Source organism: Streptomyces sp. NPDC030862 (genome assembly GCF_055571835.1).
Genome location: NZ_JBVIEN010000004.1, coordinates 1 through 47,565 on the forward strand (window position 1 = coordinate 1; position 47,565 = coordinate 47,565).

Genomic DNA, 47,565 nt, shown 5'->3' on the forward strand with positions numbered 1-47,565 from the left:
GTAGACGGCTACGCTCGCGATCCCGGCGTCCCGGCAGGCACGGGCGACACGGACAGCGATTTCGCCACGGTTGGCGATGAGCACCTTGCGCACGAAGGCTCCTCGAAAACGTCACGAACATCGGGCACAGAACAGCACCGCTCGAACGTATAGGCGTCTGTTCCGTTCACCGGCCACCCGCCGGTAATCACCGGCGCGCCCCCACCGGACCGGCGGATGACCTTCCGCTGGACGCCGGGTGCCGCCCCGCCGCCGCGCGCCGGCGTCCGCGCCCGGGTTCCCGCCGGGTTACCCGGCCATGACGAACGGCTGGAAACGTTCGCGCACGGCACGACACTCGTGCGGATTTCCGACGCTCAGATCTCATGGAGGCATGCGATCATGACCGAATTCTCCCGGCGCGGGCTGATGAGAGGCGCCGCCGCGACCGGTGGCGCGCTCGCGCTGCCGGCCCTCGCCACGACACCGGCCGTGGCCGCCGCCGCAGACGGGATCGACGGCGCCGAGCACACCGTGCGCGCGACCCCGGCCATCCACGTCACCCCCGCCGACCCGCGGTACAAGGGCCTCATATCGGGCTCCAACCAGCGCTGGGTCGGCTCACCCGACTACGTACGCGTGGTCCACAGCGCCGATCAGGTCGTCACCGCCGTCCAGGAGGCCGTCGACCGCAACCTGAAGGTGGCCGTACGCAGCGGCGGGCACTGCGACGAGGACTTCACCGCCCACCGGGACGTCCGCGTCGTCATCGACATGGCCGGCATGAACACCATCGACCACGACCCGGCCATGAACGCCATCGCCGTGGGCCCCGGCGCGCTCCTCGGCTCCGTCTACCGCACGCTGTACAAGCGGTGGGGCGTCGTCCTGCCGGGCGGCACCTGCCCCACGGTGGGTGCCGGCGGGCACATCACCGGCGGCGGGTACGGGGCGCTGTCCCGCTCCCGCGGCCTGACCGTCGACCACCTGTACGCGGTGGAGGTCGTCCACGTCGGTGCCGACGGGCGGGCCCGCAAGGTGGTCGCCACCCGCGAGCCCGGCGACCCGAACCGTGAGCTGTGGTGGGCCCACACCGGCGCGGGCGGCGGCAACTTCGGCGTCATCACCCGCTACTGGCTCCGCTCGCCCGGCGCCACCGGCACCGACCCGTCGAAGCTGCTGCCGCAGGCGCCGACCGAGGTGCTGCTGTCCGACGTCAGCTGGTCCTGGAGCGACCTCGACGAGGCGAGCCTCACCCGGCTGCTGCGGAACTTCAACGCCTGGCACGAGGCCAACTCGGCGCCCACCTCGCCCGGCCGCCACCTGTTCAGCCAGCTGAAGATGATGCACAAGGCGGCCGGCTACTTCCGGATGAGCACCCAGGTCGAGGCGTCGGTGCCGGGCGCCGAACAACTGCTCGACGACTTCCTCGCCGCGGTCACCGAGGGCACCGGCGTCGCCTACCACGTGGGCGACCGCTACCGGGCGCCCTGGCTGTACGCGGTCTCCGAGTGGTCCGGCTTCGTGGAGGCCGCCGTACCGCGCTGGAAGGCCAAGTCGGCGTACGTCCGCAAGGCCATGCCGGACGAGCAGCTGAAGGCGGTCTACCGGCAGCTGACCCGCGACGACTACCCCGGCCCGTACGGGATGATCGCCGTCGTCGGCTTCGGCGGCAGGATCAACGCGGTGGCGAGCGCCGACACCGCCACCGCGCAGCGCGACTCCTTCGCCAAGATCCTCTACTGCAGCCTGTGGAGCGACCCGGCGGACGACGCCGTGCAAACGCGCTGGGTGCGCGAGGCGTACGCGGACGTCTACGCCACGACCGGCGGCGTCCCCCGCACCGGCGGCGTCAACGACGGCGCCTACATCAACTACGCCGACGCGGACCTCGCCGACCCGACGCTCAACACCTCGGGCGTGCCCTGGCACCAGCTGTACTTCAAGGACAACTACCCGCGCCTGCAGCGGGTGAAGGCGAAGTGGGACCCGAAGAACGTCTTCAGCCACCGCCTCTCCATCCGCCTTCCGTAATCGCCGCCCCTTCCCCTCCCGCCATACGAAGAGGCCCCGCCGGCCGAAGCCGGCGGGGCCCTTTCGTGGGCGCCCGGGTGTTACGGGGCCGGGAAGTGGTTCTCCTCGACGAAGAACCGGACGTACTTCTCGAAGAGGTCCTGGGTCAGGGCCGGGATCCCGATCCCCGTGCCCTCCAGGGCCCGTTCCGTCTCCGTCGTGTCGATCGGCGGGTAGAAGCCGTCCGTGTCGGACGTCATCATCTCGAAGGCGTCCAGCAGCGGCAGCAGCGCGTTGTCGCCCGACGTCACCGTCGAGGTCCAGGTCTCCCAGTCGACCTCGTCCAGCTCGTAACCGAGGGCGCGCAGGTACTGGGCGCACTGGGTGAGCGCCAGGGAGCCCTGGTTGAACAGGTGGTACGTGCCGCCGGCCGCCTCCGGGCGGGCCGCGATGCCGGTGACGGCCGCGCTGACGTAGTCGACGGGCAGCAGGTGGAAGCGGCCCTCGACGCCCTTGGGCACCGACCGCGCCTGCACCAGGCCCTTGAGCGTGAGCCACACGAAGTCCCGCGTCTGGCAGGCGCCGTTGACCTGGTCGCCGGAGATGACGTCCACCCGGTACACCGACACCGGCAGGCCACGCTCCCTGGCCAGTTCGATGACCTGCTCGGCCACCCACTTGGAGCGCAGGTAACCGCTCGCCAGCCGCTCGGCGGGGCCGGTCGGGTCCGTCACCTTCAGCGGCACGCCCGGCTCCCGCACGCCGTTGAAGACGCCGACCGTCGAGACGTAGTGCACCGGCACCGTGCGGTGGCGGGCCGCCAGCCGCAGGACCTCCTCGGTACCGCCGACGTTGGCCGCCTTCAGCGCCTCGTACGGCAGCAGCCAGTGCACCCGCGCACCGTTGTGGTAGACCACGTCGACGGTACGGGCCAGCGCGTCGAACGCCTCCTCGGTGAGGCCGAGGCGCGGTTCGGCCAGGTCGCCGCGGACGACGACGATCCGCTCCGGGTCGACGTCGTCCCACACCCGGTACCAGCGGGCGTTGTCCCGCAGCCGCTCCAGCGCCGCCGCGTCGTCCTCGCCCCGCACCAGGCAGTGCACGCGCGCCGTGGTGGTGCGCATCAGGTCGCGGAGGAGGAACGCGCCGAGGAAGCCCGTCGCGCCGGTGAGGAGGATGTCGCGCGGCGCGTCGGCCGTCGCGATCACCTCGGCGGCCGGCTGGACGTCGTCGGCGAGCCGCACCTCGGCGGCGAAGTCCACGCCGCCGCGGCCGCCGCCGGACCCGTCCGCCGGGGCCAGTGCCGTCACCACCTCGCCGTGCAGGAACGCGGCGAGCGCGGCGGGCGTCGGGTGGTCGAACACCAGCGTCGGCGGCAGCTTCAGGCCCGTCGCCGTACCGAGCTGGTTGCGCAGCTCGACGGAGGTCAGCGAGTCGAAGCCGAGCGCCGAGAACGGCTGGTCCGTCGGCACCCCGGACGCGTCCGCGTGGCCCAGCACCTCCGACACGCGGCCCAGCACCAGGTCCAGCACCGCCGTCCGCTGCTCCTCGTCGGAGAGCCCCGCCAGCCGGTCGGCCAGCGACTCCGTGGAGACCTCGGTGTTCTGCGCGGTCCGCCGCCCCGACGAGCGGGCCAGCTTCTGCAGGAGGACCGGCACCTGCACCTGCTCCCGCAGCGTCGCCAGGTCCATGGGCGTCGCCGCGAGCGTCGCGTGACCCGTCGTCATCGCCAGGTCCAGCAGCGCCGGGCCCTGCTCCGACTCGACGGGCCGGAACCCGCCGCGGGCGATGCGCTTGAGGTCGGCCTCGTCGAGGTGCCCGGTCATGCCGCTGGTCTGCGACCACAGGCCCCAAGCGAGCGAGGTCGCCGCCAGACCGCGCGCCCTGCGGTGCTGGGCGAGCCCGTCCAGGAAGTGGTTGGCCGCCGAGTACGTCGACTGGCCGGGGCCGCCGACGACCGCGGCGATCGACGAGAACAGCACGAACGCCGACAGGTCCAGGTCCTTCGTCAGCTCGTGCAGGTGCCACGCCGCGTCCACCTTGGGCCGCAGCACCGCCGCCAGCCGCTCCGGGGTCTGCGAGCCGACCAGCCCGTCGTCCAGCACACCGGCCGTGTGCAGCACACCGGTCAACGGGCGGTCCTCCGGTACGGACGCCAGCAGCTCGGCCAGCGCCTCCCGGTCCGCGACGTCGCACGCGGCGATCGTCACCTCGGCGCCCAGCGCCCGCAGTTCCGCCTCGAGCGCGGCCGCGCCCTCGGCGGCCGGGCCGCGCCGGCTGGTGAGCAGCAGGCTCCGCACACCGTGCTCGGTGACCAGGTGCCGGGCGAACAGGGCGCCCAGGCTGCCCGTACCGCCGGTGACGAGCACCGTGCCGTCAGGGTTCCAGGAGCCGGTGGTGCCGGACGCCGCCTCGGCGACCCGGCCGAGCCGCGGGATGTGCACCCGCCCGCCGCGTACCGCCGCCTGCGGCTCCCCGGCGGCCAGCACCGCGGGCAGCGCCGCCGCCGACGAGGACTGGCCGTCCAGGTCGACGAGGACGATCCGGCCCGGGTTCTCCGACTGTGCCGAGCGCAGCAGGCCCCACACCGCGGAGGCGCCCAGGTCGGTGACGTCCTCCGCGTCGGTGACGGCGACGCCGCCGCGGGTGAGCACCACCAGCCGGGTGTCGGCCAGCCGTTCGTCCGCCAGCCACCGCTGGACCAGGTCCAGCGCGTCCCGCGCGACCGTGTGGGTGCCCGCCGCCACGTCGCCGGACGTCGCGGCGGCACCGTCGGACATCGCACCCAGCGGCGCCAGGACGACGTCGACGCGCTCACCGGCGGCGACCGCCCCCGAGACCGCCGCCACGTCCGCGAAGGCCCGGCCCGCGGCGAACGGGCCCCCGCCCAGCGCCGCCCAGTGCTCCGGCTCGTCCGCCGGCATCAGCGGGTAGCGGGCCCAGTCCACGTGGAACAGCGCGTCCCGGTTCCTGGCCAGGGCGTTGGACAGCTCGCCGACGGCGATGGCCCGGCACGCCACCGCCGACGCGGTCGCCACCGGCTGCCCCGCCATGTCCGCGAGCCGCACCTCCAGCGCCCCGTCCTCGCCCACGGCCAGGCGCACGCGCAGTCTCCGCGCGCCGGTCGCGTGGAGCCGTACGCCGTGCCAGTCCGTCGAGATCCACACCGCGCCGGCCGGGCTGCTGCCGTACGTGGCCAGGCAGGAGGCGGCCAGCGCGATCTCCAGCAGCGCCGGGTGCAGCCCGAAGCCCTCGACGCCGGTGCGGCTCTGCTCGGGCAGGCTCACCTCGGCGTACACCTCGTTCTCGCCGACCCGCCACACCGCGTCCAGGCCCCGGTACACCGGCCCGTACGCGTAGCCCTGCGTGGCCAGCTTCTCGTAGGCGTCGTCCAGCGGCACCTCCTCCGCGCCGGCCGGCGGCCACTGCGCGAGGGCGAACGGGGCGTCCGGGCCGCGGAAGCCGAGGTGCCCGCGGGCGTTCAGCGTCCACGGCACGTCGGCGCTGTCGGGCCGCGAGTAGATCGACACCTCCCGGTGGCCGCCCGCGTCCGCGGCGCCCACGCTGACCTGCACGTGCACCCCGCCCTTCGCGGGCAGCGCCAGCGGGCCGAGGATCGACAGGTCCTCCAGCACGGTGCAGCCCAGCTGGTCACCGGCCCGCACGGCCATCTCCACCAGCGCCGTCGCCGGCACCAGCGTCTGCCCGAGCACCACGTGGTCGGCCAGCCACGGATGGGTCCGCACCGACAACCGGCTGGTGAACAGCGTCTGTTCGACGCCCGCCACGGTCACCGCGGCGCCCAGCAGCGGGTGCTCCGCCGACTCCAGACCCAGGTCCGAGGCCTCGGCGACCACGCCCGAGGTCTCCACCCAGAACCGCTCGTGCTGGAACGCGTACGTCGGCAGGTCGGTGTGGTGCGCCCAGGTACCGGCGTAGAAGCCCTGCCAGTCCACCGGCACGCCCGCCGTGTGCAGCAGGGCCACCCCGGTGACCAGGCTCTCCGGCTCCGGCCGGCCGCGCCGCAGCAGCGGCACCGCGGCCTCCGGGCCCACGTCGACCGTGTCCCGCACCAGCGTGGTCAGCACCGCGTCCGGCCCGACCTCGGCGAACGCGGTCGCGCCCAGGCCGTGCAGGGTGGTCACCGCGTCGGCGAAGCGGACGGCCTGGCGGACCTGGTCGGCCCAGTAGGCGGGGGTGCGCAGGTCGTCACCGGTGGCGAGCCGGCCGGTGAGCGTCGACACGACCGGGATCGTCGGCTCGTTGTACGTCAGTTCGGCGGCGATACGGCGGAACTCGTCGAGCATGCCGTCCATGCACGGCGAGTGGAAGGCGTGCGAGACGGTCAGCCGCTTCGTCTTGCGGTCCAGCCGCCGGAAGTGCGCCGCCACGTCCGAGGCCGCCGCCTCGTCGCCCGAGACGACCACGGACGTGGGCCCGTTGACGGCGGCGACCGACAGCCGGTCCCCGACGTCCTTCAGGAGGGGGAGGACCTCCTCCTCGGTGGCCTGGAGGGCGATCATCGTGCCGCCGGCCGGCAGGTTCTGCATCAGCCGGGCGCGGGCGGCCACCAGCCGGGCCGCGTCGGGCAGGCTGAGGACGCCCGCGATGTGGGCGGCGGCCAGTTCGCCGATGGAGTGCCCGGCGACGTAGTCCGGAGCGACGCCCCACGACTCCACCAGGCGGTACAGGGCCACCTCGGTGGCGAACAGCGCCGGCTGCGTGTACCCGGTCCGGTCCAGTTCGCCTCCGGCGGCGATGACGTCGCGCAGCGGCTTGTCCAGCAGCGGGTCCAGCTCCGCGCACACCGCGTCGAACGCCTTCGCGTACGCCGGGTAGGCCTCGTACAGCTCCAGGCCCATGCCGGTGCGCTGCGCGCCCTGGCCCGTGAACAGGAACGCCGTCTTGCCGGCGGCCCGTGTCCCCTGGACGACGTGCGGCGCCGGCTCCCCGGCCGCCAGGGCCCGCAGCCCCGCCAGCAGTTCGTCCCGGTGCGCGCCGACGACCACCGCGCGCTGCTCCAGCGCGGAGCGGCCCGTACCGAGCGCATACGCCACGTTCAGCGGGCACACCAGGTCCGCGTCCCGCTCCAGGTGCGCCAGCATCCGCCCGGCCTGCGCGGCGAGGGCCTGCGCCGTCTTCGCCGACACCACCCACGGCAGCAGCGGGTGCGTGAACGCGGCCTCGCCGTCACCGGACGCCTCCGCCGTACCGGCCAGGTCCTCCGCCGCCGGCTCCTCCAGGATCACGTGCGCGTTGGTGCCGCTCACACCGAACGCCGAGACGCCCGCCCGGCGCGGCGCGCCCGTGTCCGGCCACGGCCGGGCATCGGTCAGCAGCTCGACCGCGCCCGCCTCCCAGTCGACCATCGGGGTCGGCGTGTCGACGTTCAGGGTCCGCGGCAGGATGCCGTGCCGCATCGCCTGGATCATCTTGATGACGCCGCCCGCGCCGGCCGCCGCCACCGTGTGCCCGATGTTCGACTTCAGCGAGCCCAGGTACAGCGGCTTGCCCTCCGGCCGGCCCCGCCCATACGTGGCCAGCAGCGCCTGCGCCTCGATCGGGTCGCCCAGCCGGGTGCCCGTACCGTGCGCCTCCACCACGTCGACGTCGGACGCGGACAGCCGGGCGCTCGCCAGCGCCTGCTGGATGACCCGCTCCTGCGACGGACCGTTGGGCGCGGTGAGGCCGTTGGACGCGCCGTCCTGGTTGACGGCCGTACCGCGGATCACGGCCAGCACCCGGTGACCGTTGCGGCGCGCGTCCGACAGCTTCTCCACCAGCAGCAGGCCCACACCCTCGGACCAGGCGGTGCCGTCGGCGGCCGCCGCGAAGGACTTGATGCGGCCGTCCTCGGCGAGCCCGTTCTGCCGCGAGAAGTCCACGAACCCGCTCGGGTTCCCGGACACCGTGGCACCGCCGGCCAGTGCCAGCGTCGACTCGCCCTTGCGGACCGACTGCACCGCCAGGTGCAGCGCCACCAGCGACGACGAGCAGGCCGTGTCCACCGACACCGCGGGCCCCTCGAAACCGAAGGTGTACGCGATGCGGCCCGAGGCGACACTGCTGAGCTTGCTCGTCATCAGGTAGCCCTCGAGCTCCTCGGGGCCCTCCAGGCCCAGGTAGCTCTGCTCCACGACACCCGCGAACACGCCCACCGGGGTGCCGCGCAGCGTCGCCGGGTCGATGCCGGCCTGCTCGAACGTCTCCCAGGCGGTCTCCAGCAGCACCCGCTGCTGCGGATCCATCGCCAGCGCCTCACGCGGCGATATGCCGAAGAAGCCCGGGTCGAAGAGGGCCGCCCCGTCGAGGAAACCGCCCTTCTTCGTGTACGACTTGCCCGGCTTGCCGCGCTCCGGGTCGTAGAGGGAGTCGATGTCCCAGCCGCGGTCGGTGGGCCATTCGGTGATGCCGTCGGCCTCGTCCATGACGAGCTGCCACAGCTCGTCCGGGGACGTCACCCCGCCGGGGAAGCGGCACGCCATGCCGACGATCGCCACCGGTTCCTCGGTGCCGGCCTCCAGTTCGGCGAGCCGCTGCCGGGCCTTCTGCAGGTCGGTGGTCACCCATTTCAGGTATTCCACCATCTTCTGTTCGCGTGCGGACGCCCCGTCCTTGCCGGCGTCCTGACCTGATGTCTGAGGTGATTCAAGGGACATGCGGGATCAACTTCTCCTCGGGCTGGTCGTGGGGGTGATCAGTTCGCGCTGCGGCCGAGCTGGTTGTCGATGAAGTCGAAGAGGTCCTCCGCGGAAGCCGCCTCCAGGGCCTCGGCCACCTCCTCGTCCCGGCCGCTCTGCGCCGCGGTCTCGTTGAGCCGGGACAGCAGCGTCTGGAGCCGTACGGAGACGGCCGTCCGAGCGGCGTCGTCACCCAGCTCCGCCAGGGCCGCGTCCAGCCGGTCCAGCTCGGCGAGCAGCGGCTGGGACGCGCCCGGGCCGTCGCCCTCCGGAGCCACCTCGGCCACGATGTGCTCGGTCAGCGCCTCCGGGCTCGGGTGGTCGAACACCACGGTCGCGGCCAGCCGCACCCCGGTCCTGGCGTTCAGCCGGTTCCGCAGCTCCACCGCCGTCATGGAGTCGAAGCCCATCTCCTGGAACGCGCGCCCCGCGTGGACCGCGTCGACCCCGGAGTGCCCCAGCACCGCCGCGACCTCGGTACGCACCAGGTCGAGGACCGTCTGCCGGCGCTCCACGGCCGACAGCCCGGCCAGCCGCCGCGCCAGCGACTCCACCTCGCCGCCGCCCGACCGGGCCACCCGCCGGCCCGGCACCCGCACCAGCGACCGGAACACCGGCGGCACCTGGCCGTGCGCCCGCATCGCGGACAGGTCCACGGGCAGCGCCACCACGGCCGCCGTGCTGTCGGTGAGCGCCGAGTCGAACAGCGCCGCGCCCTCCTCCGGCGACACGGGCCGGAAGCCCTCGCGGCCGAACCGCTGCAGGTCGTTGTCCGTCAGCGCCCCGTTGATGCCGTAGCTGAGGCCCCACAGGCCCCAGGCGATCGACGTCGCCGCGAGCCCCCGGGCCGCCCGGTGACCGGCCAGCCCGTCCAGGAACGCGTTGGCCGCCGCGTAGTTGGACTGCCCGGGCCCGCCGATCACGCCCACGCTGGACGAGAACAGGACGAACGCGGACAGATCCAGGTGCTCCGTCAGCTCGTGCAGGTACCAGGCCGCATCCGCCTTCGGGCGGAGCACCGCGTCCAGACCGCCCTCGGTCAGCGCCGGCACCAGCCCGTTGTCCAGGACACCGGCCGTGTGCACGACACCCCGCAGCGGATGCGCGTCCGGTACGGCGGCCAGCACGGCCGCCAGCGCCTCGCGGTCGGCCACGTCGCAGGACGCGAACGTGACCCGCGCGCCCAGCGCCGACAGCTCCGCCTCCAGCTCGGCCGCACCCGGCGCCCCGGCCCCGCGGCGGCTCAGCAGCACCAGGTGCCGCACACCGTGTTCGGCGACCAGGTGCCGGGCGAACAGGCTGCCCAGGGCGCCCGTACCGCCCGTGATGAGCACGGTGCCGTCCGGGTCCCAGGCCGCCGCCCGGCCCGCCGTACCACCCTGTGCGGAGCCCACCGGCATACGGCGCAGTCTCGGCAGCAGCACCGCACCGGCGCGTACCGCCGCCTGCGGCTCGCCCGAGGCGACCACCGCGGACAGCACCTCCGCCGTCGCACCGGCGGCGTCAGGTGCCCCGTCCGTGGCGCCCGGCGCCCCGTCCAGGTCGATCAGCGTCAACCGGTCCGGCGCCTCCGCCTGGGCCGACCGCAGCAGCCCCCAGACGGTCGCCGCGGCCGGCTCCGGCACGCCCTCGGCGCCCGTGTCGACGGCGCCCCGCGTCAGGACCACCAGCCGCGTCCCGCCGAGCCGCGGCTCGGCCAGCCACTCCTGCACAAGGCCGAGCGCCCGCCGCGCCGCCGCGTGGGCGGCGCCCACCACATCGTCGGCGGCACCGGCCGCGAACCGGGCCAGCACGGCGTCCACCCCGGCCCCGGCCTCCACGGCCTTGCCGACCGCCGCCACCTCGTCGAACACGGGCACCTCGGTACCCGCGCCCGCGACGGCGCCCGCCGCGTCCAGGCCGTCGCCGTCGAGGACGCCCCAACGGAGCGACCCGTCCGGAGCCGGCAGCGCGGCGCGCTCCCAGTCCAACTCGAACAGCGGCCTCGCCGCGTCCACGGCGGCCCCGCTGAACGCCGCGTCCGGCACGTCCCGGAAGACGAGCCGCCCGATCGTCACGACGGGCCGGTCCTCCGCGTCGGCCAGCACCACCGCGACCGCGTGCGCGTCCACCGCACCGCCGCCGCCGCCGTCGGCCTCGGTCCCCGCGTCCGCCGCGGGCTCCGGCAGAGGCAGTTCGGCCGGAGCGACCCGTACGCGGACGGCGGTCGCGCCGCTCGCGTGCAGCCGCACCTGCTCCCAGCGCGCCGGCACCCGGGTCGTCCCCGGCTCGCCGTCGCCGGCGGACGCGGTCACCGCGGCCTCCAGCAGCACCGGGTGCAGCTCGTAGCGGGCGGCGTCCGGCAGCAGGTCCTCCGGCAGCCGCACCTCCACCGACGGTCCGCCCGACGGCACCGGCGCCGCCGGGGCCTCCGGCGTACCCGTACCGGCCGGCACCAGGAAGCCCCGGGCGTGGACCGCCCACACGGCGTCCGCCCCGGCGTCCTCACCGCGGCTGTGCACGGTGAACGGCCTCCGGCCGGACGCGTCCGCCGGGCCCACGCCCAGCTGCAGCTGCACCGCGCCGTCCGCCGGCAGCACCACGGGCGCCACCAGGTCCAGCTCCACCGAGCCCGGCAGGCCCAGCTCGTCACCGGCCCGCACGGCCATCTCGACCAGCGCGGACGCCGGCACCACCGGCGCGTCGAACACCGCCTGCTCGGCCAGCCACGGGTGCGTACGCGCCGACAACCGGCTGGTGAACAGCGTCTGTTCGACTCCCGCCACGGTCACCGCCGCACCCAGCAGCGGATGCCCGGTGGCCGCCAGGCCGTACCCGGAGTCCCCGCCCCCGGCGGTACCGGTGAGCCAGAACGCCCGGCGCTGGAACGCGTACGTCGGCAGCGTCACGGGACGCGGCTCCGCCTCGGCACCGGAACCCGCGAACAGCGCCCGCCAGTCGACCAGCACACCCCGGCTGTGCAGCACTCCGACGGCCGTCACGAGCTGGTGTGCTTCGGGGCGGGTTGTGCGGAGGGTGGGGGTCGCGTCGGCGAGGGGGCTGAGGACGGCGTCGGGGCCTATTTCGATGAGGGTGGTGGCGCCCAGGTCGCGAAGGGTGGTGACGGCGTCTGCGAACCGCACCGCCTGGCGGACTTGGTCGGCCCAGTAGGTGGGGGTGCGCAGGTCGTCGCCGGTGGCGAGGGTGCCGGTGAGGGTGGAGACGACGGGGATCGTCGGTTCGTTGTAGGTGAGTTCGGCGGCGGTGCGGCGGAACTCGTCGAGCATGGCGTCCATGCGGGGGGAGTGGAAGGCGTGCGAGACGGTGAGCTGCTTCGTCTTGCGGCCCAGCTTCTGGAAGTGTTCCGCGACCGTCTGTGCTGCGTTTTCGTCGCCGGAGACGACGACCGACTCGGGGCCGTTGATGGCGGCGATCGAGAGCCGGTCGGCCTTATCGGCGATCACCGGCAGGACTTCGTCTTCGGTGGCCTGGAGGGCGATCATCGCCCCGCCGGTGGGCAGCTCCTGCATCAACCGGGCCCGGGCGGCGACCAGTCGTGCGGCGTCGGGCAGGCTGAGGACACCCGCGATGTGGGCGGCGGCGAGTTCGCCGATGGAGTGCCCGGTGACGTAGTCGGGGGTGATGCCCCAGGACTCCAGGAGCCGGTAGAGGGCGACTTCGGTCGCGAACAGCGCCGGCTGCGTGTAGCCCGTCTGGTCCAGCTCCCGGCCGTCTGCGATGACCGCGCGCAGCGGCTTGTCCAGCAGCGGGTCCAGCTCCGCACACACCGCGTCGAAGGCGTCGGCGTACGCGGGGTAGGTGGCGTACAGCTCCAGGCCCATGCCGGTGCGCTGGGCGCCCTGACCGGTGAAGAGGAAGCCGGTCTTCCCGGCGGTCTTCGTCCCCTGTGTCACGTACGGGGCGGATTCACCGGCGGCCAGGGCCCGCAGCCCCGTCAGCAGTTCGTCGCGGTCGGCGCCGGCCACCACCGCACGGTGGTCGAAGGCCGTCCGGCTCATGGCGAGCGACCAGCCGATGGCGGCCGGGTCCAGGGACGCGTGCCGCTCGGCGTACGCCAGCAGCCGGGCGGCCTGGTCGGACACCGCCTCGGGCGTACGGCCGGACAGCGGCCACGGCGTGACCGGCAGGGCGACGGCCGGGGACTCCTGCGGCGCGTCGGCGCCCGGGGGCTCCTCCAGCACGAGGTGGGCGTTGGTGCCGCTGATGCCGAACGACGACACCGCCGCGCGGCGCGGGCGGGCGGGCGCCTCCCACGGGCGGGCCTCGGTCAGCAGCTCGACCGCGCCCGCCTCCCAGTCGACGTGGCTGGTCGGCCGGTCGACGTGCAGGGTCTTCGGCAGGACGCCGTGCCGCATGGCCTCGATCATCTTGATGATGCTGCCGACGCCGGCCGCCGCCTGGCTGTGGCCGATGTTCGACTTGAGCGAGCCCAGCCACAGGGGACGGCCCTCGGGCCGGTCCTGCCCGTACGTGGCCAGCAGCGCCTGCGCCTCGATCGGGTCGCCCAGCCGGGTGCCCGTGCCGTGCGCCTCCACCACGTCCACATCCCGCGGCTGGAGGCCGGCGTTGGCGAGAGCCTGGCGGATCACCCGCTCCTGGGACGGCCCGTTGGGGGCGGTGAGGCCGTTGGACGCGCCGTCCTGGTTGACGGCCGTGCCGCGGATGACGGCCAGCACCTGATGGCCGTTGCGGCGCGCGTCCGACAGCCGCTCCACCAGGAGCAGGCCCACGCCCTCCGACCAGCCGGTGCCGTCCGCGCCGTCGGCGAACGGCTTGCACCGCCCGTCGGGCGCCAGGCCGCGCTGCCGCGAGAACTCCACGTACGAGGTCGGGCTCGCCATCACGGTCACGCCGCCCGCCAGCGCGAGGTCGCACTCGCCCGAGCGCAGGGCGGCGGCCGCCATGTGCAGGGCCACGAGGGACGACGAGCAGGCCGTGTCCACGGTGACCGCGGGGCCTTCGAGACCCAGCGTGTACGACACCCGGCCGGAGGCGACGCTGCCCGCGTTGCCGCTGGCGAGGTAGCCCTCCAGATCCTCGGGGACGCTGTCCAGCTGGGAGCCGTAGTCGTGGTACATCACGCCGGCGAACACGCCGGTACGGCTGCCGCGCAGCGACGCGGGGACGATGCCCGCGTTCTCCAGGGTCTCCCACGCGGTCTCCAGCAGCAGCCGCTGCTGCGGGTCGGTGGCGAGCGCCTCGCGCGGCGACATCCCGAAGAACTCGGGGTCGAACCGGTCGGCGTCGTGCAGGAACCCGCCGCCCTTGGCGTACGTGGTGCCGGTGTGCTCCGGGTCGGGGTGGTACAGGTTCTCCAGGTCCCAGCCGCGGTTGGACGGGAACGCGGTGATGGCGTCGGCGCCGCCGGCGACGAGCCGCCACAGGTCCTCGGGCCCGTTGACGTCGCCCGGGTAGCGGCAGGCCATGCCGACGATCGCGATCGGCTCCAGCGAGGAGGAGTCGGCCGTCACCACGGCCGGGGCCGCCTCGGGCGCCGAGCCGAACAGCTCCGCGTCCAGGTGCGCGGCGAGCGCCGCCGGGTTGGGGTGGTCGAAGACGAGCGTGGTCGGCAGGCGCAGCCCGCTCACCTTGTTGAGCTGGTTGCGCAGCTCGACGGCGGTCAGGGAGTCGAAGCCGATCTCCTGGAAGGCCCGTTCGGCCCCGATGGCGGACGGGTCGGCGTGGCCGAGCACCCCGGCCACCTGGGCACGTACCAGGTCCGTGAGGGCCTGCCGGCGCTCGTCCGGCGACAGGCCCGCGAACCGCTGCGCCAGCGGAGACCCGGCGTCCCCGCCGCCCGCCGCGGCCGACACGGCCGTGGCGCGGCGGGGAGCCGCGGGCACGAGCCCGCGCAGCAGCGGCTGCGGGTCGTCCTGGCGCCGCAGCGCGGCCGTGTTGAGCCGCGTGACGGCCAGGACGGCCTCGCCGGTGACGGGGGCGGCGTCGAACAGCTCCATCGCGTCGTCCGACGACAGCGGGAGCAGCCCCGTGCGCTCGATGCGCTTGAGGTCGGTCTCGTCGAGGCCGCCGCTGATGGTGCTGGCCTCGGCCCACAGGCCCCAGGCGAGGCTGGTGGCGGGCAGGCCGTGGGCGTGGCGGTGCTGGGCGAGCGCGTCGAGGAACGTGTTGCCCGCCGCGTAGTTGGCCTGCCCAGCGTTACCGATCAGGCCCGCGATGGACGAGTACAGGACGAAGGCCGTGAGGTCCTGGTCCTTCGTCAGCTCGTGCAGGTTCCATGCCGCGTCGACCTTCGGTTGGAGGACCTTCGCCAGCCGCTCGGCGGTGAGCGACGACAGGAGCCCGTCGTCGAGGACGCCGGCGGTGTGGACGACCGCGGTGAGCGGCCGGTCCGCCGGGATGGCGGCCAGTACCCCGGCCAGCGACTCACGGTCGGCGGCGTCGCACGCGACCACCGTGACCTCGGCGCCGAGCTCGGTCAGTTCGTCCCGGAGCTCACCGGCGCCGGGGGCGTCGATGCCGCGGCGGCTGAGGAGCAGCAGGTGCCGTGCCCCGTGCCGGGTGACCAGGTGGCGGGCCAGGACGCCGCCGAGGGCGCCGGTGGCGCCGGTCACGAGGACCGTGCCGCCGTCCCAGCGCGGCGCCCCGGCCTCCGCCGCCCCGGCCGTCGTGCGGGCCAATTGCGGCGTCAGGAGCGCGGTGCCGCGTACGGCGGCCTGCGGGACGTCGGGGGAGACGTGCCGCGGATCGAGGGCGTCCGTGTCGCGGTCGACGAGGACGATACGGCCCGGGTTCTCGCTCTGGGCCACCCGCACCAGACCCCACACACCGGCGTGCGCCAGGTCCGTGACGTCCTCGCCGTCGCCCGTCGCGACCGCGCCGCGCGTCGCCACGACCAGGGTCGCGTCGGCCCGCCGCTCGTCCGCCAGCCATGCCTGGAGCGCCGCCAGAGTGTCGCGCAGCAGGGCGTGCGCCGCCCCCGCCACGTCGTCGGAGCCGTCCGTCGGGTCCGGCGCGTACACGACCGTGCCCGTCCCGGCCGGGACCTCGTCCAGCGACGCGTACCGCGCGGCGCCCTCGACGGCGACACCGCCGACGACCGCCCAGTCCGACGCCTCCACCGGCGCCGCCGCCGGCGCACCCGCCGTCCACACGACCTGGAACAGGCCGTCGCGTGCCGTCGACGCGGCCTCCCGCAGCGCCTCCTTCGACAGCGGCCGCAGCAGCAGCGACTCGACGGACGCCACCGGGGCGCCCACCGCGTCCGCCACGGCGAGGGACACCGTGTCGGCGCCCGACGGGGTCAGCCGTACGCGCAGCGCCGTCGCGCCCGACGCGTACACCCGCACCCCGGACCAGGAGAACGGCAGCATCGCCACGCGGTCCCCGTCGGCCACGCCCGGCAGCAGCGGGTGCAGGGCCGCGTCGAGCAGCGCCGGGTGCAGCAGGAACCGCCCCGCATCGCCCCGCGCGCCCTCCTCCAGCGCGACCTCCGCGAACAGCTCGCCGTCCGCGCCGCGCCACACGCGGCGCAGGCCGCGGAACGCGCCGCCGTACGCGTACTCCTCGTCCAGCAGGCGCTCGTACACGTCCGTCAGCTCGACCTCGACGGCACCGGCCGGCGGCCACGCCACCAGGGCGGTGCCCTGCTCGGCCGGCGCGGCGGGCGCCAGCGTGCCCCTGGCGTGCAGCGTCCACGGGCCGGCGTCGCCGCCCGCGTCGCCCTCGCGCCGCGCGTACACCTCGATCGCCCGCTGCCCGCCGGCCGCGCCGTCCGCGTCGCGCACGACGACCTGCACCTGTACGCCGCCCTGTTCGGGCAGCACCAGCGGCGCCGACAGGGTCAGCTCCTCCAGGCTCGGGCAGCCCAGCTGCTCGCCCGCGCGGACCGCCAGCTCCACGAAACCGGTGCCCGGCAGCAGTGCCGTCCCGGCCACGGCGTGGTCCGCGAGCCACGGGTGCGTGGTGAGCGACAGCCGGCTCGTGAAGAGCGTGTGGTCACCGTCCGCCAGTTCCACCGTGGCACCCAGGAGCGGGTGTTCCGTCGCGAGCAGGCCGAACCCGGAGGCGTCGGCCGGGGCGTCGGAGGCGTCCAGCCAGTACCGGTCGCGCTGGAAGGCGTACGTCGGCAGGTCGACCGGCTCGCCCCGGCGCCCGCCGAGGAACCGCTCCCAGTCGACGCGGCCGCCCCGCGCGAAGAACCCGCCCACGGCCGTCACGAGTTGGTGTGCTTCGGGGCGGGTTGTGCGGAGGGTGGGGGTGGCGTCGGCGAGGGGGCTGAGGACGGCGTCGGGGCCTATTTCGAGGAGGGTGGTGGCGCCGAGGTCGTGCAGGGTGGTGACGGCGTCTGCGAAGCGGACGGCCTGGCGGACTTGGTCGGCCCAGTAGGTGGGGGTGCGCAGGTCGTCGCCGGTGGCGAGGGTGCCGGTGAGGGTGGAGACGATGGGGATCGTCGGTTCGTTGTAGGTGAGTTCGGCGGCGGTGCGGCGGAACTCGTCGAGCATGGCGTCCATGCGGGGGGAGTGGAAGGCGTGCGAGACGGTGAGCTGCTTGGTCTTGCGGCCCAGGTCGCGGAAATGCTCCGCGACCGTCTGTGCTGCGTTTTCGTCGCCGGAGATGACGATCGACTCGGGGCCGTTGACGGCGGCGATCGAGAGCCGGTCGGCCAAGTCGGTGACGAGCGGCAGGACTTCGTCTTCGGTGGCCTGGAGGGCGATCATTGCCCCGCCCGTGGGCAGCTCCTGCATCAACCGGGCCCGCGCGGCGACGAGTCGGGCGGCGTCGGGCAGGCTGAGGACACCCGCGATGTGGGCGGCGGCCAGTTCGCCGATGGAGTGCCCGGCGACGTAATCCGGGGTGATGCCCCAGGACTCCAGGAGCCGGTAGAGGGCGACTTCGGTGGCGAACAGGGCGGGCTGGGTGTAGCCGGTCTGGTCCAGCTCGGAGCCGTCTGCGATGACCGCGCGCAGCGGCTTGTCCAGCAGCGGGTCCAGTTCCGCACACACCGCGTCGAAGGCTTCCGCGTACGCCGGGTGGGCGGCGTAGAGCTCCAGGCCCATGCCGGTGCGCTGGGCGCCCTGGCCGGTGAAGAGGAAGCCGGTCTTCCCGGCGGTCTTCGTCCCCTGCGCCACGTACGGGGCGGTTTCCCCGGCGGCCAGGGCCCGTAGGCCCGCCAGCAGTTCGTCGCCGTCGGCACCGGCCACCACCGCACGGTGGTCGAACAGGGCACGCGTGGTCAGCAGCGAGTGCCCCACCGCGGCCGGGTCGAGCCCGTCCCGCTCCTCGGCGTACGCCAGCAGCCGCTGCGCCTGGCCCGCCAGCGCATCGGGCGTACGGGCGGACAGCACCCACGCGTTGACCGGCGGGGCGGCCGCGACCGGCTCGTCGGACGAGTCCTCGGCAGGAGCGACCTCCTCCGGCTCCTCGATCACGACGTGCGCGTTGGTGCCGCCGAAGCCGAACGACGACACGCCCGCGCGGCGCGGCGTATCGGACTTCGGCCACGGACGGGCCTCCGTCAGCAGCTCGACCGCGCCCGCGTCCCAGTCGATGCGGGACGAGCGCTCCTCGGCGTGCAGCGTCCTCGGCAGGACGCCGTGCCGCATGGCCTCGATCATCTTGATGACGCCGCCGACGCCGGCGGCCGCCTGGGCGTGGCCGATGTTCGACTTGAGCGAGCCCAGCCACAGGGGCCGCCCCTCGGGCCGGTCCTGCCCGTAGGTGGCGAGCAGGGCCTGCGCCTCGATCGGGTCGCCCAGGGCCGTACCGGTGCCGTGGGCCTCCACGGCGTCCACGTCGTGCGGCTGGAGGCCGGCGTTGGCGAGAGCCTGGCGGATGACCCGCTCCTGGGAGGGGCCGTTGGGGGCGGTGAGGCCGTTGGACGCGCCGTCCTGGTTGACGGCCGTGCCGCGGATGACGGCCAGCACCTGGTGGCCGTTGCGGCGCGCGTCCGACAGCCGCTCGACGAGGAGCAGGCCCACGCCCTCGGCCCAGCCGGTGCCGTCCGCGCCCTCCGCGAAGGACTTGCAGCGCCCGTCGGGCGCCAGGCCGCGCAGCCGCGAGAACTCGACGAACGCGGTCGGCGTCGACATCACCGCGGCACCGCCCGCCAGGGCCAGGTCGCACTCCCCGGAACGCAGCGCGTTCACCGCGAGGTGCATCGCCACCAGCGACGACGAGCACGCCGTGTCGACCGTGACGGTGGGGCCCTCCAGGCCGAACGTGTAGGCGAGCCGCCCGCAGGCGATGCTGCCGGCGCTGCCGCTGAACAGATAGCCCTCGTTGCCCTCGGCGGGCAGGTGGGGCCGGGAGCCGTAGTCGTTGTACATGAGGCCGGTGAACACGCCGGTACGGCTGCCCCGCAGCGACGCAGGGTCGATGCCGGCCCGCTCGAAGGTCTCCCAGGTCGTCTCCAGCAGCAGCCGCTGCTGCGGGTCGACCGCCAGCGCCTCGCGCGGCGACATCCCGAAGAACTCCGGGTCGAACCGGTCCGCGTCGTGCAGGAACCCGCCCTCGGTCGCGTACGACGTGCCGGGCTCGTCCGGGTCGGGGGCGTACAGCCGCTCCAGGTCCCAGCCGCGGTTCACCGGGAAGCCGCCGACGGCGTCCACACCGTCCGACACCAGGCGCCACAGGTCCTCGGGGCTGGTGACGCCACCGGGGTAGCGGCAGGCCATGCCGACGATCGCGATCGGCTCCTGGGCCTTGTCCTCGACCTCGCGCAGGCGCTTGCGCGCGTCCCGCGCGTCCGCGATGGCCCGCTTGAGGTACTCCCTCAGTTCTTGCTCGTTCGCCACGTGTTCTCAGCTCCCCGACGTGATGTGGCTCGGTGGTGAAAGGTCGTTGTGTGCGCGTCGTCGCGCCTCGGTGTCCGCCGCCATCGCGCGGCCTCAGTTCAGGTCGTCGAGGAGCGCGAACAGCTCCTCGTCGGTCGCCGTGTCCAGGTCCCGGCCGTCGGCCTCGTCGCCGTCGCCCTCGCCCGCCGCCGCTCCGGCCAGGTCCAGCAGTTCCTTGAGCCGGCCGGTGATCTGCTCGAACGCCTCCCGGTCGCCCGCGGCGACCGACTGGATGGAGTCCTTCAGCCGGTCCAGGTCCGACAGGACCGGGGTCGCCGCCGACACCTCCTCGACCGTGATCTGCTGCCGCAGGTACGCGGCGAGCGCGGCCGGGTTCGGGTAGTCGAAGACCAGCGTGGACGGCAGCCGCAGCCCGGTCGCCGCGTTGAGCTGGTTGCGCAGCTCGACGGCGGTGAGCGAGTCGAAGCCCAGCTCCTGGAAGGCGCGCCCGGCGTCGACGGCGCCGTGGTCGGAGTGCCCCAGCACCCCGGCGACCTGGGCGCGCACCAGGTCCGTCAGGACCTCCATGCGCTGCTCCTCCGGCAGTGCGCCGAGGCGTTCCGTCAGGGACGGGCCGCCCTCGCCGCCCGAGCCGGCCGCCGAGCCGGCCGCCGTGCCGGCCGCCGCGGCGGTACGGCGCGGGGCGCTCGGCGCCAGGGCCCGCAGGATCGCCGGGAGCCGGTCGGGCTGCCTGCGCAGCGCGGCCGTGTCGAGGCGGGTGACGGCCAGGACGGCCTCGCCCGTGGTGGGCGCGGCGTCGAACAGGTCCATCGCGTCGTCCGACGACAGCGGCAGCAGGCCCAGCCGGGCGAGCCGGCGCAGGTCGGTCTCGTCGAGGCCGCCGCTGATGGTGGAGGACTCGGCCCACAGGCCCCAGGCGAGGCTGGTGGCGGGCAGGCCGTGGGCGTGGCGGTGCTGGGCGAGCGCGTCGAGGAACGTGTTGCCCGCGGCGTAGTTGGCCTGTCCGGCGTTGCCGATGAGACCTGCGATGGACGAGTACATGACGAAGGCCGTGAGGTCCTGGTCCTTCGTCAGCTCGTGCAGGTTCCACGCGGCGTCGACCTTCGGCTGGAGGACCTTCGCCAGCCGCTCCGGCGTCAGGTCCGTGAGGACCGTGTCGTCGAGGACGCCGGCGGTGTGGACGACCGCGGTGAGCGGCCGGTCCGCCGGGATGGCGGCCAGCACTCCGGCCAGCGCCTCGCGGTCGGCGGCGTCGCACGCGGCCACCGTGACCTCGGCGCCGAGCTCGGTCAGTTCGTCCCGCAGGTCGCGGGCGCCGGGGGCGTCGATGCCGCGGCGGCTGAGGAGCAGCAGGTGCCGTGCCCCGTGCCGGGTGACCAGGTGCCGGGTCAGGACGCCGCCGAGGGCGCCGGTGGCGCCGGTCACGAGGACCGTGCCGCCGTCCCAGCGCGGCCCCTCGGCCTCCGCCGCCCCGGCCGTCGTGCGGGCCAGTTGCGGCGTCAGGAGCGCGGTGCCGCGCACGGCGGCCTGCGGGACGTCGGGGGAGACGTGCCGCGGATCGAGGGCGTCCGTGTCGCGGTCGACGAGGACGATACGGCCCGGGTTCTCGGTCTGGGCCACCCGGACCAGACCCCAGACACCCGCCCGGACCAGGTCGGTGACGTCCTCGCCGGGACCGGTCGCGACCGCGCCGCGCGTCGTCACGACGAGCCTGCCGTCCGCGAAGCGCTCGTCCGCCAGCCACGCCCGCAGCGTGGCGAGGGTGTCCCGCAGCGCGGCGTGCGCCTCCTCGGCGCTGCCCGTGCCCGTGCCCGTGCTCGTACCGGCAGGCGGCGCGTACACCAGGGTGTCGGCCCGCTCGACGGTGTCGAGGCCGGTGTGCCGGGACGCGCCCGGCACGGTGACGTCACCGAGGACGGCCCAGCCGGAGACGTCCACCGGGGCCGTACCGGCCGGGCGGGCGAGCGGCGTCCAGACGACGCCGAACAGCCCGTCCCGGGTCGTCGCGGCCGCCTCGCGCAGGGCCTGTGCCGACAGCGGCCGCAGCAGCAGCGACTCCACGGTCGCCACCGGGGCGCCCGTGCCGTCCGCCACCGTCAGCGCCGCCTCCAGCGTGTCGGTGTCCTGGCCGGACACCGCCAGCCGCACCCGCAGCACCGAGGCGCCCACGGCGTGGACCGTGACCCCGGACCAGGCGAACGGGAGCCGCGCCTGGCCCTTCTCGTCGACGACGCCCGGCAGCAGGGTGTGCAGGGCCGCGTCGAGCAGCGCCGGGTGCAGCAGGAACCGCCCGGCGTCGCCGCGCACCGGCTCCGGCAGCGCGACCTCGGCGAAGACCTCCCCGTCGCCGCGCCACACCCGGCGCAGCCCGCGGAACGCCTCCCCGTACTGGTACCCCAGGGTGTCCAGGCGCTCGTAGACGCCGCTCAGGTCCGTCTCGACCGCGCCCGCCGGCGGCCACGCCGTCAGCGCGGTGCCCGTGGTCCCGGTCGCCGGGGCGAGCGTGCCGGAGGCGTGCGGCGTCCAGGGGCGCTCCCCGGACTCGTCGCCGTCGTCGGGCCGGGAGAACACCTCCACGGAGCGGCGGCCCGCCCCGTCGGCCTCGCCGACCACCACCTGTACCTGTACGGCCCCGTCCTCGGGCAGCACCAGCGGCGCCGACAGCATCAGCTCCTCGACCCGCTCGGCGCCCAGCCGCTCACCGGCCCGGGCGGCCAGCTCGACCAGGCCCGTGCCGGGCAGCAGCACCGTGCCGTGCACGGCGTGCTCGACCAGCCAGGGGTGGCTGCGCCGGGACAGCCGCCCGGTGAACAGGTGCTCGTCGCGGTGGGCCACGCCGACCGCCGCACCGATCAGCGGGTGTTCCGTCGCGGCGAGCCCGAGACCGGCCGCGTCGGCCGGGGCCTCGGTGCCCTCCAGCCAGTAGCGCTCGCGCTGGAAGGCGTAGGTGGGCAGCGGCACCGTGCGGGCGCCGGGGAAGACCGTCGACCAGTCGGGCGACGCGCCCCGCAGGCGCAGCCGCGCCAGCGCGCCCATGACGGTCTCCTGCTCGGAGCGGTCCCGGCGCAGCGCCGGCACCAGCAGCCCGGCCTCCTGCTCCAGGCAGGACTGGGCCAGCGCGGTGAGGACCCCGTCCGGGCCCAGCTCCACGAAGTCCGTGACGCCCTCGGCCTCCAGGCACCGCACGCCGTCGAGGAAGCGCACCGCCTCCCGGATGTGCGTGGCCCAGTAGTCCGGCGAGGTCAGCTGCTCGGCGGTGGCGAGCGCGCCGGTCACGTTGGAGACCACCGGGATGCGCGGCGGACGGAACGTCAGCCCCGACGCCACCTCGCGGAACTCGTCCAGGACCTCCTCCATGTGCGGGGAGTGGAAGGCGTGCGACACCGGCAGCCGCTTCGTACGGGCACCCTTGGCCCGCCACGCCGCCGTCAGCTCGTCGACCGCGTCCGCGTTACCCGAGATCACCATCGAGTCGGGCCCGTTGACGCCCGCGACCGCCACGGCACCGCCGTACGGCGCGAGCGACGCGCGCACCTCCTCCTCCGTGGCCTGCACGGCGGCCATGGCGCCGCCCTCGCGGGCCGCCTGCATCAGCCGGCCGCGCTCGGCGACCAGGCAGCAGGCGTCCGGCAGGTCCAGGACGCCCGCCAGGTGGGCGGCCGTCACCTCGCCGATGGAGTGGCCCAGGAGGTAGTCGGGGGTGATGCCGTGGTGCTCGAACAGCCGGAACAGCGCCACCTCCACCGCGAACAGCGCGGCCTGCGTGAACGCGGTCTGGTCGATCAGCGCCGCGTCCGCCGTGTCGGGACGGGCGAACAGCACGTCCTTCAGCGGGCGGGCCAGCTCCGGGTCGAGGTGCGCGCACACCTCGTCCAGGGCCCGTGCGAACGCCGGGCTGTTCTCGTACAGTTCGCGGCCCATGCCGAGCCGCTGGCTGCCCTGCCCGGTGAACAGGAAGGCCCGCTTGCCGGGGCGCGCCGAGTGCCCGCGCACCACGCCCGCCGGCGTGCCCTCACCGTCGGCGAGGGCGGCCAGGCCGCGCAGCAGTTCCTCCCGGTCCCGGCCGACGACCGCTGCGCCCTGTTCCAGGACGGCACGCTCGGTGGCGAGGGACAGGCCGATGTCGGTCACGGACGCCTCGGGTGCCTCCACGGCGTACCGGTGCAGCTTCGCCGCCTGGGCCCGCAGGGCCGCCTCGTCCTTGGCGGACAGGATCCACGGCACCACCGCGGGCGCCGCTTCCTGCGGGGCGGTGCGCGGTGCGGTGGACGGCGCCGGCGGGGCCTGCTCGATGATCACGTGGGCGTTGGTTCCGCTGATGCCGAACGAGGACACGCCCGCGCGCCGCGGCCGTCCCGTCTCGGGCCAGGAGGTCTCCTCCGTCAGCAGGGCCAGCGCGCCGGAGTCCCAGTCCACGTGCGGGGACGGCTCGTCGACGTGCAGCGTCCTCGGCAGGACGCCGTGCCGCATCGCCTCGATCATCTTGATGACGCCGCCGACGCCGGCCGCCGCCTGGCTGTGGCCGATGTTCGACTTCAGCGAACCCAGGTACAGGGGACGCCCGTCGGGCCGGTCCTGGCCGTACGTGGCCAGCAGGGCCTGCGCCTCGATCGGGTCGCCGAGCCGCGTGCCGGTGCCGTGCGCCTCGACGGCGTCCACGTCGCCCGGCCGGAGACCGGCGCTCGCCAGCGCCTGCTGCATGACCCGCTCCTGGGACGGCCCGTTGGGCGCCGTGAGCCCGTTGGACGCGCCGTCCTGGTTGACGGCCGTACCGCGGACCACCGCGAGCACGCGGTGGCCGTTGCGGCGCGCGTCCGACAGCCGCTCGACGAGCAGCAGGCCCACGCCCTCGGACCAGCCGGTGCCGTCGGCGGCCGCCGCGAACGACTTGCAGCGCCCGTCGGGCGACAGGCCGCGCTGGCGCGAGAACTCCACGAACGTGTTCGGGCCGTTCATCACGGTCACACCGCCGGCCAGGGCCAGGTCGCACTCGCCGGAGCGCAGCGCGTTCGCCGCCAGGTGCAGGGCCACCAGCGACGACGAGCACGCCGTGTCGACGGTGACCGCCGGGCCCTCCAGGCCGTACGTGTACGACAGCCGGCCCGAGATCACGCTGGACAGGTTCCCGGCCAGCAGGAACCCCTCGAACTCCTCCGGGGCGGTCGCCAGCCGCGACGCGTAGTCGTCGTACATGGCGCCCGTGAACACCCCGGTGTTGCTGCCGCGCAGCACGGCCGGGTCGATGCCCGCGCTCTCGAACGTCTCCCACGTGGTCTCCAGCAGCAGCCGCTGCTGCGGGTCCGTCGCGGTCGCCTCACGCGGCGAGATCCCGAAGAACTCCCGGTCGAACAGGTCCGCGTCGTGCAGGAACCCGCCCTCGCGGACGTACGAGGTGCCCGTGCGCTCCGGGTCCGGGTCGTACAGGGCGTCCAGGTCCCAGCCGCGGTTCACCGGGAACCCGCTGACCGCGTCGGCGCCCTCGGCGACCAGCCGCCACAGCTCCTCCGGCGACGACACCCCGCCCGGGTAGCGGCACGCCATGCCGACGATGGCGATCGGCTCGTCCGACGCGCCCCGCGGCCGGGCCTTCGCCACGGCGGCCGGGGCCTTCGCGGCGGACACCCGGGTCAGCAGGTACGTCGCCAGCGCCGCCGGCGTCGGGTGGTCGAACACGGCCGTCGCGGGCAGCCGCAGCCCCGTGGTGGCCGCGAGCCGGTTGCGCAGGTCCACGCCGGCCATCGAGTCGAAGCCGATGTCGTTGAACGCCCGGTCCGGCTCGACCGCCGACGCGCCCGCGTGCCCCAGCACCCCGGCGACCGTGGCGCGCACCAGGTCGAGGACCGCCTCGCGGCGCTTCTCCTCGGGCAGCGCGGCGATCTGCCGTCCCCAGTCGGTACCGCCGCCCCCGGCCGGCTCGGCTCCGCGCGCCGCGGACCGCCGGGTACGGGTCCGCACCAGGCCCCGGTACAGGGCCGGTACGGGCTCCGCACCGCCCGCGAAGCGGGCCGGGTTCAGGGCCACCGGGGCCAGCAGCGGCTCATCGCCCGCCAGCGCCGCGTCGAACAGGGCCAGGCCCTGCTCGGGCGTGAGCGGCGTCATCCCGGCCCGGCTCCAGCGGGCCAGGTCCGCGTCCGTCAGGGACGCGCCCATGCCGTGGCTGCCGTCCCACAGGCCCCAGGCCAGCGCGGTGGCCGGCAGGCCGGCGGCGCGCCGGTGCGCGGCCAGGGCGTCCAGGAAGGTGTTGGCGGCCGCGTAGTTGCCCTGCCCGGCGGTGCCGGTCAGCCCGGACACGGACGAGAACAGCACGAATGCCGACAGCTCCTGATCCTTCGTCAGCTCGTGGAGGTGCCAGGCCGCGTCCACCTTCGGCCGCAGCACGGCCGCCACGCGCTCCTCCGTCAGCGACTCCACGGTCCCGTCCGCCAGCACCCCCGCCGTGTGCACCACGGCGGTCAGCGGATGGGCCGGGTCCACCGCGGCGAGCAGCCGCTCGACCGCCGCACGGTCCGCGGCGTCCGCGGCGACGACGGTCGCCTCCGCGCCCAGCGCGGACAGTTCGGCCACCAGCTCCGCGGCGCCCGGCGTGTCCGGACCGCGCCGGCTGCTCAGCAGCAGGTGCCGCACCCCGTACGCGGTGACCAGGTGCCGGGCGAACAGCGCGCCCAGCCCGCCGGTGCCGCCCGTGACCAGCACGGTGCCCTCGGGGTCCAGCATGCGGCCCTCCGCCGCCCGCGCACCGCGCCCGGCGCGGGCCAGGCGCGGCGCGTACAGGGCGCCGCCGCGCACCGCCAGCTGCGGCTCGCCCGCCGCGCCCGCGGCGAGCGCCGCGACCGGCACGGCCGCGTCCGGCGCGTCCAGGTCGATCAGCACGACCCGGTCCGGGTGCTCCGACTGCACCGACCGCAGCAGGCCCCACACCGGGGCGGCGCCCAGGTCCGGGACGTCCTCGCCGGGCAGCGCCGCGACGGCGCCCCCGGTGACCACGGCGAGCCGTGCGTCGGCGAACCGGTCGTCGGCCAGCCAGCGCCGCACCAGCTCCAGGGTCCGTACGGTCGCCTCGTGCGCCGCCGCCGGGGTGCCGTCCGTACCGGCGGAGCGCTCCGTACCGGCGGTGCCGTCCGCACCCGTGGTGCCGTCCGCACCCGTGGTGCCGGACACCCGCACCACCGCCACGTCCACGCCGACGGCCGCGTCCAGGTCGTCGCCGACGAGGCCCCACGACGGGTCGGCCTCGCCCTCGGGCGCCGCCACCGCAGCCCACTCCACCGCGAACAGCGCGTCGTCGACCGGGCCGGCCGCCGCGGACTGAAGGTCCTCGCGGGCGATCGGCCGCAGCACCAGCGACTCCACCTCGGCGACCGGGGCGCCGGTGGCGTCCGCCAGGCTCAGCCGGTAGGTGTCCGCGCCGAGCGGCGAGATCCGCAGCCGCACCTCGGCCGCGCCCGTGGCCCGTACGTCGATCCCGGACCAGGCGAACGGCAGCCGGATCCGGTCCGTCTCGCCCTCCACGGCCGCGTCCAGCACCAGCGGGTGCAGCGCCGCGTCGAACAGCGCCGGGTGCACGGCGAACCGCGCGGCGGCTTCGGCATGCTCCTCCGGCAGCCGGATCTCGGCGAACAGCTCGTCACCGGCCCGCCACATCGCCCGCAGCCCCTGGAACGCCGGGCCGTACCCGTACCCCAGCGCGGCGAGGCGCTCGTACACACCGGTCAGGTCCGCGGGGACCGCCCCCTCGGGCGGCCACACCGTCCAGCGGTCGGCCTCGTCCGCCGTCTCCGCGGCCGCGGCCGGGGCCAGCGCACCGGCCGCGTGCCGCGTCCAGGCGCGGGCCGCGTCGTCGCCGACGCCCGCGCCCGCGTCACCCGTGTCGGGGCGGGCGTACACCGAGAACGGCCGGACACCCGAGGCGTCCGCCGCGCCGACCGCCACCTGGACGCGTACCGCCGCACGCTCCGTCAGCGGCAGCGGCGCCTCCAGCGTCAGCTCCTCCACGCGCGGCGCACCGAGGTGGTCGCCGGCCGCCGCGGCCAGCTCCAGGAACGCGGTCGCCGGCACCAGCACGTTGCCGCCGACGGTGTGGTCCGCCAGCCACGGGTGGCCGCGCAGCGACAGCCGGCTGGTGAAGACCGCGTCCTCGCGCTCCGCGAGGTCCAGCGTCGTCGACAGCAGCGGATGCTCCGCCGGGTCGAGCCCGAGGCTCCGCGCGTCCGCCGGAACCGACGGCGCCAGCCAGTAGTGCTGCCGCTGGAAGGGGTACGTCGGCAGGTCGGCCGACGCGGCCGGGGTGCCCGCGCCCGTGAAGAACGACGCCCCGTCCAGCGGCGCGCCCGCCGCGTACGCCCGCGCCAGGCCCTCGACGAGCGTGTCGCCCTCCGGCTGCCCGGCCCGCAGCAGCGGCACGGCCGTGACGTCGTCCAGGGCGCCGCGCGTGAGCGCGGTCAGCACCGCGTCCGGGCCGGCCTCCACGAACACCGTGGCGCCCTGGGCGGCCAGTTCGCGCACCGCGTCCAGGAACCGCACGGTGGCCCGGATCTGCCCGGCCCAGTAGTCCGGCGAGGTCAGTTCGGCGTCCGTGGCCCTCGCCCCGGTCACGGTGGACACGATCGGGATGCGCGGCGCCTTGAAGTCCACCTGGGAGGCGACCTCGCGGAATGCGTCGAGGATGCCGTCCATGTGCGGCGAGTGGAAGGCGTGCGACACCGTCAGGCGCTTCGTCCTGCGGCCGCGCTCCCGCCACTCGCCGGCGATCCGCTCGGCGGTCTCCGCGTCCCCGGATATCACCACCGAGTCGGGCCCGTTGACGGCGGCGATCGCCACCGCGTCCTCGTGCCCGGCGAGCGAGGCGGCGACCTCCGCCTCGTGCCCCTGTACGGCGATCATGGCGCCGCCCGCACGGGCCGCCTGCATCAGCCGGCCCCGGGCCGCGACCAGCTTCGCCGCGTCCTCCAGCGACAACACGCCCGCCACATGCGCGGCGGCCAGCTCGCCGATCGAGTGCCCGGCCAGCAGGTCCGGGGTCACCCCGTGGTGCTCCAGCAGCCGGAACAGCGCCACCTCGACGGCGAACAGCGCGGGCTGCGTGTACGTCGTCTCGTCGACGAGCGCGGCGTCCGGACCGTCCGGGTCCGCGAACACGACCTCGCGCAACGGCCGCTCCAGGTGCGGCGCGAACGCCGCGAACACCTCGTCCAGCGCCGCCGCGAACACCGGGTGACGCGCCGCCAGCTCCCGGCCCATGCCGACCCGCTGGGCGCCCTGGCCGGTGAACAGGAACGCGGTACGGCCCGCGTGCGCCGCGCTGCCCGTCACCACACCGGGCGCCTGCTCCCCACGGGCCAGCGCCGCCAGACCGGCCAGGAACCCGGCACGGTCCGCGGCGACCACGGCGGCCCGCTGCTCGAACGCCGTACGCGTGGTGGCCAGCGCACGTCCCACGGCCGCGTCGCCCGGCGCGCCCTCGGCCGCCGCGTACGCCCGCAGCCGCTCGGCCTGGGCGCGCAGCGCGGCAGAGTCCCGCGCGGACAGCAGCCACGGCGCAGGTAGCGCCGGCGCGGCGAGGGCCGCCGGCTCCCCGGCCGGGGCGGCCGCCTCCTGCGGGGCTTCTTCGAGGACGACATGGGCGTTGGTGCCGCTGATGCCGAACGACGACACCGCGGCCCGCCGCGGCCGGCCGGGCGCCTCCCACGGGCGCGCCTCGGTCAGCAGCTCCACCGCGCCGCGGTCCCAGTCGACGTGCGGCGACACCTCGTCGACGTGCAGCGTCCTCGGCAGGACGCCGTGCCGCATGGCCTCCACCATCTTGATGACGCCGCCGACACCGGCCGCCGCCTGGGCGTGGCCGATGTTGGACTTCAGGGAGCCCAGGAACAGCGGCGCGCGGTCCTCCCGGCCGCTGCCGTACGTCGCCATCAGCGCCTCGGCCTCGATCGGGTCACCGAGCCGGGTGCCGGTGCCGTGCGCCTCGACGGCGTCCACGTCGGCCGTGGTCAGGCCCGCGTCGGCGAGCGCCTGGCGGATGACCCGCTGCTGCGACAGGCCGTTGGGGGCCGTCAGGCCGTTGGACGCGCCGTCCTGGTTGATCGCCGAGCCCCGGATGACGGCGAGGACGCGGTGGCCGTTGCGGCGCGCGTCCGACAGCCGCTCCACCAGGAGCAGGCCCACACCCTCGGACCAGCCGGTGCCGTCGGCGGCCGCCGCGAACGACTTGCAGCGGCCGTCGGGGGCGAGGCCGCGCTGCCGCGAGAACTCCACGAACATGCCCGGCGAGGACATCACGGTCGCGCCGCCCGCCAGCGCCATGTTCGTCTCGCCCGAACGCAGCGAGCGGATCGCCAGGTGCAGCGCCACGAGCGACGACGAGCAGGCCGTGTCGGCGGTGACGGCCGGGCCCAGCAGGCCCAGCTGGTAGGCGATGCGGCCCGACATCACGCTGGCGGTGCTGCCGGTGAGGACGCTGCCCCGGACGTTCTCCGGAGCCTCGTACATGCGCGGCCCGTACTCCAGGGCCGTGGCGCCCACGAAGACGCCCGTGCGGGAGCCGCGCAGCGCCTCCGGGTCGATCCCGGACCGCTCGATCGCCTCCCACGCCGTCTCCAGCAGCAGCCGCTGCTGCGGGTCCATCGCCAGCGCCTCACGCGGCGAGATGCCGAAGAAGCCCGCGTCGAACCGGCCCGCGTCGTGCAGGAACCCGCCGTGGCGCACCGCGCTCTTGCCGGGTCTGTCCGGGTCGGGGTCGTACAGGTCCTCGTCCCAGCCGCGGTCCGTGGGGAACTCCGAGATCGCGTCGACGCCCTCGGCGACCACCCGCCACAGGTCCTCGGGGGACGCCACGCCGCCGGGGTAGCGGCAGGCCATGCCGACGATGGCGATCGGCTCGTCCGCGTCGACCGGCCGGACGAACGTGTCGGCGTCGCCGGCCGCACCCAGCAGCTCCGCCTCCACGAACTCGATGAGCGCCTGTGGCGTCGGGTGGTCGAACAGCAGGCTCGTCGGCAGGTCCAGACCGGTCGCGCGGGCGAGCGCCGCACGCAGCTCGGTCGTCATCATCGAGCTGAACCCGAGCTGCTGGAACGGCGTGCGCAGCTCCAGGCGCTCGTCGTCGCCGTACTCCAGGACGGCCGTGACGTGCCCGGTGACCAGCTCGGCCACGGCGCGCCGCCGCTCCTCGCCGGACAGCCCGGCCAGCCGCTCGCCGAGCGCCCCGCGCGGAGTGGCCGCCACCGCCTCGTCCCGCACCCCGCCGTCGCCGGCGACGGGCAGGGCCGCCTCCTTGCGGGTGGCCGCGTCGAACCAGTGGCGCCTCCGCTGGAAGGCGTACGTGGGCAGGGTGACGCGCCGGCCGCCCCACGGCCCGTACACCGAGGCCCAGTCGACGTCCGCGCCCCGCGTGAAGGCAGTCGCCACGGCCGTCAGGACGGTACGCGCCTCGGACCGGCCGGCACGCAGGGCCGGGGTGGCGTCGGCAAGGGGGCTGAGGACGGCGTCGGGGCCGACCTCGATGAGGGTGGTGGCGCCGAGGTCGCGGAGGGTGGCGACGGCGTCCGCGAACCGCACCGCCTGGCGGACCTGCTCGGACCAGTAGCACGGGGTGCGCAGCTCGTCGCCGGTCGCGAGGCGGCCGGTGAGGGTGGAGACGACGGGGATCGTCGGCTCGTGGTAGGTGAGCTCCTTGGCGACCTTGTGGAACTCCTTCAGCATGGCGTCCATGCGGGGGGAGTGGAAGGCGTGGGAGACGGTGAGCTGCTTCGTCTTGCGGCCCAGCTTCCGGAAGTGCTCGGCGACCTCTTCCGTCGCGTCCTCGTCACCGGAGACGACGACGGATTCGGGGCCGTTGACGGCGGCGATCGAGAGCCGGTCGGCCAAGTCGGTGACGAGCGGCAGGACTTCGTCTTCGGTGGCCTGGAGGGCGATCATCGCCCCGCCCGTGGGCAGCTCCTGCATCAACCGGGCCCGGGCGGCGACCAGTCGGGCGGCGTCGGCCAGGCTGAGGACGCCGGCGATGTGCGCGGCGGCCAGCTCACCGATGGAGTGCCCGGCGACGTAGTCGGGGGTGACCCCCCAGGATTCCAGGAGCCGGTAGAGGGCGACCTCGGTGGCGAACAGGGCGGGCTGGGTGTAACCGGTCTGGTCCAGCTCCTCGCCGGTCGCGATGACCGCGCGCAGCGGCTTGTCCAGCAGCGGGTCCAGCTCCGCGCACACCGCGTCGAAGGCGTCGGCGTATGCCGGGTGGGCGGCGTACAGCTCCAGGCCCATGCCGGTGCGCTGGGCGCCCTGGCCCGTGAACAGGAACGCGGTGCCGGCCGGTCCCGCCGTCCCGTCACCGTCCGCGCGGACGACCGCGCCCGACGGGCGGTCCTCGGCGAGCGCCCGCAACCCCGCCACCAGCTCGTCCCGGTCCGCGCCGACGACGACCGCGCGCTCGGCGAAGACCGTACGGTCCGTCGCCAGCGACAGGCCCACGTCCAGCGGCCGCGGCGCGTCCTCCGCCGCGGCGAACGCGGCCAGGCGCCCGGCCTGGGCGCGCAGGGCGGCCTCCGACCGCGCCGAGACCACCCAGGCCATGGCGTCGGGAGCGCCCTCCGGGGCGACGGCCGGCTCGGCCGCCGCCCTCGAAGGCGCCTCCGCGACCACGACGTGGGCGTTGGTGCCGCCCATGCCGAAGGAGCTGACACCCGCCACCAGCGGCCGGTCCGGACGCGGCCAGGCCGTGCGCTCGCGCTGCACGGCCAGACCCAGCTCCTCCAGCGGGATGGCGGGGTTGGGCGTCTCGAAGTTGAGGCTCGCGGGCAGCTCGCGGTGCGTGATGCTCAGCAGGGTCTTGATGAGCCCCGCGATACCGGCGGCGCCCTCCAGGTGGCCGATGTTCGTCTTGACGGAGCCCACCAGCAGCGGGTCCCCGGGCGCGCGGTCCGCACCGAGCGCGGCGCCGAGCGCGGCCGCCTCGATCGGGTCGCCGACCGGCGTGCCCGTACCGTGCAGCTCCACGTACTGGACGGTCTCGTCGGGGCCCAGCGCGGCCCGCTCGTGGGCCAGGCGCAGCACCTGCTCCTGGGCGACGCGGCCCGGCACCGTCAGGCCCTCGGTGGCACCGTCGTTGTTGACGGCGGTGCCGCGGATCACGCCGTGGATCCGGTCGCCGTCCGCGAGGGCCGCCGACAGCGGCTTCAGCACGACGACGCCGCCGCCCTCGCCGGGCACGAAGCCGTTCGCGCGGGCGTCGAAGGTGTACGACAGGCCGTCGGGGGAGAGCGCGCCGAAACGTTCCTCCGTGAGGGCGTTCTCCGCCAGCAGGTTGAGGTTCACACCGGCCGCGATCGCGGTCGTCGACTCCCCGGCGCGCAGGCTCTCGCACGCCAGGTGCACCGCGACGAGCGACGACGACTGCGCCGAGTCCACCGTCATGCTCGGCCCGTGCAGGCCCAGCTGGTACGAGACCCGGTTGGCGATGACGCCGCGGTTCACGCCCGTCATCGTGTGCTGCGTGACCGCCTCGGCGCCGTATTGGTACAGCAGGTTCGTGTAGTCGTCGCGCAACGTGCCGACGAACACCGCGGTGGACGTGCCGCGCAGCGCCGCCGGCACGATCCCGGCGTCCTCCAGCGCCTCCCAGGTCAGCTCCAGCACCAGCCGCTGCTGCGGGTCCATCGCGGCGGCCTCGCGCGGTGAGATGCCGAAGAAGCCCGCGTCGAAGTGGTCGACGTCGGGCAGGAATCCGCCGCGCCGGGCACCCTCACGCGTGCCCGGGGCCGCGTCCTCGGGCACGTCCCAGCGGCCCGGCGGCACCTCCGTGACGGCGCTCGCGCCCTCGCGCAGAAGGTTCCAGAACTCGGCCGGCCCCGCCGCACCGGGGAACCGGCAGGACAGCCCCACGACAGCGATCGGCTCCCCGGGGCCGGCGTTCGCGGCCTTCCCCTTCGGTGCCCCGGCTGCTACAGGATTGTTCTCACTCGTCACCACGCTCGGCTGCCCTTTCATGGCTGTGTCGCTCCATGGACCACTCGGTGAACTCCCCGGCGGATGAATTCCGCGGGCGCCCGCGCCTCCTGCGGAAAGCGCCCGGAGTTCTTCGCGCGAGTTCTGTACGAAACCTTGAAAGCTGATGCTCAAAAGGCTAATGACGCAGGGTTTTCGAACAGTCACGCGACGGTAACTCCCGCGTGGGGGAAGGTCGATGACCCACGCGTTGCCGCACGGTGGGCGGCCGGTGGAACGCGACTGGATACCTTCTTACGCGGGCTCACGCGATATGAAGTCACGGCAGTTCTTCGGCGAGTTCGTCGTAGCCCCGCCCGGGAATCCAAAGCGAATTCAAGGAGATCGAATCGCCATGATCAACGATCGGGAAGGCCGCGCGATAGTGCTCGGCGGCAGCATGGCGGGACTGTTCGCGGCACGTGCGCTGTCCGAGACCTTTGCCGAAGTGGTCATCGTGGACCGCGACGAGCTCACCGGCCCCGGCGACCTGCGCCGCGGCCTGCCGCAGGGCCACCACCTGCACGGCCTGCTCGCCCGCGGCCAGCAGATCACCGAGGAGTACTTCCCGGGGATCACCGACGAGATGAGGGCCGACGGCGCCCAGACCGGCGACGTCGCCGGCGACGTCCGCTGGATCATCAACGGCAAGCGGCTGGTGCAGGTCGAGTCCGGCCTGGTCGCCCTCACCTCCAGCCGCCCCTTCCTGGAGCGGCACGTCCGCGACCGGGTGCTGGCCCTCGACGGCGTCGGCGTCCTGGAGAACGCCACCATCCTGCGCCTGCGCACCGAGGCGGAGGGCCGCGAGGTCACCGGGGTCGTCGTCACCCGCAACGGCGCCGAGGAGACCCTCGACGCCGATCTCGTCGTCGACGCCACCGGCCGCGGCTCGCGCACCTCCGTCTGGCTGGAGGAGCTGGGCTACGAGGCCGTGCCCGAGGAGAAGCACAAGATCGGCCTCGGCTACACCACCCGCTACTACCGCGTGCCCGACGAGGCGTTCGAGGGCAACATCTCCATCAACACCGTCGCCTCCGCCGGCGTCCCGCGCGGCGCCATCTGCCAGAAGATCGACGGCGACCGGGCCATCGTCACGGCGTACGGCATCCTCGGCGACCACCCGCCCACCGATCCCGAGGGCTTCATCAGCTTCATCAAGTCCCTCGCCGCGCCCGACATCCACGAGGTGCTGCAGGTCTCCGAGCCGCTCGACGACCCGGTCGCCTACAAGTTCCCCACCAACCTGCGCCGCCACTACCAGCGCATGACGGACTTCCCGTCCGGCCTGCTCGTCATCGGCGACGCCGTGTGCAGCTTCAACCCCAGCTACGCGCAGGGCATGACCGTCGCCGCGATGGGCTCGCTCGTGCTGCGCAAGCACGTCGCCGAGAACCGCCGCCCGGACGCCCTCGCGTACTTCCGCGACCTGGCGACGGACGCGGTCGACGGCTGCTGGGAGATGGCCGTCGGCGCCGACCTGAGCTTCCCCGAGGTCGAGGGCGAGCGGACCCCCGAGGTCCAGGCCGCCCACGCCTTCATCGCCCAGGTCCAGGACGGCGCCGCCCGCGACGCGGCCGTCGCCCGCGCGTACTCCCGCGTCATCGGCCTGGTCGACCCGCCGTCGGTCCTCCACGACCCCGAGATCGAGGCCGCCCTCGCCGGACCGCGGAACTGACGGGCGGCGACCACCATGCAGATCACCCTGGACGACCTCGTCTTCGACGTCGCCGTCGACGGACCGCTCGACGGCGAACCGGTCCTGCTGCTCCACGGCTTCCCGCACAACAAGGAGTCCTGGACCGAGACCGCCCCCCTGCTCCACGCGGCCGGGCTGCGCACCATCGCCCCCGACCAGCGCGGCTACTCGCCCGGCGCCCGCCCCGCGGACGTCGACGCGTACCGGCTGCCGCACCTGGCCGCCGACGCGCTCGGCGTCCTCGACCGCCTCGGCGTCGAGACCGCCCACGTCGTCGGACACGACTGGGGCGCCGCCGTCGCCTGGTACCTGGCCGCGAAGCGGCCCGACCGGGTGCGCACCCTGACGGCCCTCGCCATCCCCCACCTGGACGCCTACCAGTACGCGTACCGCGTCGACGAGGAGCAGCAGCGCAGCTCCGCGTACGTGAAGTTCCTCGTGTCGGACGGCGCCGCCGAGCACTTCCTCGCGGACGGCGCCGCGCAGCTCCACGCCTGGTTCACCCAGGCCGGCGAGGGCGTCCTGTCGGACGCCCAGATCGCGCGGTACGTGACGACCCACACGCGTCCCGGCACCCTCGACGCGGCCCTCAACTGGTACCGCGCCAACGACCTGCTCGGTGACCCGCTCGACTTCGGCCCGGTCACCGTGCCCACCACGTTCGTCTACAGCCGCACCGACACGGCCGTCAGCGAACTGGCCGTCCAGCGCACCGCCCGGCACGTCACCGGCCCCTACCGGCTGGTGACCCTGGACGAGACCTCGCACTGGCAGCCGCAGCAGGACCCCACCACCATCGCCGCCGAGATCACCGCCCGCGTGCGGACCCACGGCACGTCCGAACCCGCGCCCGCGGCGCCCCCCGCGACGTACTGAACCATCAGGCAGAAGAAGGGACCCCCTCACTCATGTCCTCCAACACCGCACCCGCGGCGGAGCTGCGGGCCGGACCACGCGAGTGGCTCGGACTGCTGGTGCTGCTGCTCCCGGTCACGCTGATGACAGCCGACCTGGGCGTGCTGTGGCTGGCCACCCCGTACCTCGCGGCCGACCTCCAGCCCAGCAGCTCCCAACTGCTGTGGACCACCGACATCTACGGCTTCATGACCGTCGCCTTCCTGGTGGTCATGGGCACGCTCGGAGACCGGCTCGGCCGGCGCCGGCTGCTGATCCTCGGCTCCCTCGGCGTGATCGCCTCCTCGCTGCTCGCGGCCTACGCGACCAGCCCCGAGGTGCTCATCGTCGCCCGCGGCCTCCTCGGCGTGGCCGGCGCCGCCGTCCTGCCGTCCACCCTCTCCCTGATCAGCCACATGTTCGCCGACGCCAAGCAGCGCGCCACGGCGATCGCCATGTGGGTGACCTCCCTCTCGGTCGGCATCGCGATCGGCCCCGTCATCGGCGGCGTCCTGCTGGACGTCTGGTGGTGGGGCTCGGTGTTCCTCATGGGCGTGCCGGTCATGCTGGTGCCGCTGCTCCTGGCGCCCGTGCTGCTGCCCGAGTACCGCGACCCGAACCCGGGCCGCATGGACCTCGCCAGCGTCGTGCTGTTCCTCGCCGCCATGCTGCCGATCGTCTACGCCGTGAAGAAGTTCGCCGAGGACGGCTGGTCCACCGTCAACCTGGTGGCCATCGTCGCCGGCGTCGTCCTCGCGGTGGTGTTCGTCCGCCGGCAGAACGGCCTGGAGACGCCCCTGCTCGACATGCGCCTGTTCCGCGGCCGCGCCTTCACCGGCGCGCTGCTGACGCTGCTGTTCGGCATGATGGCGCTCAACGGCGTCGAGTACCTGGTGCCCCAGTACCTGCTGGTGGCGGGCGGACTGAGCCCGCTGGCGGCCGGTCTGTGGCTGCTGCCCGGCGCGGTGGGCCTCATCGTCGGCTCCCAGCTGACCCCCGTGCTCGCCAAGCGGATGCGCCCGGCGTACGTCATCACCGCCGGCCTGCTGGTCACCCTGGCCGGCTTCGTCCTGACCGCCGCCGCCGACGGGGACAAGGACGGTGTCGTACCGGCCTCGCTCGGCCTGGCGGTCGTCATGTTCGGTGTCGCCCCGATCAGCGTCCTCGGCACGGCCCTCGCCGTCGGCTCGGCGCCGCCGGAGAAGGCGGGTGCCGCCGCCGCGACCGGGCAGACCGCCTACGACCTGGGCCTCGCCCTGGGCATCGCGGTCACCGGCAGCGTCGCCGTCGCCGTCTACCGCGGCGACGTCGCCGAGTCCGCCCCGGCCGGCATCCCGGCCTCGGCCGCCGAGGCCGCGCGCGACTCGGTGGGCGGTGCCACCGCCGCCGCGGAGTCGCTCCCGGCGGAGCAGGCGGGTCAGCTCGTCGCCGCCGCGCGGGACGCCTTCACCGCCGGCTTCCACATGACGGCCTGGGTCAGCGCCGGGCTCGCGGTGCTGACGGCCGTCATCGTCCTCGCCCTGCTCCGGAAGATCCCGGCGATCGGCGCCGAGGCCGCCCCGGAGGCCGCCGAGGCCGCTCCGGACTCCGCCGAGGCCCCGGACGAGGCGGCCGCGCAGGCCGGCGCGGGAGCCTCCGCGGGCGCCCGCGAAGAGACCGTCACCACGGCCTGAAGGGGCGCCAGATGACCGAGAACACCACCCCGCACGCCGCGGGATCGGAGTACGCCGAGCCGTTCCTGCTCGAGGTACTCGCCTCCGGAGGCCTCGACGCCGAGTACGTACGCGGCGAGCGCAACACCCTCTACCTGCGCGGCGAGAACGGGGACGAGATCCCCGTCACCGACTTCGTCGGCGGCTACGGCTCGTTGATGCTCGGGCACAACCACCCCGAGATCAACGCGTACGCCAAGGAACTGCTCGACGGCGGGACCCCCGTCCACGCGCAGTTCTCCCGCCACCCGTACGCCAACGACGTGGCGGCCGCGCTCAACCGCATCATCCAGCGGGAGCGCGGCGACGACGAGTCGTACTACGCCATCTTCGCCAACAGCGGCGCCGAGGCGAACGAGGCGGCCATGAAGCACGCCGAGCTCGACCGCGGCCTGCGCGTGGCGGCGCTGGCCGAGGAGATCGACGGGCACCTCGCGGAGGTGACCGCGCGGGTCGCCGACGGCACCGCCGTCCTGCCCGCCGGGCTCGCCGACTCCGCGGAGGAGCTGGCCGCCGAGGTACGCCGCCGCAACGAGGCGCAGTTCACCCGGCAGCCGCTGTTCCTGGTGCCCGAGGGCGGCTTCCACGGCAAGCTCGCGGGCAGCGTCCAGCTGACCCACAACGAGGTCTACCGGCTGCCGTTCCGGGCGCTGGCCGCGCAGACGCGGTTCGTGCCCCGCGACCAGCCGGGGGCGCTGCGCAAGATCGTCCAGGAGGAGCGGGCCACGGTCCTCGACCTGGCGGTCGAGGGCGGCGAGGTCCAGCTCGTCGAGCGGGACTTCCCGCTGTTCACGGCGTTCGTGCTGGAGCCGGTCCTCGGCGAGGGCGGCATCCACGAGCTGACCCCCGCGTTCGCGGAGGAGATCCAGCAGGTGTGCGCCGAGACCGGCATCCCGCTCGTCATCGACGAGATCCAGACCGGCATGGGCCGCACCGGAACCTTCCTGGCCGCCACGCGGCTCGGCCTGAAAGGCGACTACTACACCCTCGCCAAGAGCCTCGGCGGCGGCATCGCCAAGGCCGCGGTGATGCTCGTCCGCAGGCCGCTGTACCGGGGTCAGTTCGAGCTGGCCCACAGCTCGACCTTCGCCAAGGACAGCTTCTCCTGCCTCATCGCGCTGAAGGTGCTGGAGCTCATGGAGGCGGACGGCGGGGCCGTCTACCGCACGGCCGCCGAGCGCGGGGAGCGGCTGCTCGCCATGCTGCGGTCCGTCCGGGACGACTTCCCCGAGGTCGTCAAGGACGTCCGCGGGCGCGGGCTGATGCTCGGGCTGGAGTTCCACGACCAGTCGGAGGCGGCGGCCGAGCCGCTGCGGCAGGTGGCGCTGAGCGGGTTCTTCGGCTACTTCGTGGCCGGGCACCTGCTGCGCGCGCACCGCGTCCGCGTCTTCCCGACGTCCAGCGCCGTCAGCACCCTGCGCTTCGAGCCGTCCGTGTACCTCACGGACGAGGAGATCGGCCGGCTGGAGACGGGGCTGCGGGACGTGTGCGCCGTCATCCGCGACACCGACGGCGCCGCCCTCGCCCCGCAGTGAGGCACCGTCGTCGCCACGCGGTGATCCGTTAACAGACCATCCGGTCTGGTTTTCGGTGGCGTAGATCACCTAACCGCCACCTCGCCATCACAGCACCTCGCCTCCCGGCTCCCGGTTCCCGGCGGTCGGCGGCACTCCCAGAGGGCCCGGACTTCTTCCCAGTCCGGGCCCTCTGGCCTGCTGTTTTGGTGCTACGTCAGCGGTGGTGCGGAGCTGTCGACGGCGTCGGGGCGTGTCGTCCGCATAGTCGGTCGGTGTATGTCTCTTTGACAAACCGGACTGCTGGTTTGTAATCTCCTGGTCAAGTGGCAGAGCCCATCGGCTCGGACGTGGGGGAGACATGCGCTTTCGGATGCTGGGACCGCTCGAAGTCACATCGGACGACGTACCGGTCCCCCTCGGGGGGACGAAGCAGCGCGCGACCCTGGGCTATCTGTTGCTCCAGGCCAATCAGGTCGTCCCCACCAGCCGCCTCCTGTCGGCCCTCTGGGGCGCCGACAACGCTCCCGCGACCGCCCGCAAGATCCTGCAGAACGCGGTCTGGAGCCTGCGGGGCCTGCTGGGGACACACGCCCCGGCCGGGGGCTCCTCCGCGGAACTCGTCACCCGCGTACCGGGCTACATGATCTGCGTCGAACCCGACCGGGTCGACCTCCACCTCTTCCGCATGTGGGTCGCGCAGGGCCGCGCCAAGCTGGCCGCCGGCGCCCCGGACGAGGCCCTGGCCCTGCTGTGCCGCGCGCTGGAGCTGTGGCGCGGCCCGGTCCTCGCCGACCTCGTCGAGATCGGCATCATGTGGCCCGAGCTGACGGCCGTGCAGAACGCCCGCCTCGACGTCCTCGAGGACTACTTCGAGGCCCGGCTGAGCTGCGGCCAGCACTACGCCGTCATCGGCGAGATCGAGGCCACCGTGGAGGCGGAGCCGCTGCGCGAGCGCAGCTCGGGCCAGCTGATGCTCGCCCTGTACCGGTGCGGCAGGCAGGCCGACGCCCTCGGGGTCTACAACCGCATCCGGGCCACCCTCATCGAGGACCTCGGCCTGGAGCCGGGGCACGAACTGCGCCGCCTGCAGCAGGCGATCCTCGCCCAGGATCCCGCCCTCGACCTCCTGGACGTCCCGGTGTTCGGCAGCGGTACCGCCCTCGGCACCGGCCCGGGCGCCGCCGACGGAGGCGCCGCGCCATGGGCGGAGAGGCACCGTCCGCTCACCAGGGTGTCACCCGCCGCGCCCGCCCGGGACCACGGCAGGACCGTGCCGCCCGCCACCCGGCCCGGCGCCCAGACCGTCGCCCGGCCCGCCACCACGGCCGGCCCCGTCGCGGCCGCCGCCACGGCCACCGCCAGGCCCCGCCCCCTGACCGGCGCCCCGGGCCTTTCCGGCACCCCGGGTGCGGCCGCCCGGCAGGGCCGTGTCAACGGCGGTCCACCCGCCCAGCTCACCGACCGGCCCGCCCCCGGCCGGCCCGCCCCGGCCCGCGCCGTGCCCCCGCCGCACGGTCCGCGCCCCGGCGCCGCCCCGGCCCGTACGGCCCCGGCCGCCCGGCCGGTCGCGGCACGTCGCCCGGTCCCCGGGCAGGGCACCGGCCTGGTGACGGAGCGTCAGCGCCTGAGCGTCCTCCTCGCCCGCACCCGGGTCCCCGGGCCCCTGCCGGGCGGCGGCCTCACGGCGTACCCCGAAGAGCTCATGGACGAGCTGCTGGAGTGCGCCAGCGCCACTGCCCAGCGGCAGATCGAACGGTTCGGCGGCGAGCCCGTCGCCACGATAGGTCCGGTCACCCTCGGTGTCTTCCGCGCCGAGAGCGACGACGGCGCCGCCCTGCGGGCCGTCCGCGCCGCCGCGGCGCTGCGCGAGGCGCTGGCCGCACCCGGCGGCGCCGGCGCGTACCCGGCCCGTCCGCAGCCGCGCCGCGGCGTCGTCCTGCAAGCCTCGGTCGCCACCGGTCAGGCGCTCGTCCGCTTCCACCCGGGGGAGGCCCTGCCGCCCTCCGTCAACGGCGCCCTTCTGGACCTCTGCCAGGCCCTGCTGAGCACCGCCCCCGCCGGCACCATCCAGGTCTGCGACACCACCCGCGCGGCCACCGCGTCGGCCGTCGCCTACACCCCCGTGGAAGGACAGCCGCGCACCTGGCGCGCCGTCGACGTCCTCGCCCACAGCCGCGCGGCCCGCGCCCGCGCGATGTGAACGGCCCGCCGGGGCGCCGGCCGAGCCGGCGTTCCGGCATTTCAAACGGGCCACACAAATGGAATTGGCCAGGGGTTACCCGACGGTGGGAACTGGCCTATAACGTTCGGCGCCATTGGGGCTGAACGTCATGAAACCCACGCCACCTCCGCGTGAGGAACGGCTGTGGTTGTCGAGTTCCGTACCCATGCGGTTCGAACCCACACCCCCACAGCGAAATCCGCAATTCCCGGAATCACATCCTCACGGAGGTACCCCGCAATGACCGGACTTTCCCGCCGGGTGTTCCTGCGAAACAGCGCGGTAGCCGGCGGCGCCGCCGCCCTGGCCCTCCCGGCCATCGGCGGCTGGGCGGGCGAGGCGTACGCCGACACGCCCACCCCGGCCGAGGCCGTGGCCGGCGAGGCGCTCGTCAAGGTCACGCCCGACGACCCGCGCTACGCCTCGCTCGTCACCGGCGCCAACGGCCGCTGGATCGGCACGCCGGCCTACGTCCTCGTGGCCAAGACGGCCGACCAGGTCGTCCAGGCCGTGCAGGAGACCCTCGACCAGGGCCTGCGCTTCACCGTGCGCAGCGCCGGCCACTGCTACGAGGACTTCACCACCAACCCGGAGATACGCGTCCTCATCGACGTCTCCGCCATGACGGCCATCGGCTACGACTCCACGCGCCGTGCGTTCGCCATCGAGCCCGGCGCCCGGCTCGGCTCCGTCTACGAGACGCTCTACACCAACTGGGGCGTCACCCTGCCGGGCGGCACCTGCCCGTCCGTCGCCGTGGGCGGTCACGTCCCCGGCGGCGGTTACGGCCCGCTGGCCCGCTCGCACGGCGTCACCGTCGACCACCTGGCCGCCATCGAGATCGTCGTCGTCGGCGCCGACCGCAAGGCCCGCAAGGTCGTCGCCACCTGTGCCCAGGACGACCCCCACCGCGAGCTGTGGTGGGCCCACACCGGCGCGGGCGGCGGCAACTACGGCATCGTCACCCGCTACTGGTTCCGTACCCCGGGCGCGACCGGCGCCGACCCGGCCGCGCTCCTGCCCAAGGCCCCCCGGGAGCTGATCCTCTCCGAGGTCGCCTTCTCCTGGACCGGCATGACCGAGGCCGCGTTCAGCAGGCTGCTCTACAACTTCTCGGCGTGGCACGCGGCGAACCAGTCGCCCACCGCTCCGTACGCCAAGCTCTTCAGCGCCATCAAGCCGCGGCACCGCTCGGCCGGCGAGTTCCTGATGACCACCCAGATCGACTCGGCCGTGCCGGACGCCGACAAGCTCCTGGACGACTACCTCGCCGCGATCGTCGCCGGCACCGGCCTGACGTACCGCGTCGACACCCGCAAGCGCGTCGACTGGCTGTACAACGTGCTCAACTGGCCGGGTCTCGGCGGCAGCGGCTTCGAGGGCAAGGGCCGCTTCAAGGCCAAGTCCGCCTACCTGCGCAAGCCGTTCCCCGCGGCCCAGCTCAAGGCGTTCTGGAAGCACCTGAACCGCACCGACTACAACAACCCGGCCGCCCTCGTGGAGATCGCCGGTTACGGCGCCAGGGCCAACCAGCTCGCGTCCAGCGCCACGGCCACCGCCCAGCGCGACTCCATCATCAAGATGCTCTTCATCGACCTGTGGGCCACCGAGGCCGAGGACGCCCAGAACATCGCCTGGGTACGGGAGTTCTACCGGGACGTCCACGCCGCGACCGGCGGCGTCCCGAGGCCCGGCGGCGTCAACGACGGCGCGTTCATCAACTACGCCGACTCCGACCTGGCCGACCCGGCGCTCAACACCTCCGGCGTCCACTGGGGCACGCTCTACTTCAAGGACGGCTACAGCCGCCTCCAGACGGCCAAGCGCACCTGGGACCCCCACAACCTCTTCCGCCACGCGCTCGGCATCAAGCCCTGACCCCACGGCCTCCGGCTGACAGAGCGGGCCTTCGGACGACGAGGCGAACCCTCGGCGACCGGAGGCCCGCTCCGGCGTTCACCGGCCGCCCGCGGGCCCCTCGCACACGGGAAGGGGCATACGAAGGAGCCGCCCCCTCCCCTCTCTGCGAGGGGGAGGGGGCGGCTGGCTTCCGCGTGCGGGACGGAAGAAGGCCCCTCTGTGCCGAACCGGTCAGATGCCCAGGCCGGAACCCCCGCTCGCGTCGATGTTCTGGCCGGTCACCCAGCGGGCGTCGTCCGAGGCGAGGAAGGTCACCACGTCGGCGACGTCCTCGGGCTGGCCGACCCGGTTGAACACCGAGAAGCCGGCGGCGTGGGCCTTGGCGGCCGGGTCGGCCATCCACGGGTGGATGTCCGTCTCGATGGTGCCCGGGGACACCGCGTTGACGGTGATGCCGCGGGAGCCCAGGGTCTGGGCCAGCGTCAGCGTCAGGACCTCCAGGGCGCCCTTGGTGGCCGCGTAGGAGGTCATGCCCGGGAAGGCCACCTTGGTGACACCCGAGGAGATGTTGATGATGCGGCCGCCGTCACGCAGCCGCTCCAGGCCCTTCTGGATGATGAAGAACGGGGCCTTGGCGTTGACCGCGAACACCCGGTCGTAGTCCTCCTCGGAGACCTCGTGGATGAGGCCCGGGCCGGCGACGCCCGCGTTGTTCACCAGGATGTCCAGGCCGGGCGTGTCGGAGTGCTGACCGATGGTGGCGTCGAACTCCGCCCACAGGGCGGCGGCGTCACCCGGGACACCGAGCTCCGCGCGGAAGGCGAAGGCGCGGCCGCCGGCGGCCTCGATCGCGTTCACCGTCTCCTTGGCGGCGGCCTCGTCGCTCGAGTAGGTCAGCGCGACCAGCGCGCCCTCCTTCGCCAGCCGCTTGGCGATGGCACGCCCGATGCCCCGGCTGCCGCCGGTGACCAAAGCCGTCTTGTTCGTGAGGGCAGTCATGCAGGGAACTCCCAATTCTCTCGACCGTGGCGACCTCTGATGCCAGGGCCGCGAATGCGATCGTCCTCCGGTGCCCTCACCCGCCGCCCATTCCCGGCCCATTGCCCGGTCTGCGTGCGCGATCGCGGAATTAGTCTCCGGCCATGACCTACGAACCCGTTCTCGTGATCGGCGGCACCGGAAAGACCGGAAGCCGCGTCGTACGGCAGCTCACCGAGCGCGGCGTGCCGGTGCGCTCCGCGTCCCGCAACGCCGAGCACCGCTTCGACTGGCTGGACGAGTCCACCTGGGGCCCCGCCCTCGACGGCGTCCGCGGCGTGTACATCGTCCAGCTCGACGGCGCCAACAGGACCGGCGCGTTCGTCGAGGCGGCGGCCCGCGCCGGGGTGGAGCGCCTCGTCCTGCTGTCCGCGCGCGGCGTGGACACCCCCGGCTACTACGGCTCCGCCGCCGAGACCAGCGAGGACTTCCTCGCCGGTGAGGCCGCCGTCCGGAGCAGCGGCCTGGACTGGACGGTGCTGCGGCCCGGCTGGTTCGCCCAGAACTTCAGCGAGGGCTTCTTCAACGACGGCGTCCTGGCCGGGGAGTTGCGCCTCCCCGCCGGTGACGGCGCCGCCAGCTGGGTCGACGTCGAGGACATCGCCGCCGTCGCCGTCGCCGCCCTCACCGAGAAGGGCCACGCCGGCCGTACGTACGAGCTGTCCGGGCCCGCGCCCGTGACCCTCGCCGAGGTCCTCGAACTGATCCGGGAGGCCGGCGGCCGTACCGTCCGCTACACGCCGCTCACCGCCGACGAGTTCGTCGCCGAGCTGGTCGGGCAGGGTGTCGCCAAGCCGGACGCGGAGCTGTGGGCCGCGGCCATGCACCCCATCGCCCAGGGCTTCGAGCGGAAGGTGTCGGACGGCGTCCGCGAGGCCCTCGGCCGCGAGCCGCGCGCCTTCGCCGCCTACGTGGCCGACGCTGCGGCGGCCGGAGCCTGGCGCGCCTGACGCGCCGGGGGAGCGGCCGCCCCCGCCCGGCACCCGGCGCTCACCGGGCGGGGCGCGGCCGCCTCGCACGGTCGCCCCCGCCACGTGGGGCCGGACGGCGGTTCAAGGCAACCTCAAGAAGACCTGTAGCGGAATTTCCCACTATGAGTGGTATGCCGTGGCGCACGCCCGGTGCACGGTGTTCCGCGCCGCCCGGCGCATCGACGAGAACCACCTTCCCCCGCATCTGGAAAGGACAGGCATGAGCATCCTTGAGGAACGGCCGCCCAGCCCCTCGCCCGCGTCGATGGCCGGGCGGGTGGCGGAGCTGGCGGACCTGCGCGAGCAGGTGCTGGCCGGCCCCAGCGCGCAGGCCACCGAGGCGCAGAAGAAGAAGGGCAAGCTCACCGTCCGCGAGCGGCTGGAGCTGCTGTTCGACAAGGGCACGTTCACCGAGACCGAGCCGTTCCGCCGGCACCGCGCCACGGGCTTCGGCCTGGAGGCGAAGAAGCCCTACAGCGACGGCGTGGTGACCGGCTGGGGCCGGATCGACGGCCGCACCGTCTTCGCGTACGCCCACGACTTCCGCATCTTCGGCGGCGCGCTCGGCGAGGCGCACGCCCAGAAGATCCACAAGCTGATGGACCTCGCGGAGAAGGCCGGCGCCCCCATCATCGGCCTCTGCGACGGCGCGGGCGCCCGTATCCAGGAGGGCGTCACCGCCCTCGCCGGCTACGGCGGCATCTTCCAGCGCAACGTCCGCAACTCCGGTGTCATCCCGCAGATCAGCGTCATCATGGGCCCCTGCGCGGGCGGCGCCGCGTACTCCCCGGCGCTCACCGACTTCGTCTTCATGGTGCGCGGCACCTCGCAGATGTTCATCACCGGCCCCGACGTGGTGCAGGCGGTGACCGGCGAGCAGATCACCCAGGACGACCTGGGCGGCGCCGACGTCCACGCCGGCACCTCCGGTGTGGCCCACTTCGCGTACGACGACGAGGAGCAGTGCCTGGAGGACGTGCGCCACCTGCTGTCGTACCTGCCGTCCAACAACCGGGAGCTGCCCCCGTCGGAGCTGGCCGACGACCCCGCGGACCGGCGCAACGAGTCGCTGCTCGACCTCGTGCCCGCCGACCCGAACCGGGCCTACGACATGCACGCCGTCATCGAGGAGATCGTCGACCACGGCGACTACTTCGAGGTGCACGGACGCTGGGCGCCCAACATCATCTGCGCGCTCGCGCGGCTCGGCGGCCAGGTCGTCGGCATCGTCGCCAACCAGCCGCAGACGCTGGCCGGCGTCCTCGACATCGAGTCCTCGGAGAAGGCCGCGCGCTTCGTCCAGATGTGCGACGCCTTCAACATCCCGCTGGTGAGCCTCGTCGACGTGCCCGGCTTCCTGCCCGGCGTCGACCAGGAGCACGGCGGCGTCATCCGGCACGGCGCCAAGCTGCTGTACGCGTACTGCAACGCCACCGTGCCGCGCATCTCCCTGGTGCTGCGCAAGGCGTACGGCGGCGCCTACATCGTGATGGACTCCCGCTCCATCGGTACGGACATCGCGCTGGCCTGGCCGACCAACGAGATCGCCGTGATGGGCGCCGAGGGCGCGGCCAACGTGGTGTTCCGCCGCGAGATCGCCGCGTCCGACGACCCCGACGCCACCCGCGCGGCCCGTATCGAGGAGTACCGCCGGGAGCTCATGCACCCCTACTACGCCGCGGAGCGCGGTCTGGTCGACGACGTCATCGACCCCGCCGACACTCGTTCCGCGCTCATCGGCGCGCTGGCCATGCTGCGCGACAAGCACGCGCCGCTGCCCACGCGCAAGCACGGCAACCAGCCCCAGTGACGCCGGACGACCGGCCCGGCCCGAGGAGGAACCATGGCGGTACGAGCGGTGAGCGCGGTGAGTGATCTGCCGGAGGAGGCCACGAGCCAGGTGTGGCGCATCACGGGCGGGTCGCCCACCGCCGAGGAGGTGGCCGCGGTGGCGGCGGTCCTGTCGGCGGTGCTGGCGGCCCGTGCGGAGGAGGCGGCCCGCGAGGCCCGGGAACGCGACGGCGCCCGCCGCCGCAACGGAGCCCCCTGGCTCCCGTCGGCGGCCCGCCGCAGGGCGGCCACCTCCTGGGCCGCGGCCCCCGCCCCGACCTGGCGCGACGCGGCCTGACGCACACGGGCCGCCGCCGGCAGACCGGCACCACCACAGCAGCGGGGGGGGGGGGGGGGGAGGGCGGGGGGGGGGGGGGGGGGGGGGGGGGGGGGGGGGGGGGGGGGGGGGGGGGGGGGGGGGGGGGGAGA

General features: G+C 74.5%; 14 protein-coding genes and 1 pseudogene. 10 read left to right on the plus strand and 5 right to left on the minus strand.

The window, feature by feature from the left end:
• Positions 1–93: biotin carboxylase N-terminal domain-containing protein (locus ACZ42X_RS12030; RefSeq protein ID WP_280842533.1), on the minus strand; the 93-nt coding region annotated here is incomplete at its 3' end.
• A 288-nt stretch (positions 94–381) separates the two neighbouring features.
• On the opposite strand from ACZ42X_RS12030, the gene ACZ42X_RS12035 reads away from it, so the two are divergent.
• A complete protein-coding gene (locus ACZ42X_RS12035; protein WP_468287532.1) occupies positions 382–2,013 on the plus strand; it encodes an FAD-binding oxidoreductase in 1,632 nt (543 codons plus the stop codon).
• A gap of 80 nt (positions 2,014–2,093) precedes the next feature.
• Here the strand turns inward: ACZ42X_RS12035 and ACZ42X_RS12040 are convergent, their stop codons facing one another.
• The 3 genes and pseudogenes from ACZ42X_RS12040 to ACZ42X_RS12050 all read right to left on the minus strand — a co-directional run bounded on the left by ACZ42X_RS12040 (position 2,094) and on the right by ACZ42X_RS12050 (position 33,400).
• Positions 2,094–8,651: a thioester reductase domain-containing protein gene (locus tag ACZ42X_RS12040; protein WP_468287535.1), complete on the minus strand. Its 6,558-nt coding sequence runs from the start codon at positions 8,649–8,651 to the stop codon at positions 2,094–2,096.
• A 38-nt stretch (positions 8,652–8,689) separates the two neighbouring features.
• A pseudogene (locus ACZ42X_RS12045) lies at positions 8,690–19,384 on the minus strand (type I polyketide synthase); the annotation flags it as partial.
• Positions 19,385–19,519: 135 nt separating this feature from the next.
• A complete protein-coding gene (locus ACZ42X_RS12050; RefSeq protein ID WP_468287538.1) occupies positions 19,520–33,400 on the minus strand; it encodes a type I polyketide synthase in 13,881 nt (4,626 codons plus the stop codon).
• A 352-nt stretch (positions 33,401–33,752) separates the two neighbouring features.
• Here ACZ42X_RS12050 and ACZ42X_RS12055 point away from each other — a divergent pair, with 352 nt between their 5' ends.
• The 6 genes from ACZ42X_RS12055 to ACZ42X_RS12080 all read left to right on the plus strand — a co-directional run bounded on the left by ACZ42X_RS12055 (position 33,753) and on the right by ACZ42X_RS12080 (position 43,315).
• Positions 33,753–35,072, plus strand: coding sequence for an FAD-dependent oxidoreductase (locus ACZ42X_RS12055; RefSeq protein WP_468287540.1), 1,320 nt, complete (start codon positions 33,753–33,755; stop codon positions 35,070–35,072).
• Between the two features lie 15 nt (positions 35,073–35,087).
• The gene (locus ACZ42X_RS12060; protein ID WP_468287543.1) at positions 35,088–35,969 is read left to right on the plus strand and encodes an alpha/beta fold hydrolase; all 882 of its coding nucleotides are present in this window, start codon (positions 35,088–35,090) and stop codon (positions 35,967–35,969) included.
• 32 nt (positions 35,970–36,001) lie between these two features.
• A complete protein-coding gene (locus tag ACZ42X_RS12065; RefSeq protein WP_468287546.1) occupies positions 36,002–37,660 on the plus strand; it encodes an MFS transporter in 1,659 nt (552 codons plus the stop codon).
• 11 nt (positions 37,661–37,671) lie between these two features.
• On the plus strand, positions 37,672–39,234 hold the full coding sequence (locus ACZ42X_RS12070; protein ID WP_468287548.1) for an aspartate aminotransferase family protein: 1,563 nt from the start codon (positions 37,672–37,674) through the stop codon (positions 39,232–39,234).
• Positions 39,235–39,574: 340 nt separating this feature from the next.
• Positions 39,575–41,416 carry an AfsR/SARP family transcriptional regulator gene (locus ACZ42X_RS12075; RefSeq protein WP_468287551.1) on the plus strand — a complete coding sequence of 614 codons (1,842 nt, stop codon included), beginning with the start codon at positions 39,575–39,577 and terminating at the stop codon, positions 41,414–41,416.
• Positions 41,417–41,677: 261 nt separating this feature from the next.
• Positions 41,678–43,315 carry an FAD-binding oxidoreductase gene (locus tag ACZ42X_RS12080; protein ID WP_468287554.1) on the plus strand — a complete coding sequence of 546 codons (1,638 nt, stop codon included), beginning with the start codon at positions 41,678–41,680 and terminating at the stop codon, positions 43,313–43,315.
• A gap of 213 nt (positions 43,316–43,528) precedes the next feature.
• On the opposite strand, the gene ACZ42X_RS12085 is transcribed toward ACZ42X_RS12080, so the two are convergent.
• Entirely contained in the window at positions 43,529–44,296 is a 768-nt protein-coding gene (locus tag ACZ42X_RS12085) for an SDR family oxidoreductase (RefSeq protein ID WP_468287557.1), read from the minus strand.
• A gap of 143 nt (positions 44,297–44,439) precedes the next feature.
• Between ACZ42X_RS12085 and ACZ42X_RS12090 the strand changes: the two genes are divergently transcribed.
• The 3 genes from ACZ42X_RS12090 to ACZ42X_RS12100 all read left to right on the plus strand — a co-directional run bounded on the left by ACZ42X_RS12090 (position 44,440) and on the right by ACZ42X_RS12100 (position 47,434).
• Entirely contained in the window at positions 44,440–45,285 is an 846-nt protein-coding gene (locus ACZ42X_RS12090) for an NAD(P)H-binding protein (RefSeq protein ID WP_468287560.1), read from the plus strand.
• A gap of 241 nt (positions 45,286–45,526) precedes the next feature.
• Positions 45,527–47,116 carry an acyl-CoA carboxylase subunit beta gene (locus ACZ42X_RS12095; RefSeq protein ID WP_468287562.1) on the plus strand — a complete coding sequence of 530 codons (1,590 nt, stop codon included), beginning with the start codon at positions 45,527–45,529 and terminating at the stop codon, positions 47,114–47,116.
• Positions 47,117–47,149: 33 nt separating this feature from the next.
• On the plus strand, positions 47,150–47,434 hold the full coding sequence (locus ACZ42X_RS12100; protein ID WP_361424393.1) for an acyl-CoA carboxylase epsilon subunit: 285 nt from the start codon (positions 47,150–47,152) through the stop codon (positions 47,432–47,434).
• Positions 47,435–47,565: the final 131 nt, after the last annotated feature.

What these genes read in the sequence shown, in the direction of transcription:
- ACZ42X_RS12055 (WP_468287540.1), top strand. Translation starts at nt 33,753, where the DNA reads ATGATCAACGATCGGGAAGGCCGCGCGATAGTGCTCGGCGGCAGCATG.
- ACZ42X_RS12065 (WP_468287546.1), top strand. Translation starts at nt 36,002, where the DNA reads ATGTCCTCCAACACCGCACCCGCGGCGGAGCTGCGGGCCGGACCACGC.
- ACZ42X_RS12075 (WP_468287551.1), top strand. Translation starts at nt 39,575, where the DNA reads ATGCGCTTTCGGATGCTGGGACCGCTCGAAGTCACATCGGACGACGTA.
- ACZ42X_RS12100 (WP_361424393.1), top strand. Translation starts at nt 47,150, where the DNA reads ATGGCGGTACGAGCGGTGAGCGCGGTGAGTGATCTGCCGGAGGAGGCC.
- ACZ42X_RS12060 (WP_468287543.1), top strand. Translation starts at nt 35,088, where the DNA reads ATGCAGATCACCCTGGACGACCTCGTCTTCGACGTCGCCGTCGACGGA.
- ACZ42X_RS12085 (WP_468287557.1), bottom strand. Translation starts at nt 44,296, where the DNA reads ATGACTGCCCTCACGAACAAGACGGCTTTGGTCACCGGCGGCAGCCGG.
- ACZ42X_RS12070 (WP_468287548.1), top strand. Translation starts at nt 37,672, where the DNA reads ATGACCGAGAACACCACCCCGCACGCCGCGGGATCGGAGTACGCCGAG.
- ACZ42X_RS12090 (WP_468287560.1), top strand. Translation starts at nt 44,440, where the DNA reads ATGACCTACGAACCCGTTCTCGTGATCGGCGGCACCGGAAAGACCGGA.
- ACZ42X_RS12095 (WP_468287562.1), top strand. Translation starts at nt 45,527, where the DNA reads ATGAGCATCCTTGAGGAACGGCCGCCCAGCCCCTCGCCCGCGTCGATG.
- ACZ42X_RS12035 (WP_468287532.1), top strand. Translation starts at nt 382, where the DNA reads ATGACCGAATTCTCCCGGCGCGGGCTGATGAGAGGCGCCGCCGCGACC.
- ACZ42X_RS12080 (WP_468287554.1), top strand. Translation starts at nt 41,678, where the DNA reads ATGACCGGACTTTCCCGCCGGGTGTTCCTGCGAAACAGCGCGGTAGCC.
- ACZ42X_RS12040 (WP_468287535.1), bottom strand. Translation starts at nt 8,651, where the DNA reads ATGTCCCTTGAATCACCTCAGACATCAGGTCAGGACGCCGGCAAGGAC.
- ACZ42X_RS12050 (WP_468287538.1), bottom strand. Translation starts at nt 33,400, where the DNA reads ATGAAAGGGCAGCCGAGCGTGGTGACGAGTGAGAACAATCCTGTAGCA.